Origin of the sequence: Syntrophomonas wolfei subsp. methylbutyratica (assembly GCF_001570625.1) — a bacterium.
Taxonomy (GTDB): Bacteria; Bacillota; Syntrophomonadia; order Syntrophomonadales; family Syntrophomonadaceae; genus Syntrophomonas; species Syntrophomonas methylbutyratica.
Genome location: NZ_BBQT01000025.1, coordinates 1 through 46,920, shown reverse-complemented (window position 1 = coordinate 46,920; position 46,920 = coordinate 1). Strand labels below are relative to the sequence as shown.

The window sequence follows — 46,920 nt, the reverse complement described above, 5'->3', positions numbered from 1 at the left end:
TTTTTCACAAAAAGCACAGGTAACCGGAACATTTAATGCTTCCCGACGGTAACGGACTATCCTGATTCGAGAAAGAGCAGGGGAACAGGCATTTTCGTGGACTAATGAGCACACCATCTCACAGGTTCCACAACCCACACATTTATAATAATCAATAAAAAATCCCTGCGTATTCATTTCCCAACCTCCTCCGTTGTTATTGCCAGTATTTGTCTATCGCCAGCATCCACGGCATATTCTTCAACAGCGCAGGGCTGTTTATAATCCGTTTTATCTCGGATGGCGCAATCATTTTTTTCATGAAGTAAAGTAGAGGCCCCATAGCTTCCATGCTGCCAACTGCTTGAATGCCCATTATTCGCTCGTTCTTGATCAAGATACGATGGTAAGTATTCTCCGTCTCTTTCTCAATAATCTTTAGCCCTGTTCTGTCCAGTTCTTCTTCCAGCAGGCCGGCAGCCATGCATGGCTTCCCATATGCTTCTTCAGCAATTAGCTTGAGCGCTCCCGGGTAAACAATCTCCTCCCCAAGGCAGTTTCGAGCCGCGACTTCTGCCTGAGCTTTCGCGCAAGACCACAGCAAACACAAAGCGGGTTTGCCGGTAAGCAGATCCGAGGTCTCAATGCAATCTCCGCAGGCATATATTGCAGGATGGCTGGTTTTCATTTGCGAATCCACCTTTATGCCTCCCAGGCCACCTATTTCTATTCCCGCTGCTCTGGCCAGTTCCGTATTCTGACGAACGCCGGCCGCCCAGATTACAGCATCGCAGCTAATTCTACGGCAGTCGGTAATCAAACCTTCAACCTTATTTTTGCCAATTACTTCCCGGGCTTTTTCACCGGTGTGTATCTCAATGCCATTTTCCTCCAATATATTTCTTATTAGCATGGCCGGTTGCTCATCAAATAAACGCGGCATAATGCGGGGCATCATCTCGATAATGCTTACCTGACATCCCCTGGATGCTAGCGCCTCAGCCGCTTCAATACCGATGTTTCCTGATCCGATCACCACAATGCGCCTGGGATTGTGGGAGAGAATTCGGTCAATATCGTAAACAGATTTAATGACAAAATTACCGGGCAGCCCTGTTCCAGGAATATTCGGCAGTACCGGCCGGCTGCCGGAAGCTATGATTAAGCGGTCATAAAACAGCAACTCTCCACCTGCGCTTACTGCCTGACGGTCAGGTTTGATATCCTCAACCGCCTGGCCCAGGCGTATTTCAACCCGGTGTCGTTCTAACGAACTTCTGAGGAAGAGCTGGTCGCGTTTGATCCAACCGGCCAGATAATCGGGCAAAGCACAGGCGGAATAGAAGGGTATTGATTCAGCGCCCAGTATGGTAATTTCGGCTTCCGGATCGTAATCCTGGATGGTCTGGGCCGCCTGATTGCCGGCTGCACCATTGCCGATAATAATTATACGCAAAACACCTAAGCCTCCTTCCCGGAAAACTTAAAGACCTCAAGCAAGGAGGTTCCAAACCTTTGCAAAGCTGCCTGATTGCGCTTTTTATCTGCTTGATCCCCCGGGTAGTCATAAGTCAAGGCATGGTTGGGGCAATATTCAACACATAGCGGCCTTCCTCCGCACAAATCGCAATTAACCACTTTTTCCTGAATGACATCGAATACGGCTGCGTCAAACGGGCAAGCTAATTCACAAGCACGACATCCTATGCAGTGATATAAATCACGAACAGTTATATCACTGCCCGGTTGCTTGTAAATGGTGTTCATCAGGCAAGTCAAAATGCATGGCGCTTCCTCACATTGGGTGCAGCACACGGCATAGAAAGCTTCTCTTTCCATATCATTAACAATTTTGATGCGACTTTGATAATGATTCCACTGCCCACAGTGCTCAAGCGCGCAAACCAACTGGCAAAGGCCGCAGCCATCGCAAAGCGAAGTATTGTGATATAATCTTTTCTGCTTCATACCTTCTCCTCCACCAGCTAATCGCAGATCACTTATCACGGGGTGGGGATTAAATACCGAGTCTTTTTTCTGTTTCCGGCAAAGGATGTCCGGTGCCGGGGTCCCAGCCCCGGGCCTGCCAGTATTGCTCCAAAACAGCCTGTACTTTATCTTCATCCACAATATTACCGGACTGGAGTTCACGGTAAAAGCGGCGCGGGAACTTGCTATCACCGGCAACTTCTCCATGCCGGATGTTAAATAGTTTCATAAGATTCCAGGCTCTTTCCGAACCCATCATCAGTTCATCCGGACTCATAGGTATCCCGGTCATACAAGTATATATCTCGGCCAGAAGTGTGGGTCCTATAGTTTCCATTACCGGTGGTCGAATACATATACCGACCGAGTTGTATAAATTAATCAGGTCTTCCGCCCATTTGGACATAATGGCAATATCAACCGTATCACTTTCCAGGTCTATGGCTGCGGATTTTAAATTTTCAGGCATATCCAGGCGGTCATACATAGGCTTCTTAAAGCCAAATCTCTCTTTTTGGTAATGATAAAGGTTTTCATTATAACGCAAATTTTCAACCGGATTGCGACAGCGCAGATGGTCCCCGCCCCGGATATTGGTAAGCATGCCTAAGGTCCAGGTTGACCAGCGTCCACGGGGATCGATCATGGGTACCTCCACTCCCTTGACATGAATGGCATAATCATCCGCTCCCGGCCAGTGGTCTGCTGCCCTTTTTACTCCTTCTGCCAGAATATCTCCGATTCCCTGCCGCAAAGATATATCCCTTAGCAAGGCAAAGGCAGCGTCATCATCCCCGAAAGCAAGCTCGTAACCCACATCATCCTTGTTGATGATACCTTTTTGATAGAGTTCCATGGCAAAAGCAATTACGCTTCCTGAGCTGGACATATCGATACCGTAACGCTGGCACAGCTCGCTGGATTTGATGGAAGCCTCCGTACTCAGACCGACATTTGACGAATAAGATACAGTGGGGGTAATCTCCATATCCTTTACCAGCGTACCTGCGTATTTTCCTTCGTTTATTTCTGCCAAATGCCCACAGGCAATGATGCATGATTGACAGGCAATATGCCGGCTGCCGTATATATCTACTATTTGCCGCCCGGCTTTTTGCTTCCAATCCGGTAAAGTCCCCCGGGAATAATTGTGTACTGATAAAGCATTGAATCCACCGTAGGGAATGGTGGCATTCATGGTCCCATAAGCACAAAAAGCCTGGTAAGAAGATGCCGATTTTATCAACTTTTGTCCTTTGGCGCTTAACTCCAGGACCCCTTGGGGATCAGCGGGTACTATTGGTTTTGACCCTCTAACAACTACTGCCTTTAGCTTTTTGGACCCCATGACCGCCCCCATCCCGGTACGCCCAAATCCATCATAATATCCGTTTTCAATACTGGCAAAGCGCACCAGGTTTTCCCCGGCCTGACCGATTAAAATAATCTCGGCTCCATAGTGGCGAGCTCTAAGCAGGTCTATACTCTCCCATGCATCTTTGCCCCATATGAAAGAAGCTTCTTTGATTTCGATCGTGTCTTCCTCGATTAAAAGGTATACCGGTTTTTGCGCCTGGCCTTTGATAATCATCCCGTCATAACCGGCGCATTTCAAGCGAAGGCCTAAAAAGGCGCCGGAGTTTGATGATCCAAATCCGTTGCTTGCCGGGGATTTGGCCGAGACTTCCATGCGCGAGGCGGTTGGAAACGGTGTTCCGACCAAGCAGCCGACACTAAATACCAAAACATTGTCAGGGCCAAGGGGGTCAGCACCTGCGGGTATCTCATCATATAATATCCGGGCATTAAATCCGATCCCGCCTATATAGTCCCTGGCAAGGTCCGGTTCGAGCTTTCTTGTCTTTATTTTTTGAGTACTCAGATAAACTTCCAGCATTTTTCCGGCATAGCCAAACATAAACTCCCCACCCTTCTCTTCATTATCAAGGCAATTTATCTTTTCGCCTCGTATACGAATCAATCAGAAAAATAACAATTTATGTCAAGCCAATATTTATAAAGCGAATTAAATTAGATTGTATACCAATTATATATTCATAAATGGAGATTTACAAACACTTCTCAAAGCAACTTTGTTTTAATATCCACGAAAACCGTCCCTACGGGATTCTTAGAAACATTAGGTGTGCTTCCTTCTAGGGCGTTACCGCTGTCTATTGGAGCCAACCACTGGCCGTAGCTTTATTCCGACATACTCTCCGGCATATTGTTATGGAGGTTGTTAACAGGTTAAGTTTTTCAGTCCAGGCTCCCCCAGGATGAAAGCATGACTTCTAAAAAGCGTATAATTGTCAAAGATTTCGTATTGAATATATCCCCTTCATTACTTAAACAACAAAGTGAGGGTTTGATATGCTCCATAAGAAAAAAGTTATTATCGGCATCATTTTATCATTAGCTGTTATAACAATAGGGGCGGTGGCAGTCTTAATAAATGCTAATCCCAAACCAACATTAATTGCACCCGATACTAAAAAGCCCAGCAAAATACAAAATACCAGCAAAGACAGCCAAATGAACCAGCAAGAATTATCCTCAGAAAAGCTTAAGTTAAGAACAGAATACTATTACTTGCTCAAAGATCTCGATAATATGCGCTTTTTCAGCGATTTTCCACTGTCAGAAAACATCCCGGTAGAAGAACTGTTGTTATTCGGGTATATGAAAGCTTTGGAGGCAGGTTGGCAAGATGATTCCGGAGCTGTAAAGCTGGCCAACGTTAATACCTTCACCGAAAAGCACTTTAATCGTACCCTTATGAGTAACATAGATACCTCTTATTTTACTTACGATGCCAATGGCGACAGCTACATTCCGACCGGCTGGGATTTTCACGGGTCTGATCCCCACTATTTAGCCAGGATATCTAATAATCCTGATGGTTCCGTTACCGCAATTTTTGATGTATATTTGTTCGGCGAATCCGATATATTGGATAATAAATCACCTGAGGAATATATTGGCGATACCTCATTAATACCTCCAGAGCTTAAACATCTCCGGGCCGAATCTAGCTTTTACCGTAAAGCAGACAACGGCAAAACATACCTGCAGATGCTTTCATATAAGCGGCTATATGATGAAGCTAAGAACCCTATTGCTTCTAAAGCTGATGCTTCTAAATCAGTACCCTATTGCCCTGATGAGTATTTAAGTGATGACGAGTTCGTCTTCGCCAATGGAGTCCGCTTGGGCATGAGTTACGAAAAGGTAATTGAAATTCTGGGTGGTTATGATGAAGCTTTCGACAATGCTCCTGATGTTAAATCAATTATCAAAGATGGATGCCATTACGGTTTTTATCAAATTAATGACAAATATACCAACCAATCTGATTTAAAAACTGATGGGGTGTTTCGGCTTCTCAACCTATCTTCCGAGTCATATCAAGGTGAATTTCCACGGGGAATAAGGATCGGCGACAGCATTGAAGATGTACTAAATAAATTTCCCGGGAAAGACAAACAACTACGAAAATGGGCTCACCAAACTATTTATGGCAAAGATGAAATCGGAAGCCCTCGCGCTTACCTGCAGTTTACCATGTACAACGAATGCTACCGGTTTTTGGCTACCACCAGCCGACAAGTCTTAATAATAAATTTTGACAGAAAAAACCAGGTTCGCTCTGTAGAACTTCATAAAGAAGATTCATAGTGCTTAGACTTTAATCACAAATAATACTAAACGGTTAATCCCATGCGTCACGCTCTCCCCTGATAAACTCATCTGCCTCCTGGGGAGATAAGAAACATCCTTTAGCAGACCCAATAAGATTAACTAGCGACCGGGTTACCGATTGTGTATTATCACGTTCGACTACTATAGTTGCTTCAACCGTAACCCCAACAGGTAATTCTCCTGAACGAGCTTCAACCAACCCCCCGGGCTTAACTATAGTCTTTTCACGAATCGTATTTACTATGACCATAACCCCCTTTGCTTGGTATATTTAAATCAAGAACGGGGACACGAGAATGTCCCCTAAAATATTGCGGTTATATCAAATTTAGTTAACGCCTTATCAAGCGCCTCCGCGATGCTAATTATCGGAGTAATTTTTAATGATTTTAGAACATAAGCTGGCAGGTTCTCGGTCTCCCGCAGGTTATCCGCTGGCAGCAATACTTCTTTAATCCCGGCATCATATGCGGCTCTTATCTTCTGCTGTATACCACCTACCGGAAGAACTTTACCCATAATAGTTATTTCCCCGGTCATGGCCAGGTCATTACGTACAGGAACCCTCTTCAAGGCTGAGACAATACCAACCACCATGGCTATTCCTGCTGATGGCCCCTCTTTGGGAACCCCCATATACGTTGCCAGTACCGCAACATCATAATTTTCCCGCCATTGTGCCCCTATCCCCAACTCATCGTGATGAGTCTTAATATACTGAGCTGCAGCCTCTATGCTTTCCCGCATAATCTTTTGAATAGACCCCAGGGGTACAATGCGACCATGGCCTTTACTGGCCTGCATCTCAAAATGAAGCGTGCAACCATGATCACCTGCTACCGCCAATCCCAGTACTTCCCCCACCCGGGGTTCGACCGGCAGTGAAATGCGCTGGATGCGTTCCGCATCCGGCAAATTGGGAGCAAGCACTTTACCCGATGAAAGTATTTTCACCCCCAGTTTCACCCGCTCATATTCCCCCTGGGCCATCAAATGCAGCTGTTCCCTGACCCGCTGGCGCAGCTCGCAGGATAATAGCAGCACCTCTTCCAACTCTTCATCTAATACTTGCCCATCCGGAATCAGGCGCAACTCCTCCCCCGCTTTCGGAACCGATTAGCTCGGTTTTGAGTTTAACTTCCGAATCAATATAAGGTTTAAGGTCTTTTAAACGAGTAGCCAACCCTTTTTGCATTTTCCTGATTTCCTTTAACTGGGGCAGGTCGGGGATTTCTTGCTTGCAGTAGGCATAAGCGGTTTGAATTTCCCTTTCATAACGCAGGAAGGTTTTAATGTGCCGGTATCGATTCATGCGCAGGGCCAGGTCGGCAACTTCTTCTTCAAACACCTGGCTCTCGTCAAAAGCTCTATATGTAAAAACTTCCTTCAGGGCATAGAGTATCAGGTTAATATCATTGCCGCTCTCAATCTCGGTCTGGTAAAGAGCTTTAACCTGCATCACTTCCTCCTGGTAAGGATTGGATAATTCCAACATATTGAACAAGTCCTGGGCCAGGCGTTTAATCCGGCTGGCTTCCTCCCTTTCCTCGGCAAAATGCTGGCGTAGTTGCTGGCGGTATTGGGAGATTAAGGCATCATCTGGAGTCTCTTCCAGGGTAGCATTCAGCAAGCGCTCCGCATAGGGGCGCAAAATATCCCAGTTTTACGGTTTAGCCACTTTCTATACGCCGGGTCAGGCCATAATCTTTAGGTCCACCGGTTCCCATGAAATTCTTGTAAATGGAATTCAGGTTCATGCTATCGCTATCACCCAGATGACTATCGATAAAGTCCCAGATATCTTGAACATACTGGTTTTCGGAAACATCCAGTTCCCGCTAGGCGCTTTTTTTAACGATTTTTAAGCCTGTAGCAAAGTTCTGAACTGCGCTGATGTTCTGGTTGGGTTTTGCCCTGCGGGGAATACTGCCCGTTTTGACAATGCCGTTAATTATCTTTACCCCGTCTTCTTTTTTGAAAGAAGATGGTCCGTCAAATTTAATATCCCGGGATTCATAAATACCAGACAAGACCCGGTCAACCAGCGGTGTAACAATGGCAGTCAATTCCCCACCGGGGTTAAAGTTCATCTGGCTATTGTCGCGTGCATCAAAATGCCCGCGTCCGTACGCGGAACGGATAATACGCACTATTTTGCCCATATCCGCTTTCAGCTGCTCAGCTACCCAATTTATTATGGTCCGGGCGTCCTCGCTTTCGTTGCCACTATTATCTTGAATAAGTTTTAAGTAGGTGTTTTCTTCCGGGGTAGAATCGGGCTGGCGTTCAACCATAACTACATTGGCCAGTTCCTCGGCACTTAAACCCTACATCTTTCTATGAGCAACATAATAGAGGAGATTCCTACAATCTCAGTGTTATCGCCATGTTCGTGTGGATGGGATTTCTGGCCTATTACTCCGGTATTGGTACCCGGCTGTATGTATTTGCTTATAAAATGGTGGGGCAGCGGCCCGGAGGACTGGCCATAGCCACCCAGGCGGCCTGTGCTGTTTTTGGCGCTATATGTGGTTCTAATACGGCTACCGCTGCTACCATGGGCGCTATAGCTCTGCCGGAGATGAAAAAATACCAGTATGAAGATGCTATGGCTACAGCCAGTGTTGCCGCTGGTGGAGATGTTAACCATAGTTATACTTACCCGCCGTAATCCCGACCTGGGACCTGCAGGACCGAAGGCTAATTGGCAGGAACGATTGGTTGCATTAAAAGGCGGGTTGGGCGAGGTTTTGATTATCTTTGCCATATCCATGGGCAGGCTTTTTGCAGGCTGGTTTACCCCTACCGAAGCAGGAGCGGTAGGTGCTGCCGGGGTTTTACTGGTATCATTGCTGGGACGCTCCCTGAACTGGGAAGGATTTAAAAAATCTCTCCTGGATACTACCAAAACTACGGCCATGATAATGCTACTTATTGCCGGAGCCGTAATATTTGGCCGCTTTATGGCCATAAGCCGGATACCCTTTGCGCTGGCCAGTTGGGCGGGAGATCTGGCTCTGCCGGCAGCAGCAATTATGGCTATCATATTGTTGATATATTTTGTGCTGGGCTGTTTTATTGATGCTCTGGCTCTGGTATTGCTTACCATCCCCATTTTTTATCCTATAGTAGTAAATAACCTGGGCTATGACCCTATCTGGTTCGGGGTTATAATTGTGCTGGTAGTGGCGATGAGGGTAATAACCCCGCCGGTAGGAATGAATGTCTATATCATCAAGGGAGTAGCCCCCGATGTTCCTCTGGAAACCATTTTCAAAGGCATCTGGCCTTTCCTGCTGGCTATCGTAGTTTGTTTAGCCATTCTAATTACTTTCCCTGCCATAAGTACCGTGTTGCCTAATCTAATGAAATAGGTGAAGAAAACTGTCATTTGCCATTCCTGCACCGAATGAAAATCCCGTCAGCAGTAATAACTTTCTGCCATTTACCCTATAAACCAATTTGCAAATAGCTTATCACTTACCTATTCCTAAATTTTATATAGAAAAATTGGATGAGAGATTGTTGTAAACTTTTTGAGGTCGAGTTATACTTGTTAAAAAGGGATATTATTTTTTATCTCCGAGCTGTTTTTACCTGTAACTTCTTTAAGTCATGGTAAACAGCCTATGGGTATATCTGGAAACGGATAGGCCTCCCGTGTTTGGAAAGGAGAACGCTCAAGGTACGGGTAATGCCTGGAAGGCTTTTTGTAGCGTTCCAGGCATTTTTTTGTGGGAAGAGATGGGCTGGGGAGAGAACATGGATAACACTATTTTACGGGTTGAAAATATCAATTTTGCCTATAAAAAACGGCAGGTACTGAACGGAATCAGTTTTTCGGTTAAGGCCGGTTGTTTTTGTGCTCTGCTGGGACCCAATGGTTCGGGAAAGACTACCCTGTTAAAGTGTATCAACCAAATATTGTTCCAGGATAGCGGAAATATTCTTTTAGATGGGCAAACTGCGAGTAGCCTTGGCCGACGAGATATTGCCCGCCTGGTAGCTATGGTTCCCCAACAAACCCATCTGGTATTTGGATTCAGTGTAATGGAACTGGTAGTAATGGGACGTAGTAGTAGTTTGGGAACTACCGGTTTACCTGGACGACAGGATTACCATAGGGCGCAAACCGCACTGGAAGAGTTGGGAATTAGCCATCTGGCTCAGCGGAAGTTTAATGAACTGAGCGGCGGAGAACGCCAGCTGGTACTGCTGGCTCGGGCACTGTGTCAGGAGCCCCGTATTCTTCTGTTGGACGAGCCCACTTCTCACCTGGATTTTAAGAACCAATTTCTGATTTTAAATAAGGTGCGAGGGCTTACCCGGGATAGAGGGCTGGCAAGCTTAATCAGTATCCATGATCCTAACCAGGCAGCTCGTTATTGCGATTCGGTAGTAATGTTAAAAGATGGCGCAGTTTTAAAACAAGGTTTAGTACAGGAGGTTTTTCAGCCCCTTTCCCTGGCTGAATTATATGGAATGGAGGTGGTGGTTCAGCGAAGTAGTACCGGCAGTGATTTTGTCTTGCCCCGTTATTACTAGCAGCAATGAGAAAAAGCTGGATGCTTTGCGGTTTACATAAGAATCAAGGTCTGTATTGGATCATGTCGAGAATATATGAAGTAAGGGGAGTGTATGATGAAAGCTTTTCGTAATTCAGTAATGCTTATTCTAATGGTGGCTTTGCTGGCTTTGCCAGGGTGTGGAAAACCAGCTACAGCACCACAGAATGAAGGCGCGAAAGCGGTATCGAGCATAGTTGTAAAAGATGGCTTGAACCGCGATGTCAAAATTGATGGAAACGTGGAAAGCATTGTATCCAGCTATGGTATTGCACTGCATATGGTAGTGGCTCTGGGAGCAGCGGATCTTATCCAGGCCATTGATGTACCTTCCATGAAGAGTGATTTTTTTAAGGCTACTATACCGCAAAATGCACAGGGTAAATCAGTAGGTAGCCCCCGAGAACTAAACATTGAAGAGGTAGCGGCGCTGGATCCTGATCTGGTTCTGGTTCCCGGTCGCAACCAGGAGATGGTTGAAAGTCTGGAGAAAAGAGGTATCACGGTATTTGGTGTAGTAGCTGAAACCCCTCAGGAGTTGAATTTAACCATGTTAAATCTGGGCAAAGCCCTGGGACGGGAACAAGTTGCCCAGGAGTTTGTAGACTACTATGATCAGACCATTAAGGATGTTAAAGACCGGTTGGCCGGGCTGGAAAAGTCACAGCGTCCCCGCGTATATCTGGTTGGCCCAATGGGTATCCTATCTACCTGTTCCTCGGATATGTACCAACACGAATTGATTGCGATGTGTGGAGGCGAAAATGTAGCTGCCCAGCTGCAAGGGAAACTGGATGGGCATGGTTGGCTGGAAATTCCTGCTGAGCAACTCATAACCTGGGATCCCGAAGTGATACTGGTAGTTCAGTATTCCGGGGCTAAGCCTGCGGATATCCTTAATGACAGCCGCTTTAGGAACATCCAGGCGGTAAAGGACAAGAAGGTTTACTGGTTCCCATCTGATCTCAATCCCTGGGATTACCCCTCACCGCAGGCCGTTTTGGGCGTAAAATGGCTGGCAGCCACCCTGCACCCGGATTGCTTTGAAAATGTGAATATGCAGGTGGAGGCGGATAATTTCTTCAACCGCTTCTATGGTAAGAGCTTTACTGGCATGGGGGGAAAGTTATAAAAGCGGGGGCCGTTTAAAATATGAAAGCGCAACGCTTGGTGCTGCTGGGGCTAATAGTCCTGGCAGCTACGGCCCTTTTCACTATGCTAGTGGGCCGTTACAGTGCAGATTTATCTACAGTACTGCAAATATTTAAACTACATTTATACCATATTGCCATTCCCGAAGATTTAGTCAGTGCCGATATTGTTATATGGTCGGTGCGTCTGCCCCGTCTGCTGATGGCGGCTATGGTGGGTGCGGCGCTATCAGCATCGGGAGCCGTTCTGCAAGGGATATTTCGTAATCCCCTGGTATCGCCTGATATCCTGGGTGTATCTTCTGGAGCCAGTTTTGGCGCAGGTTTAGCAATTCTCCTGATAGGAACTTCTACCCTGGCGGTATCATTTTTTGCCTTTGTGGGAGGATTGGCGGCAGTTACCCTGGCCTATCAAATTGGGCGGCGGGGGCAGAATACTATTACTACTCTGGTTCTGGCCGGAGTAATTATTTCTGCGCTTTTTTCGGCGGCGCTGTCTTTTCTAAAATATGTTGCTGATCCCTATGAACAGCTTCCGGCCATTGTTTTTTGGACCATGGGGGGCTTTAATAATATTGACTGGGCAGATCTGGGGCGTGCATTTCCTTTGGTGGCAGGAGGCTTGCTACTTCTGTACCTATTCCGCTGGCGTCTGAATCTCCTGGCTCTGGGAGAAGAAGAGGCCATGGGTTTAGGTGTCAATGTAAAAAGGGCGTTGCCCCTATTTGTGCTACTGGCTACTCTGGTGGTGGCAGCTTCCATCTCTGCCTGTGGTACTATTGGCTGGGTAGGTCTGGTGGTACCACATATGGCTCGTATCATGATTGGTCCTGATCACAAACATATGCTCCCCTTTTCTATGATTGTGGGAGCAGTTTTCATGCTATTAATGGATACTCTGGCCCGAACGATTACTGGTGCAGAAATTCCCATCAGCATTATGACTTCACTGGTGGGAGCACCTTTTTTGGGCTATCTCCTGCTCCGAGAGCAGGACAAAGAGTGGAACGGTTAAGAAAGAGGTGAGTTTATGTCTATTTTTTGCGAGTATTGCGAGTGGCACTGTCATTTAGGGAAGGAACAGGAGGGGTATTGTAAAATGTACCGGGAAGAGCAGGGGAAGGTGGTGGAAATTTATCCCTTCGCCTGGAATTCTTTTGGGGTTACACATATCGAATCTCTGCCCTTTTTCCATGCCTATCCAGGAAGCCGCAGTCTGCTGCTAGGCAGTGCCGGCTGCAATTTTGACTGCCAGTATTGCTCCAATGCTCATGTCGCCAGAGTTAATCCCAAGTCGGTAAATCTCTGGCACCTGCAACCAGAAAAACTACTTACCAAAGCACGTCAGAGTGGATGCCATAATATTGTCTTTGCCATCAATGAACCTACCGTATCCTGGCCTTCCCTGCGAGCCCTGGGGGAAACAGCCCGGGAACAGGGGATAGAGATGGGATGTATGAGCAACGGTTATTTTACCCCTCGCGTGGCTAATGAAATGGCGGAAACATTTTCCTTTATAAATATAAGCCTTAAGGCTATGAACCGTGATTTTTACCAACGCTATATCCGGGTTACTGATATAGCGCCGGTACTGCGTAATATTGCCTATTTGGCTGAACATACCCACCTGGAGATTACCACTCCAATAATTCAGGGTTTGAATGATGGTGATATCCCCAGTGCAGCTTCATTTATTGCTTCCCAGGATCCGGAAATTCCCTGGCACGTTTTCCGGCTGCTGCCAGAGTACCAAATGAAAGATATGTTGGCTCCATCCATTGAGGCTATCGAATATGCTCTGCAGGAACAAGAAAACAAACTGGCGTATATTTACTTCGGCAATTTCGTAGGCTCAGAATGGGTTAACACTGTTTGTCCAGACTGCGGCAAGGTATTGGTGGAGCGGATTAACCTGGGAGGTTGTGGAGCCAAATCCCTGGCTTGCCATTTGCAAGGCGATTGTTGCCCATCCTGCGGGCGGCGGTTGCGTTTGTTGGGTGAATGGACATCATGGAATAAGGGAGGTGCCCAGATTGGAAAAAATAGCAGTTATTGATGTAGGGGAGTGGCAGACCAGTTTGGATTTTCGTACCGGAAAAAAGCTAGACCCCATTCCGGTTGAACCAGGAGTGCAGGCCCTGCAGAAGCTGTTGCGCTCTTATCCCTATCCGGGTGATTTATCCCCTGACAGTTTAGCCTGGGTCAGCAATTTGGGCCTGGAGCTTATCCATCTTTTTGAACCCCGTTTTATTTTTCTTAGTTATGCTACTCCGTTTTTCCTTTCTACCTTTGCCTTATCGGAAAGCTATAACTGGAAGGAAGTGGCCCATGAGTGTATAGAACAGGCCTGCAATTTTGCCCGGGTGGCAGGCTTTACCCCGGTTATTGTGGGTACTGGTTCAACTCGTCCCCTGGAGGGGGAGATCGATCTTACCTATCTGGATGGACTAGCCATTGGTACTGGTATGGGCGTTTCATATGCGGGACTCTATAATCCTTCTGTTGCAGATCTTAAGATGCTGGCAGGTGACTCCCGGGTGAAAAAGATAATTCCCCAAGTTACTATTCAAGCGGAGTGGCCCTGTCAACCTGATTTTGCCCGGCGCCTGCCGGATTATCTACTGGTTGCTCAGCCCGGATTTCAGTTCCGGGGTATGGGAACTATGTCACGAAAAATATATCGTATTAGCAGTCATGATCCTTTTATACCGGTACTCAGCCCGCGACCTCTGGATGATATAACTGGTATTGCTCCATTGGTAAGGGAACTGCTGAAAACGGAAAGGGTGGCTCTAATTATTCTGGAAGGAATAGGTAGTGAGGATTTTCCCACAGAGCAACAACTAATCAACAACCAATATTCCTGGTACACATATAGCCCTGGTGATGCCCAATACCTGGCTATCACTAGTGGTATTCACTTGCCCGGCCAACAATACCCGCCGGGAAACCGTTGTTATGATGAAGATGGTGCTGAAAAGCCTTATCCTTTCTCTGGTATTTATCATTCCATGCCAGAAAAGGTAATCGGCTCTGACCCCGGTTTGCAAAGTGTAGCAGTAGGCAGTCGCAGTATTCTCACCCATCTGGCTAGTGGCGCTCGGGTTTGTGTGGAATGCTTTGCCCGTACTTTATACAATTATGGAATTATGGGAATTATTGAAGAAAGATAGTGGGGGATAGAAGAATAGATAATATAGATAGGATATTATTCCAAAAAGTCGCGGGGGATGCGCAAAAAAACCGAGACTGATGTGGAGATGCCGTCGTTGGTTGAATCTGATATTTCCAAAAAGGCCTTTCGTAGAAACTGGGCTCGTCTGATTCAAAAGATTTATCATATAGATCGCCACAGTCCAGGTATTTATATATGACGTCCAGTACATAAGGCCGCCAATAACCATAGTCCTGTTGGTACCTATCATCCCAGGTGCCCACCAGTTCCTCGAAATGCGCTTCCACACACCGATAATATTGGCTTTTGCGGGGGATTCGGGCTGCATAAACGTCAGTGTTCATAATGCAGGCAGGTATCATATGCCACCATCCTTAAATGGAACATGCGTTCTATTTAAGGTACCGTATATTACCAGGAAAATCAAGAACGGTTATAAAAAGAGACTATTGCATTGCAAACCGCCATCCTATGCCTGTGCCTCCACCCGCTTCACCAGAATAAATGATGTGGCTCAAGTATACTAGTATACGGTATCATAAATAACGTTGTATATATAACTAAACCGATAATTGCTAAACTCCCGACCCTGCAACAGGACATTAATGCCGGTGCGAGAATTATCGCAGCACTCCGTTACGGCATCGTGCAGGGCTATATAGGCAGTGGAGTAAGCAGCGATGAGTGCAGTAATGGAATCAGGCGCAACTCCTCCCCCGCTTTCGGAACCGATTAGCTCGGTTTTGAGTTTAACTTCCGAATCAATATAAGGTTTAAGGTCTTTTAAACGAGTAGCCAACCCTTTTTGCATTTTCCTGATTTCCTTTAACTGGGGCAGGTCGGGGATTTCTTGCTTGCAGTAGGCATAAGCGGTTTGAATTTCCCTTTCATAACGCAGGAAGGTTTTTTCCAGTTTCCAACAGCAACTGTTCTTTTATGCTTTCCAGTATGTATTCGCTCAGGCGCTTCCCTTTATCACTAATACCAACTGCTCCACCACCTGAACCGACCAGGGTTTTGGCCACCACCAGAATTCCTTTTTGAGGGTGAGTACTCTTCTTTTTTAATCCTTCCTCCCAAAAGCGATAAATGGAATCGCGCTTTCCCTGGCCACCGGCCCTCTCTTTTTCCCTGATCATATTCCAAAGCACTTCATTTCCCAGAGCCAGAGCCGCCAGGAAACAAAGCAGGAGTGCCCGCAGGGTGCTTCGCATGAGCAACACCTACGGTTTGTTCGGTTTAACGATTTCGTTCTTCCTGCTACCAGGTTTGACATTCGGTATATGAAACACTGCCGCTTGAAATAATACTTCCAGGAGGTGGTGGCTTGTTTCCGGAAAAGATTTTTTATGAGCCCCCGGTTTTACATTACGAATTGGGGAAGCAACTGCAAGAAAAATTTGCCCATATACCCTGGATAGCTATTGAAAACCATAATAATATCGAAGAATTGCGCAAGAATCCCAATAAAGAATTTGTGCACATGAAACGTTATTTGATCCTGGGAGTACGCAAGAGTTTAAAATATACCCCCAATCATAAAGTCTCGGATTTTCTGGTGCCCTATACCTCATCGGGCTGCAGCGCCATGTGTCTTTATTGCTATTTGGTATGCAATTATAATAAATGCTCCTATTTGCGGCTTTTTGTCAATCGCGAGCAAATGCTGGATAAATTAATGAAGACTGCCAATCGTTCACCCGGGGATTTAACCTTTGAGATCGGCAGCAACAGCGACCTGCTTTTAGAGAACAGCATAAGCGGGAATCTAGAATGGACCATAGAGAATTTCGCCGGAAGCAAAAAAGGTTTTATAACTTTTCCCACCAAGTTCGATATGGTAGAAGCTCTGCTCCCTTTGAATCATGGAGGCAGAACCATAATGCGCATGAGTGTCAATCCTCAACCGATTATTCAAAGGCTGGAGTTCGGTACCTCCTCCTTGACGGGCCGAATCCGGGCCCTGGAGCAAATGCATGATGCAGGCTATAAGGTAGGAATTTTGATAGCACCGGTAGTATTGCTGGATAACTGGCAAGAGCTTTATTCGCAACTCATTGAGCAGTTGGCTGACGAACTGCCGGATAAACTAAAAAAGGAATTGTTCATAGAAATCATCTTTATGACTTACAGCTATATCCACCGGGCTATTAATGCCGAAGCATTTCCTAACGCTGTCAAATTGTATGATAAATCCCTTATGACCGGGCGAGGACGGGGAAAATACTGCTATCGCTCCGATATCCGCTTGCAGGCCGAAGAATACCTGAAGGAGCTCCTGGAGCAAAAGCTCAACGGTATACCGGTAATATATATAGTTTAAGGCGGCCAGAGGAATGTGCTGCAGCGTTTGTTGAGAATATATTTCCATTATCCGCCGGGCTTCATAGTAAGTCTGTCCAAAAGCAGATGTACCAGGACGTTAGAAAATAATGCAGCTTTGTAATACTTTAACATAACTTTTGTTCTTCACGGAGCTTGCCAGCTTGTTGTCAGCAGTCCAGAACTCACACTCTTTTCCGTTTTGTTTTGCCATAATTTCCGCTACAGCCAGGTAAGCCGCATCATATAAAGTAGGCAGTTCCTCTTTATCCGCTATCTGCCAGGCTGCTCGCATAACAGAAACACCATTTATGAAGGTAATAACCCCGAAGCTATTAAAAGCTTCCCAGGCAGTCTCGGCCTGTTTCGGATTTATTAACCTTCTGTTTACCTTTTTTCTTAAGACGCTCCCCACTTCAGCCCAGGCAAAGTCAGGCAAAACAACAGTCATCCTCTCATTAATTACCCTCTCCAGCAAGGTAACCGCCTTGTCGCTATCCTCTTCATTAACCAGAACTTTTATCAAAACGCTGCTGTCAAGACATATATAGCTACTCACTCCGCTCCTCCCCCTCCCGCAATCGTCTGATCAATGGAGTGGAATCTGGCTGGGGCTTCATTTCACCCCTTAATTTGGCCAATCGCTGAAGAGTGTCTTTCGCTTTTTCTGTTTTTTCGTAGCTCTCCGCCTTTTTTGCTTTTGCTTGTAGTTCTTCAAAAACTTTAGCTTCTATGATGTAAGCAACAGGTTTTGATCTCTTCAACAAAACTATGGGTTCCTTTGTTTCAATGACTTGAGTAATTATTTTACTGATATTTTGTCTTACCTCCGTAACATTAAACATGGCATTTAATCACACTCCTGTTAATAGTCTTACTTTATTATATCATAGAAAAAACATCGGCAGCAAAATTTAGCCATTAAAACATTTGATTTAATTACCTCAGCACAAAGCTGCATCCTTCCGCACTCCTGGACCGCCCCCCGCTTTGCCGATATTCAATTACACTTCTCCCGAGTTTGACAGTTGGGGTAAAAGAAAAACCAAATAGAGGCCAAAGATGCATCCCCATGCTGCCAATTTTTTATTTTTAACAGGCAGGATTAGCCATTTTTTTGTCTAAATTAAAATTTAGCAAACTTACGCATTAATCTCAGAAGAAAAATAAGGAGATTAAATTTAGAAGGGGGTTTTGTATTGAACAAATTTCGTGTTGTTGCCGCTTGCTTGATTGCCCTGCTGCTGGCAATCATGATACCGGCATCATTCAATGCCGCTGAAAATCCTGCCCTGAGCAATACCAGGCTTACCGCCCGCAGCGAGATATGGAAGGCCATCAACGCCGGGAATGCCGGTAGCGGCACCGTTGCAGTCATGGAGAACGGCAAAATCGTCTATGCCGAAGGTTTTGGCATGGCTGACCGGGAGCGGAGCATCTCCGTTGATAAAAATACCCTATTCAATATCGGCTCGATCAGCAAGGTTTATTGTGCTACAGCCATTATGCTGCTGGTAGATGAGGGCAAGGTAGAGCTCGACCAGCCGGTGACTGCCTACCTGCCGGAATTCACCATGGAAGATGAACGCTATAAAGACATCACCGTCCGAATGCTGCTCAACCATTCCTCGGGTTTGCCCGGTACCATCGGTTCCAATAGTTTTGGTTTTGAATATCATAAAGAATATTACCAGGATGTACTGGATACCCTGGCAAAATCTCATCTCAAACATCGGCCAGGCGAAATGGCACCTTATTGCAATGACGGTTTTACCCTGGCGGAGATGATAGTTGCCCGGATTTCCGGAAAAAGCTACCTTCAATTTCTAAGTGAGCGGGTATTTGAACCCCTGGGCTTAAACCATACCGGTCCGGGTGTTGGCCAACGGCAGGGACTAAAAGAGGGATCCGTGGCCAGGTATTATACCACTGACGGTAAAAGCGAGCCGCTGGAAGTAGTATCGTTATTGGGTTCGGGCGGCCTGTCAGCGACGCCGGAGGATTTATGCAAGTTCGCCGATACATTTTCCGCTTCCGGTCCCCAGATACTTTCACCGGCATCCCTGGCGGAAATGAGAAAGGGGCAACCCGCCGAGTCCTATATGCAACTCAAACAACCGGAGCTGAGTTTTGGACTGGGCTGGGATTTGACGGAGATTGCTCACTATAAAGCAAAAGGTATAAATGTTTTGGGCAAGAGCGGCGGTACCGGCAACTATAGTTCGATGCTTTATACCATTCCAGATAAAAGAATATCGGTCGCCGTCATTTTTACCGGTCCCCAAAGCAACGCTATGGTAATCGCCGCTTCCATCATGGAAGCTTTTCTTTGCGAAAATGGTCTTTTCGATAAAACACCTGCGGTGTTGAAGCTGCCGCTCAAAGCCCAGTCTCTTCCGTCTGAACTGGCGAATTATGAAGGTTATTATTCCAACGGCAGCGTTCTTAAGCGCTTGAAGGTTGATCGGGCGGAGAATAAGCTGACTGTCTATATGCTGGAAGGCGGCCAGGAGACAGAAATCCTATCAGCGATTTATAATGATGGCTATTTTCACAACCAGAGAGACAAGTACTATTTCATAACGCTGGGCGGCAGGCAATATTTCGTACAGCATTCGGCTACACTCGCCGTTGATATGATTGCCAGCCAAAAACTGGAGCCTGTGGCCAAAGCAAGCGAATTGAAGATATCTGTCGATAAGCGGAAGTGGCTGCGGCGTAATGCCAAAGCCTACGAGGCAAGAATGCTGGTGTCGGGGCATATTATAACTTCGCGGCAGTTCAGTGAACTCCCGGGCTATATCGACTTCGACGGCATAAAACGGGTCATCTCCCCGACATCTGCAGGAATGGCCATTAATTCCATGCGCGACCTGACCGAGCTTGGATTAAGTGAGAAGGACGGAATAAGCTGGGCCTGGATTTCCGGGATGCTGTATACGCCCGCCGATGCGGTTCAATCGCTGGCAAGCGGCGATACCAACATAACTACCGGCCGGGAAGGTTATAATGAATGGCGGAAGGTGGCGGAAGACAGCATACTCGATTTCCAAATCCCCAACAAAGGCCGTGTTATCGTTTTTGACCCTGATGGCCAAGCCATTTACGATAGCGCCGTAGATAGCGGCGAAGTACTGGCAACGACTGGCAGTTTTGTCGAAGTGGCCGGCAATCCGGGGGCTACCTTCAAGCTAAGCGCAAGCAGCCCATTGTAATAGGATAGATAAAGGACCTTTCCGTCTCTATACAGCGGATGGGTCCTTTTTATTTTTGGCTTACAAAACAATTTCCGCTGTTTTCCCTATATCCGCCAGACTTTTATTCCCCAAAGAACAAACCCAGCAATTTACCTCCAGATTCAATCAAACAGGCTGTTCAACATGTTTAGCAGTAATTTGCGGATATGCTAAAACAAAACAGCGATTTCACTATTCATCCAGTTTAATTTAACAGTGTCAGGAGTAAAACCGGTAATTGTTTTTACCCTGATTTTTAGCCTGGTACATGGCCTGGTCGGCATTATGTATCAGGATTTCCAAATCTTCCCCATCATCGGGGTATATACTGATACCCAGGCTAGCTCCAATCATTAAGCGGTAGCCTTCGACCTCAAAGGGTTCTGAAAAGGTGCCCATTATTCTTTCCGCTACCCCTATTAGCGACTCACGAGAAACGCGGGTGAGCAGAACAACAAATTCATCGCCCCCGAGCCGTGATAGCAAGTCATTTCCCCGCAGCAAGTTCTTGAGACGAGCGGCCACCATCTTTAGCAGAATATCTCCGGTATTATGACCAAATTGGTCATTAACCGCTTTGAATGAATCCAAATCAATAAATACAATAGCCAGGTTCTGAGCAAAATGACGGCTGCTGGCCTGGCAATGAGCAAAATAGTACTCCAACATACTGCGGTTGGCTAATCCCGTCAAAGTATCATAATAAGCCTTCTGCTTTATATTCTCTTCTTCTTGCTTTTGCTCGCTGACATCAATAATCAGGCCCGTCAGCCTTTTCACTTTACCTGCTTGATCCATGACCGGGATCCCTAGCCGCTGTATCCACCTGACCCGTCCATCGGTCAACATGATTCGGTATTCCAGCATGCTTTTCCGGCCCGCCATTAATTCTTTATCTGCTTCCCGCAGAAGCAAGATGTCATAGGGATGAACCATTTTTGACCAGAGTGTTGGGTTTAGCATTAAATCCCTGGCTTTGCAGCAGGTTATACTTTCAATACTGTTCGAAAAAGAATAACTGCCGCTATAGGGGTCTAATGCCCAGGTAGCAATATTAAGTTCATCGAGGATTTTCTTAAGGTTGGCATCTTCCGGGGTGGATTGGCGAACGAATTTATGATGGCGCAGGTACGCTAACAGGAGGATAATAGCTGCAATTAAACCAAGCCAACCTAAAATACTATAGATATTAAATTCCTCATTCATACCAATATTTATAGCAAAAAAAGAGAACATAACGATTATCAAACTTTTATATGCTCCTACTCCATGATTATTCATTAAATCTTGTTATTTTTTATAATTATCGGTAAATGGGTTGAATTAATGCAGCACCTGCTAAATCACCGCTTTATTGCTATATTTCTTTTTAAGCATCGGAAAAAACTGCGGAGCAGTTTCAACACACCGCTGCAACAAGGCGGGGGACCCTTTTGATTTCTTCTATATTAGAGCCGATTTGTATCATAACATGCTACTATAATTCAGGGGCGTGAGAAAGGCGAGAATCTTGGCTGGCAGAATTTCATTCGTTATGTGGACGGAAAATCGGTGTTCGTTCCGGTAAGTGAGGAGGATGATTTAAAATACCGGCTGGAGAATATTAATTTTTACCACCTTTTGTTGTAATATTATATATATGGTAAAGTGAATCGAAAGCTTTTGCCTGGAGCTTAAGATCAACTTTTGTGAAGGAGGGGGAAAATATGACCAGCATTGGAATTATTGGAGGAGGCAAGGGAGGAACCACAATCCTGGGTGCATTCCATGAAATTGAGGAGTTCAGAGTCTTAGGCCTGTGTGATGTTAATGCTAAAGCTCCGGGAATAAAGTTGGCCAGAGAATTAGGGGTACCCGCCTTTCATGATTTAGGTGAGTTGTTGCGCATACCCGGGCTGGAGGTCATCATTGAAGCCACTGGCAGTGAAAAGGTACGGGATATGGCCCTGGCTATGAAGCCGGCTTCCGCTTTGCTAATGGATTCCCATATGGCTAATATGATGATGACTTTTGTAGAAGGACACGAACGAATATTGAAAAAAGCCCGCAGTAAGAAAGAAGCTTTCCGGACATCGGCACCTTTTCTCACCCCTACCTACGGAAAAGATGGGGTTATCTATTTTACTACCAATACCGAGCGTTATGATTTTGTGGAAAACCATAACATGGATATTGCCGGCATACGAATGGGAGAACCCCTGGTGAAAAACGGTGTTGTTCAACGCTGCATTCAAACCCGCCAAGCGATAAGCGAAACGGTAAATGAAAAGATTTACGGTATTAGTTTGAATCTATGGGCGGCTCCTATATTTGAGGATGATGATGAACACAATGCCGTGGTGGGAACATACGGCGTATTTGCACCCCGGCTTCACCCGGTAGTTAAAGCTTTCGATATTTTTGCGCCCATTATAATTGACTCTCAACCTGAAGGGGCCTGGGTAGGAGCCAGCGACACGGAGAAAGTCCTGTGCCGCATGGGCTCGGAAAAATTTGATACCAATGTGGTGGTTGGCTTGCCGATATCGGAAGTTAAAACCGCTATGCAAACAATACAGGCCCGGAAAAGGGTACAGGTTGATATCAACACCAGAAAGCTAGGCAATATTCGCATGATAAGCATTCCGCTCTTTGATGAGGAAAGCGGTGAGTTGGTAGGAACTTTTGGCATAACCACGCCACGCAATCTGGCCAGCAATCTGCAGAATGCGGCTGACAAATTGAGAAGCCATACCGATGATATGGCCCGGGTGATGCAGCAAATTGCCACTTCAGCCGGAGAGATTAATATTACCGAAAGTAAACTGGCAGATATTATCAAGTCTATACAGGAAAACCTGGAAAATATCGTTAGAGTACTGTCTTTCACCAAGGATGTAGCCAATCAAACCAAGATGCTGGGTATGAATGCAGCAATTGAAGCAGCCCGGGCCGGAGACCTCGGCAAAGGCTTCGGGGTAGTGGCCGGAGAAATCAGAAAGCTATCCGATCAATCGAAGCAGACTGCTGACGAAATCGGCCAGTTAACTCGGGCCATTGAAATCAGGATTAAGGACGCGGTCGAAGCTTCACAGGGAACCGTTATGCAAAGTCAGGAACAGGCGGCTGCTACTCAGGAAGTTACTGCTACGGTCATGGAGATGTCTGAAGTAGCGGAGAAACTAGCCACTCTGGCTAAATCATTATAACGAGGCTAAATCTGAAAGAAATTCTTTCATCACGTTTTGTGCCTGAGCGTTAGCGAAAGGAATGGTTATAAATATGTAAGAACGCATGCAAGAAAATGTGACGGGAGCATGTATATTTAAGCATAGAAAGAAACTTAATAGGTAACCAGCCGTCTAAAGAAACGGGGACATATTTCACCTCGTTATAAGCTGCAAATTATATGAAAATATGGAGGACGAGGAATTGAGAAGGATTTTTATTATAAGTTTACTGGTCCTGGGACTGTTCCTGATTCCGCTGGCAGCGGAGCTGGAAAAGACTTGGGCCGCTACTGTAACCGGCCAGGCTCTGAGCAGCGATATACACGCCTATGTTAACGGGCAGATGCTCCCCTGCCTAATCATTAACGACCGGACCGCTATCGTGGCCGAGGACCTGCGCAGCTGTGGCTTTGATGTGATTTGGGAACCGGTGGAACGGAAATTGGAGATCAGTGAAAACACCAGCCACCCCACAGGCAAAACAGGCTCCCGGACAACAACCGACTATGCCGCATTTGCGGGAAAAGATAGAATGATTCTGGCAAGCGATATCAAAACCTTCCTTCAGCAGAAAGAAATTGCTTCCTTCAATATAGATGGTTATACCGCTATTTATCTCAGCGAACTGGCAGCCTACGGAGAAGTAAAATGGGACCCGCTGCAACGGGTGGCCCGTTTTGACTCCAGTCGGCGTTCAGGAGATACCATACTGGCAGAAAGCAGCGAAGAGGCCAATTTGATTGCCGAGGAGATTGACCGACGGGAAGGAATTATCGAGTTCCACGGGGAAAAACTATTATACCAAAACCAGCAGGTAGGCTATGCTCATAACGGAAAGGCGATGGTTTCCCTGGACTGGATGGCCGGGTGGTTGGGATACCAGGTCCAGTCCAAGCAGAATAGCTATCTGGTCAAAAGGGGATCTCATTCATTCCAGGTAAAAGCTGGCGAACGCCAGGTTCAGGTCTTCTATGACGGAAGCCCGGCTAAAATCGTCGAATTGTACGAAGTGCCGTCCCTCATTTCGACCAGACTCTATCTATATTCCCTGGACCTGGAAAACCTATTTGGCCTGGACAGCCAGTGGAATAACGAAAAGCGCCAGTGGAAAGTCCGCTATGCAGATTATCGGATTAAGGAGTTGGGCAACTACCTGGGGGGAAGTTCTTGCACCATTAAAGCCCAGTATTCGGAATTGCTATCAGGATTTAATACTCCACCTGAATTGTCGGTCAAAAACATCACCCTGATTTCCGAAGGCTCTGATAAAGGGGGCTATGCTTATGTTTCCGGCGATGGAAAGAATTATGCCGCAACCGTATCGCTGAAGGTTCTTAGCGATAATGAAATACAGATATGCCTGGGAAAGAAAAACCGGGTGCTATTCTACAAGCAAATGACTCTGCGGGGGGAAGTGCAAAACCACCAACTGGAAAGACAAAAAATCATCGGCCCCTTTACCGAATATAGCCTGGTGAAGCCGGAACAAGGATTCATACAGGTTAAGCAGAATAGTTTTATGGTCGAAGGGCAGGTAGGCTTCACCAATGAAGCTGTGATTCATATTTTGCCAGCTAAAATCGACCAGGCTTCCGGGATAATTACCGAACTGCCGGAACAGACCTTGTCGCTGCAAGAACAGAAATTCTCCGGTCCGGTGGCTTTAAATGCCGGACCCGGACTCTACCGCATATTTTTTCAAGTACAAAACAATGGACTGCATGGAGTAGTAGCAACCACCCGCTTTGGGGAATTCTATCTTGATTATCATTAAGCAAGAGCATAAGGGGAAGGTTCTTTTGTGCTCCAGGAATCCACACGAACCCTCAAGCTATCATTCCCAGAGATGGAAATAGCAGCAAAACTACTTGTTGGATTGGTGGCATGAAGTGAAGCGGGATAAGGTTTTGCAATGGTAAATGAGCAGGTTTTTTTGAGCGAGGAACAGGATAGGCCCCCGAAGAATTTTGTTTCCAAAGAAGTCTTTAGCTTTTTATTACGTAAATTGTCATTATCCAAGGAAAAATGTTGGGGGTAGAAAAATGAAAAACAAGCTTCTAAAGGATGTAATCGTGCCCAAGAACAGAGGAATTATCGTACTATGCCTGATTATTATACTTGTGATAACATCCGCCGGAATTATAGGCTGCAATAAAACCGTACCCAATCAAACCACACAACCAGCATTAGACGAAACAGGAGACGAAATAAACACTGAACTGGCCGGTAAGACCACTAATAAAACTGAAACAACGAAAGAAAAAAGTATCGATGCCTATAATGATTCCAAAGGCTACAAAGCAGTTATGAATAGCGGAGTTGGTTTTGATATTTATATTCCCCAAAAAGAACGCGAGAATAACCAGTCCTTTTTCGATAATCTGAATAAACAATCCAGGTTAAACGGCTATGATTTCTCCGCTTATCTTGATAAGCCGCTCCGCTATACAGCTATGGCAATTAACAGCGATGATAGCACAAAAGATATTACATTTTTATGCCACGATGAGCAAATCGTGGGGGTTTGGATCGATGCATCCAACAAAGAGCACCTGGAAGTCAGGAGGAAATTACTGCAATATAATTTCGTATATGATGCTGAGGAACTGCTCCAATACAAATCCAATTATGCAGGCGATAACAGTAATGTAGTACATTTGATGTATTCATTGCCATATGTAAACGGTATAAAACCAGTAGGCTGTGAATTGCAAACAGACAGTGAGCCATACGGCCTCATTATAAATTGTCAAGGATATGGGACAAAGGAGAGAGCGAGCCTGCCGTATTTCAAAAATGCCGCAGTAATCTTCAGTCTTATTGAAAATGTTGGTATCGTAACCTTCAATATAGAAACCAATGATGGCAAAATAGCTTTTACCTATACCAGGGCGCAAATAGATAATTATTTCAAAAAAGACATACGGAAGCATAGCAAAAACAAGGCTGATTTTGCCGGATTTATAATGGAAGTGCAAGATGCCAGTGAAATAGGATTATAACGAGGTTAAACTCCAGAAATTTACCGAACCGAGTTAAGCATAGAATATCCAACGGAGGCTGCGGCGGGGGAAGAACCTGTAGCAGCTTCCGTTTTTAATTTAGTAGATTTATTAATACCAGGCTTTATTTCCATGTAATGACACGCCGGCTCATACCTTCCCCCGCCTTATTCCACTTTGACCGGTAATCCTGGCGGGTGGAAAGCTCGCATGCCATAAAATGCTACGCTACATCTATGTTATAATAAGCCTCAAATTATATGAATATGGTGCAAATATTAATTTAGGGTGGTAAAGGCTTTGCATGGAGAAATGGCGGGTAATATGAGGATAGCGGTAATTGCTCTTTTCCTTCTATTATGGGGCAGTCTGAATTTCTATATCGCTTGGCGAGGATGGCAATATTTCGGTAGTCATATCCTCAACTACCGGATTCTTTACTGGGTTATGCTGGTATTTCTGAGTGCTTCCTATTTCCTGGGGAGATGGGGCAATCATCACTATCCCGGGCAAGTAAGCAATTGTCTCATTTGGATTGGTTCCTACTGGATGGCATTTTTCCTTTATGCATTGTTAATCACGGTTTTACTGGACTTGATAAAATATCTTGATAAGCTCTGGGGTTTCTTGCCTGCTTTTATTCATAATTCATCAAGCATTATAGCTTTATTGCTAATTTTTTTCTTAATAGCGGGACTTTTTTACGGAAGCTGTAATGCAAATCGACCAGTACTCAGGCAGTACCAAGTTAATATTCCCAAAGAGGCGGGAGTCAGAAAAGACCTGCATATCGTTATGCTGTCTGATATCCATCTGGGTAATATTGTGGGACGAAATCGCCTGAGCAGATTGGTGGACAGGATAAACCTTATCCAACCCGAGATGGTGTTATTGGTCGGCGATATCATCGATGGTGACATCAGGCCATTCGAAGAACAGAAAATGGCCGGGCTCTTGCGCTCGATAAAAGCTCCTCAAGGCGTGTTTGCAGTATTGGGTAATCATGAGTATCTGGGTGGGCAGTACCAGGAACTCGTGGCCGCTCTTGAATCCTGCGGGGTTACAGTACTACGGGATCAATATCACTTGCTGGAAAACTTCTATCTGGTGGGCCGGGACGATAAAATGAGCCGCCTCAGAAAACCCTTGAAAGAGCTTATGCTTGGTGTAAACTGTCACTATCCGGTTATTCTAATGGACCACAATCCCATTGATATCGAGGAATCGCGCCTAAACCGGGTGGACTTGCATTTATCGGGACATTCTCATGCCGGCCAATTATTTCCGTTAAACTTTATTACCAGGAATATCTTTGTACTGGACCGGGGATATTTACGCCAGGATAATATGCAAATTATTGTTTCCAATGGTTTTGGCACCTGGGGACCACCGATTCGTATCGGCAACCGTCCTGAAATAGTAGAGATATTTATTCATTTTGGTGAGGCAGAGCGGTTTCCCCTATAACTCTTTTAAGGAATAACCCCAGGATAATCCCCGGATTTATCCCCTGAATTCTCCTATCTTCCTTAGTTTTTGATAACGCTCTTCCGATAATTCACCGCTATCCTGGGACGTAAGCTCTCCCAGGTGTTTTTGCAGGGCTTTTTTCAACTTTTCCGCCATCTCCGGGAAATTCAGGTGGGCACCTCCCAGGGGCTCTTCAATAATCTCGTCAACTATGCCCAGCCTCTGCAGGTCGTGGGCGGTTATTTTCATGGCCCTGGCCATATCCTCCACCCGCTCCAGGTCTTTCCACAGTATAGAAGCACAGGCCTCGGGAGAAGCAACGGAAAATACCGCGTTGGAAAGCATCAAGAGACGGTCCGCCACCGCCAGAGCCAGTGCTCCCCCGCTGCCCCCTTCACCGCTAACTACGGCTATTACAGGGACTTCCAAGGCTGATAGAGTCATCAGAACCTGGGATATAGCCCAGGCCTGCCCCCTTTCTTCGGCCCCTATGCCCGGATAGGCCCCCGGAGTATCGATCAGGGTTATAACCGGGCGCTGGAATTTCTCGGCTTGCAAGAGCAGGCGCTGGATTTTACGGTAACCCTCGGGATGGGGCATGCCAAAATTATACTGCAGGTTTTCCCGGGTATCCTTTCCCTTGCGGTAGCCCAGTATAGTTACCGCCTGCCCGTTAAAACGGCCAATACCCCCAATCACGGAACTATCGTCCCCAAAATGCCGATCACCATGAAGCTCTATCCATTCCTCGCAAAAGTAGCGTATATAATCATTGCTGTTGGGTCTTTCCGGGTGGCGGCTGAGCAAAACCTTTTCCCAGGGGGAAAGGTTCTTATACCTTCTTTCCCGGTTGTTTTCTATCTTTTCCTCCAGGCTTTCGATTTCCTGGGAAAGGTCGAATTCCATGTTGCTGGACAAATTGTTTAGTTCCTCCAGTTTATCCCGAATTTCCCGAACCTTTTGTTCATAATCAAACTGTCTTTTTACCATGCTTGCCTCCATCATAAGCTCATTTGACCTACAACCTTAATAGTGACACCCGCAGGGTGGAACACCAGGAGTACCCGCAGGGTGCAACCTTAAAAGTGACACCCGCAGGGTGCAACCTTAAAAGTGACACCCGCAGGGTGCAACCTTAATAGCGACCTCTAATTTAACCCCTCACTTTTCTTATTATCCTTCTTGATGAAGCCCCAGCAAGCTGCTCAGAGTTTCTTTTAGCTGTGATCGTTCCACCAGCAGATCAATCATGCCATGCTCCAGTAGAAATTCGGAACGCTGGAATCTGGGGGGCAGCTGTTGCCCGATAGTTTGTTTAATAACCCGGGGGCCGGCAAAACCAATAAGGGCGCCAGGCTCAGCCAGAATAATATCTGCCAGGGAAGCAAAGCTGGCTGAAACTCCGCCGGTGGTGGGGTGGGTCAAAAGAGAAATATAGAGCAATCCGGCCTGGTTAAACTTCCCCAGTACCGCACTGGTCTTGGCCATTTGCATCAAAGCGACCATACCTTCCTGCATACGGGCTCCGCCGGAACAAGAACAAATTAACAAGGGACAGGAAAGCTCCATGGCCTGTTCTACCGCCCGGCAAACCTTCTCTCCCACTACCGAACCCATACTGGCCATCATAAAACTTGACTCCATTACCCCCAGAACCAGCTTATGTCCATCAACGGTGGCCAGTCCAGTAATTATGGCTTCACGGGAACCGGAAAGTTCCTGAGCCTTTTCCAGTTTTTCCTGGTATCCGGGAAAATCCAGCAGATTGAAGGAACTCAAATCAGCGTCAAATTCCTGAAAGCTGCCGTTATCAACCATCAAGTCAATACGCTCACGTGCGTTGAGAGAGAAATGGTGCTGGCATTTAGGACAGACCTTCAGGTTGCGCTGCAGGGCTTCTGCCGGTATTCTGGCCGAGCAGGAAGGACAGTTTATGGGGAGAGCCACTTTCTTCTCCTCTTCTTCCTTTTCCATTCTCCTGCTCAATGCAAAATATTTTTTTCGAGAAAAAGTATTTTTTATCATTTCCTCCTGTGTGCACCTTCTTAACCCAGGGCAAACAGGAATTCACCTCCGCAAACCATTTCCTCGTTAATCTTTATCTGCCCCTTTCCCTTGCCAATATTACCCTTAATCGCAGTGAATTCGGTAGTAATCAACAAGCTGTCGCCGGGAGCAGCCATACGCTTGAAGCGAATACGATCCACTCCCGCCAGGTAACCCAGACGGCCCTGATATTTTTCATCACACAATATGGCGCAGGCGCCAACCTGGGCCATGGCCTCTATCATGAGCACTCCGGGCATTACCGGATGACCGGGGAAATGTCCGGGAAAAAAGGGTTCGTTAACACTCAGGTTTTTTATGCCCACGGCCCTCTCCCCGGGTAGCAGTTCAATAATGCGATCTACCAGCAGGAAAGGATAACGGTGGGGTAGAATCTTCATTATTTCTTCGATATTCAACTCCAGTTTTTTCATTACATCAACCATTCCTTTCACCAAACCCCAGCACAAAAGCGGAATGAATTATGGGGGTAACAATAACTCCACTGCAATAACTCTTTATGTTGCATAAGGGTTGCATAATAATACTAGTTTCTTATTGTAGAAGAGTTAACACTAAATTTTCCGTATCACCAGGGCCGCATTATGTCCCCCAAAACCCAGGGAATCGGATAGAACCACCTTTAATTCCTTCTGCCGGGCCTTTCCCGGCACATAGTCCAGGTCACAAAGGGGATCAGGCTCTTCCAGGTTCAGGGTGGGAGGAACGCTATTATTCACCAGAGATAAAACCGAAGCAATCAATTCTATGGCCCCTGCCGCCCCCAACATGTGCCCAGTATAGGGCTTGGTTGAACTAACCAGCATTTGGTAGCTATGCTCCGCAAATACACTCTTTATAGCCCTGGTTTCCACCTGATCATTAAGCTCGGTGCCGGTGCCATGGGCATTGATATAATCAACCTCTTCCGGCTTGATGCCGGCATCAGCCAGGGCCATGGAAAACGCCAGGGCCGCTCCCCGGCCTTCAATATCCGGCTGCACCATATGAACCGCATCGGCACTGGCGCCGTAGCCGGCCAATTCCGCATAAATCCTGGCCCCACGCCTCAGGGCATGCTCCATTTCCTCCAGAACCAGGATAGCTGCTCCTTCGCCCATGACAAAACCATCACGTTTGATATCAAAGGGGCGGCAGGCCCGGCTGGGGTCCTCATTGGCGGTAGAAAGAGCCTTCATGGCACAAAAACCCCCTACAGCCACCGGAGTAATGGAAGCTTCAGTTCCTCCGGCTATCATTACGTCAGCCTTGCCCAGGCGGATCAATTGCAGAGCCTCTCCGATGGAATTACTACCCGAGGCACAGGCGGTTACTGTGCAGCCATTGGGTCCTCTCGCTCCCAGCATGATGGCCACTTGCCCGGCGGCCATGTTGGAAATCATCATGGGAATAAAGAAAGGACTTAATCCGTTTACGCCTTTTTGCAGCATTTTGGCATGTTGTTCCTCAAAGGTTTGAATTCCTCCAATACCGGAGCCTATCCATACCCCCACCCGCGGAGCTTCAGCAGCATCAAGCTGCAATCCGGCGTCTTCTACCGCAATTCTGGCCGCGGAACAAGCGTACTGGACAAAAAGGTCCATGCGCCGGGCATCCTTGCGGGGGATATAATCCTGCACATTGAAATCCTTCACCTGGGCTGCAATCCGGGTAGGAAAATCGCTGGCGTCAAAACGGTCAATCTGGCCTATGCCGCCACGCCCTTCTATCAAATTATCCCAAAAGTCCTTTTTATTATTGCCAATAGGGGAAATCATCCCCAAACCAGTAATTACCACGCGGCGAGCGGTCATGTAATCACCTCTCTACTTATACCGTTTACTGCAACTTTGCTTCTACGTAATCCACCACGTTTTTAACGGTTTTCAGTTTGGCTGCTTCTTCTTCGGGAATCTGGATGTCAAATTTCTCTTCCAGCAGCATCAGCATCTCCACGATATCCAGGGAGTCAGCCTCCAGATCCTCGGCAAATTTTGCTTCGAGCTGGATTTCGTCCTCGGGAATATCCTTGATCTCCACAATAATCTTTTTCAGTTCCTCAAATACGTTCACTTTCTATTTCCTCCTCAATATTTTTTATTTAGGACAATCCTCCATCCACCTTTATAACCTGGGCGGTAATATAAGCAGCCGCATCCGAAGCCAAAAAGGCCACCACCCCGGCGATATCTTCCGGGGTTCCCAACCTGCCTACGGCAATTGTCGAGAGCATCTTTTCCTTCAGCTCTGGACTGAAACCGGCCGTCATATCACTCTGGATATAGCCGGGGGCAATCACATTGGCCGTGATACCCCGCGCTCCATATTCCCGGGCTATAGAAAAAGTCAATCCCAACAGTCCTGCCTTGGAGGCGGAATAATGGGCCTGTCCCGCATTTCCACTTAAGCCTACCACTGAAGAGATATTAATTATTCTACCATAACGCTTTCTCACCATCTGCTTGAGAGCGGCCCGGCAACAATAAAAAGCCGAGCTTAAATTGGTATTTATTAACTTATCCCATTCCTCGTCATTTATACGCAATATCAATTGATCCTTATTGATTCCGGCATTATTTACCAGGACATCAATCTGACCATACTCCTTGATAGCCGCCTCTACCAGCTCCCGGGCCATAGCCGGGTCAGAAACATCAGCACCTACCATGATGCCAGTACTCCCGGCTGCTTCTATTTCCTGCAGTACCTGCCGGGCTTGTTCCTGGTTTTCCTTAATTATTTCTGGGCTTTCCTGCGGGTTATCATAGTAGTTTACTACTACCCGGTACCCTTCCCGGGCCAGCTGCAGGGCGATGGCCCGGCCTATACCCCGGGAACTCCCGGTTACCAATGCTACCTTTGCACTCATAGCGATTCCACCTTTTTTATAAGCTTTTCCAGTGATGACAAATTTTCCACCTGCCCCAGCACCCGATGGCGGTCAATCTTCTTGATCAAACCGGAGAGGGTGGAGCCGGGACCTATTTCCACAAAATAATCGGCTTTATCCATCATATACCTGATACTTTGTTCCCAAAGTACCGGCTTAAAAAGCTGTTGGGCCAGCAATTCCTCAAAGTCAGGAGCTCCGTTTTCCCGGGCATTTACATTGCTTACCACCGGGATAAGGGGCTCTTGCCACTTCACCTGCGCCAGCTCCGCTTTCAGTTTCATGGCCGCCTCATACATTAGCGGGCTGTGCGAGGGGACGCTTACCGCCAGGGGTATTACCCGCCCGCCTGCTTCCTTGATGCTGGCAGTCACTGCCTGAACCGCTTCCTTTTCCCCCGAAATAACCAGTTGCCCCGGACAATTGTAGTTAGCAATCCCCACCTGACCTCTTGCCATAGCGCAAAAGTCCTCCAGCCGGCTGGCTTCCATTCCTAAAACCGCCGCCATTGCTCCCTCCCCGGGAGGAACAGCTTCCTGCATTAATATTGCCCGCTTCTGTACCAGGGGAAGAGCTTCCTCCAGGCTCAAGGCTCCAGCCGCCACCAGAGCAGTGTATTCTCCCAAACTGAGGCCAGCCAAAATGTCAGCACAAATTCCCAGTTTTTTGGCTACAACCAGAGCTGCCAGGCTGCTGGTAAGCAAGGCAGGTTGAGCAAACTCGGTCTGGTTCAATTGCTCCGCCGGGCCGGTAAAACAAAGGCTGCTTATGCTGTAGGGACTGATTCTATCCGCTGCGGTAAAAACCTGGGCCGCTTCCTCGTATTTTTCGGCCAATTCCTTTCCCATTCCCGGATATTGCGCACCCTGGCCGGGAAAAACAAAAGCTATTCTTGGCATTCTATCCCCCCCAGAATATTCTTTACTTGGCAGGCATCACTTATAATATCAGCCACAATTCCTGCGGCGGGCTGCACCTGATTAACCAGGCCGCAAATCTGCCCGGCCAAAACACTTCCCTCGTCTATGCGCCCTTCCACCGCCGCTGCCGGGTAACGACCCTGGCCTAGTCTTTCCAATTCTTCCTGACCCGCACCCATCTTTTCGCTCTTGAGATACTCCCGGGTAAACTGGTTGCGAATAGCCCGAACCGGATGCCCGGTTGACTGGCCGCATATTACCGTATCGCGGTCTTTAGCCTTGATTACTCTTTGCTGGTAAGCCGGGTGTACATTGCATTCCTCTGCACAGATAAAACGGGTTCCCATTTGCACCCCCTGGGCTCCCAGAGCCAGAGCCGCCATGAAACCCCGGCCATCGGCAATACCTCCGGCGGCTATTACCGGAACATCAACCGCATCCACCACCATAGGCACCAGGCACATGGTTGTCATCTCCCCCACATGACCTCCTGACTCCGTTCCCTCGGCGATTACCGCATCCGCCCCCAGACGGCTGAGACGCCGGGCCAGGGCTACCGAAGCCACTACCGGTATGACCTTTATTCCGGCAGCTTTCAGCCTTTCCATATAAGGGCCAGGATTGCCGCCTCCAGTGGTTACTACCGGGACTTTTTCCTGGATAATAAGCTCTATTACCTTTTCAATACCGGGAGCCGCCAGCATCAGGTTGACCCCGAAAGGCTTGCCGGTCAGCTTCCTTACCTGCTCAATCTCCTGCTTTATCCAGGCGGGTTCAGCTCCGGAAGCTCCTATAACTCCCAACCCCCCAGCCTGAGATACGGCAGCGGCCAAATTTCCCCCGGCTATCCAGGCCATGGCACCTTGAATAAGAGGATATTCAATATTTAATAAATCACAGAGAAGCGTCTTAAAAAACATCCTGATCCCTCCCCCATCGCAAGAGAATTCCACCATAGCTCAAGCCGGCACCAAAGGCCACCATCAAAACGAGGTCTCCATTTTTAAGTTTCCCCGCCTCTTCGGCCATGGACAAGCCAACCGGAATGCAGGCAGCACTCATATTACCAAAGTGATCCAGATTGATCAAGGTTTTTTCCGCCGGAATCCTCATCCTTTTCATGGCGGTTTTTATTATGCGCAGATTAGCCTGGTGCGGAATAAAAAAATCTACATCCTGGTAGCTCAAACCTGCTTGGGAGAGCAGCTTTTCGCTCACCGCCACCACAATTTTGGTAGCAAATCTAAATATCTCATTGCCGTCCATTCTTATAAAGTGCAGCCGTTGTTCCACGGTCTCTTTACTGGGGGGTAAAGCCGAACCGCCGGCAGGCATGTAAAGGTGTTTTCCTCCTGAACCATCGGCCCCCAGATAACTGCTCAAAATCCCGGGCCCCAAGTCTCCTTTTCCTACTACGGCCGCACCGGCTCCATCCCCAAATAAAACGCAGGTATTGCGGTCAGTATAATCAGTGAAACGGGAACAGAGATCAGCGCCTATTACCAGTATTTTCTTGTATTCCGGGGAGAGGAGAAATTTTTCTGCTATGCCCAGAGCATAGACAAAGCCGGTACAACCAGCTTCAACATCGAAGGCAGCAGCATTACGGGCGCCCAAACGCTCCTGTACTATGCAGGCGGTGGAAGGAAAGAGCATGTCCGGGCTGGATGTGCCCACAATTATTAAATCCAAATCTTTTGCTTCAGTAGCGGAGCGTTCCAAAGCTATTTTGGCTGCTTGCCAGCATAAGTCCGAAGTAGCCGTATCCTTATCGGCAATCCGGCGCTCCCGTATACCGGTTCTCTCTACAATCCATTCGTTACTGGTATCCACCATTTGCTCAAGTTCCTGGTTGTTGAGTATTCCTTCGGGAAGGGAATGTCCCATCCCCAGTATCTGAATCTTCAATTAATGCACCACCTTGTACAAATCATTTTAGCTTGAACCTTAAAAAAGTTAAACTTCACCGGATAATTGTACTCATCTCCACCATATTCGCTCGTCATATTTTTGTAATACTTTGTAAACAAAAGGTATTTTGCTAAAAATTCAAATTTCATCAGAACCCCTCATGACCAGCGGCCGCAACCACCGATGAAAAGTGAGTTAGTAGGCGCTTGAATAGTAAGATGTAGTAGGAAACCCCTCACACCTTACCCCTCACTCCTCACTTTTCTTACTAATACTTGTGCACAATTTTGTATAAATCTATCGCATAAGATATTAAACCAACCCAGGGAAAAAAAGTCAAGAGTTTTCGCAATTGTTTGACAATTGAAGCATTTCCCGCTATATGCTTCAATTGTGAATATGAATCAATTATAATAAATTAGACATGATAATAAAAGCAATTTATTTTATTTATGTTATTTTTTTACATTTTATCGTAGGAGGGATTTGATTTTGCAACTGCCAACACTCAGAATCGCTGACTATATTCCCCGTTTTCCCATTATTCAAGGAGGCATGTCAGTTCGTGTTTCTACCGCTTCCCTGGCTTCGGCGGTAGCCAGAGCCGGTGGTATAGGAGTTATCGGCGCAACTGGTATTTCACTTGCGGAATTGAAGGATGAAATACGCCAGGCCCGCAGCCGGGCAGAGGGAGGTATACTGGGGGTGAACATAATGTTTGCCGCCCGCCAGTTTGCGGAACTTGTAAAAACGGCCATAGATGAAAAGATAGACATTATTTTTACCGGGGCTGGTTTTTCCCGGGATATCTTCCGCTGGATTCAGGATTCCACCACCGCCGTGGTTCCTATCGTATCATCGGTCAAAGCCGCCCGCCTGGCGGAAAAATTAGGGGCTCCGGCGGTAGTGGCTGAAGGTTCTGAAGCCGGCGGGCACCTGGGAACTGACCGCTCCATCAAGGACATATTGCCAGAAATCGTAGAAAGCGTTAATATTCCGGTGATAGCCGCCGGGGGCATAGTTGACGGCAAGGATATGGCGGAAATGGTTAATCTCGGGGCCAGCGGGATTCAGATGGCTACTCGCTTTGTCTTAAGTGAAGAATGTTCGGTGGCAGATGAATATAAGCAGCTCTACCTTGAAGCCCGGGAAGAAGATGTAATTATTATTAAAAGTCCGGTAGGAATGCCCGGTCGGGCTCTTAAAAACCAATTTGCCCGGCTCATTGCTGAGGACGATGCTCCCGAGCCCGAAGATTGTGATGCCTGTCTAAAGAATTGTTCGGCCGATTATTGTATTCTTCAAGCTTTGAACAATGCCCGTGAGGGCCAGGTAGACGATGGCGTAGTTTTCGCCGGGCAAAATGTCTTTAAAATTAAAGATATCCTGCCAGTGTCTTGTATTTTTGAGCAAATTCTAGCCGAATTTGCCGCTGCGAAATAGAAAAAAACAGCCGACCCCTTTAATAAGGTCGGCTGTTTTTTTAACCGTTTGTTTTTATACTGCTTCTTCCCGGTAAGGAGGAACAGGGCTACATCATGCCGCCCATTCCACCCATGCCACCCATACCACCGGCACCCATGCCCTTCATCTCGTCCTCACCCGGGAGCTCGCTTACAACTGCTTCAGGATGTCAAGGGGACGGGGTTGTTGACACATTAAATTGCAACTCTTCAGGAATGTACTACGGCACGAGAGATGTTTCCTAGCGGGAGTTTACAAGTTATCAATATAATTATTGATGTATTCCTCATTCATAGCTTGTCTTTGAATTTTCTGATTAATACTTTTTTCCAATAGCATTTTTTGTAACCTATCACGCTTTTCTCTCTCTTTTATCCATAACTTACTATTATCTTCACGGTGACTCTTACGTTCAGAACGATAAAATGCACCTTCTGCTTTTTTATCAGCCAATTGCTTTTTTGAAGATTTAGTCATCACATTATCATCATGATAAACATTCGCCCCATAGCAGGTTGCCCCAGAACCTGTTATATTTGTTGTAACATGAACATCGAATGGAACTCCATGTGATGCTCTTGCATCTGCTCGAAGCCAGTCCATAATTTCTTTCCTATATTCAGGATCATCTTTCATTCTTTGAAATCCATCTTCTGTAATATGTACAGAATTAGATAGAATGGAAGATGAATTCATGCCATTGATTTGTTCAAGTTCATCATAAATTTCTTTCTTGAAGGTTGCCATCTCATCCGCAGCAGACACGCCTGTGGTTTCCGTAGTCTTTGTAGCTTTCTCTGTTGCCGCTGTGTTTTCAATCGTTTGAGCAAAACTATTTGTTTGTGGTAATCCTACCTTTCTCTGCATATCAGAAGAACGATATGCCAACATGGTAGCACTTGAATAACCATTTATTTGCATAGCCGTAACACCTCCTTATCACTATTCTGAATAGTATTATCAGAACTATCATTTTTCAACCTTGCACTTCCTTGCAGATTGTTAGAAGTATATTTTCCATTCACATTCATAGTAACATCCATAAAAAACCTCCTTAAAATTTTAATGTAATCAGTCAAAACATATAATTTTTTTGCTTATTAGAATCCGATAAACTTATAATCACTACCATTTTATATTACCTCTTTCATCTCTTCGAGTATTAATACTATCGGCCACAATAATGGAATACTTTAACACTAATGGAGTAGTTATTTTACACAGTATAGATAGGTAACCATCAAAAACTTCACACACTAGGAATTGCCGGCTAGCTAGGAGCCTGCCCCAAAAGTCTTATTACCAGGTAATAGTACACTTATTTTCGTATATATTAGCCCTTATTGGCAACAGAATGTTATGTTTTGCGCCGTGCTAAAGGGGTTTTGGGGCAGGCTCCAAGATGTTTAGGCGTTTAAAACAACACCCCGATTAATACCAGTCAATCTCTCGATTTGCCTTATTGATAAATGATATTCCTTTTTGAGTTGCCGCAAATATTCGTTTCTTGTCGTTTTATCCAAATTTTTAATATCCGAGACATTTATTACTTTACATACATTCTTTATTAAATCCGTGGCTTCTGCATCCGATAATTGGCGTTTATCCTTTATGTCCAAACAGTCCTCATCACTTACAGCATTACAGAATTGAATAAAGCTTTTAACAGCCTCTTTCGGGTCTGCATCAAACAGAGTAGTTCATTTTTTATTATGAATAACAATCATGGGAGTAACTGTGGTAACCCTCCCAAAATTATTAATAATCAACCGAATCATTATTATGGTTATTTCGAGTTTGCAGAGCAAAATCGGTAAAAACAAACTTCGAACTATTGCTATATTCGCCGATACTACTCCACTGGTAATCTTCAATACTTTTTACTAACCCGGCTTTTAGGGGATTTTGATGAATATATCTTAGAACAGTTAAAAAGTATTTATCATTTTCGATTGGCTCACTTTTAAATCGGTCTTGAAACAAATTTCCTATCCTCTGGTATTTCAGGTTATACCAATAAACAAAACTTCCACATATCCGACGCATTAGGCGTATAATTGAGAAATACTTCAGCATGTTCCTCTGCAAGATAAAAAACCAGGGCATTCATATCGTCCAGTTTATACTTGTGATCCCAATTAATATGCGGCAACACCTGGGTATGATAATGTTGCCAGGTAGAGAACTGTCGTTCAGCATTCCATTGTGAGTAGGCCCATTTTAATAGTTCCTGAACACAAAAATATGGTGGCCAATGATCACGTGGGTACATTCGGCGGCTGCTTTTTAATCTAGAAAAAAGGGATGCACTAATTAAGATAGCTGAAATTTTGTCTTCCTCACCTTTATAAGCCCATAGATATTCTAGGGTTTCAAGTTCCCCTTGAAGCCAGTTATATGTTGGCCCAACAGTACCCGGATAACGTTCAAGATAACGTTGAAAATTAATATGATATTCAATAATAGAATCCACTGGGCACCATGAAAGAATTTTCTTCTGACCAGTGGGATATTAGGATCATAGACCCGTATTTCTTTAAAAAGAGGGGTTAAATTCACATTAAAATCGTGAAAACGTCTACTCCAGGTATGATAAACCAAGTCCCAGTCCCATCCAGATATAAATCTCTTGGCTTCTAATTTTATTCTTCTATCCCATGAATCCATGTTTTCACTCACCTATCTAATGCACTTAGTTTGCAATTCTATTCGTAATATATCAGAACTTGTATTTATACTATATTTTAGCATTACTTACGGAATATTCAACTATTTCACGACCTTATATAAGGCTTGAATTGGGTTGTATAGCATTCGAATATTACTAAAAAAATAAGTATTGATTCCGCAAAAGTAATAATTATGCATTTGCTTGCATAAATATTCCGCTCGCAGTCTACGCATGAGCAACACCAACGGCTCGTCTCGCGGCTCAAGGGGTACCGCGCTAATCTCCCGTCCATGGGAGGTGGCGCTCTCGCGACATCCTGTCGCTCGCCCCCTTTCGCCTGCTCGCCTTCGCCGGGTGTTGCATCCATGCTTCGCCAACGCTCGCTTTGCATATTTATGCAACCCTATGCAACAAAAAGGGGTTTTTGCAGTAGAATAAGTATTGAATAATCTAGAGGGGAAATCCAAAGGGGACAGGTTCCTTGTCCCAATATGGCCTCCTTATTCTCAACCATTAATTAAAGAAACCTTTTCATCCCCCGAGCGTTAATAACTACCCTCCCGCACCAGTTCTCTAATTATGGATGGTATTTCATCTTGCTTTATTCAATCAAATGTTGATGTCACTGCAAAAAGTTATAAATATGCATTAGCTTGCATAAATATACCGCTCGCAGTCTTCGCATGGGCAACACCTGCGGCTTGTCTCGTGGCTCAAGGGGTGCCGCGCTAATCTCCCATCCTGGTCAGTAGCGCTCTCGCGACGTCCTGTCGCTCGCCCCCTTTCGCCTGCTCGCCTTCGCCGGGTGTTGCATCCATGCTTCGCCAACGCTCGCTTTGTATATTTATGCAACCCTCATGCAACAAAAGGGGTTTTTGCAGTAGAGTCAATGTTGGGAAAGTATGTTTTTTTGTCGCTATTTGATATAGTTGGAATCTTTTCGAAAAGACAATCTGATAAATGAACCTTTTCATGATTGGCTTCGTTTTTTATTTGAGGAAGAGATACTGCGGTGTAGCTCAAAAGGGGGAATATATGCAGTCGAATAAAGAACTGCAAGACTTCCAAAAGGGAGATTTGTATAATTAAAACTTGTCAATAACCCCGTCCCCGTGACATGTGTATTTTTGAGCAAATTCTAGCCGAATTTGCCGCTGCGAAATAGAAAAAAACAGCCGACCCCTTTAATAAGGTCGGCTGTTTTTTTAACCGTTTGTTTTTATACTGCTTCTTCCCGGTAAGGAGGAACAGGGCTACATCATGCCGCCCATTCCACCCATGCCACCCATACCACCGGCACCCATGCCCTTCATCTCGTCCTCACCCGGGAGCTCGCTTACAACTGCTTCAGTAGTAAGAACCATGGCGGAAATACTAGCCGCGTTCTGTACAGCTGAGCGGGTTACCTTGGCCGGATCAATGATACCAGCACCAATCATACTCTCATATACTCCCGTCAGAGCATTATAGCCGATTCCTGTTTCTGCTTCCTTAACCTTCTCCACTACTACTGAGCCCTCGATGCCAGCATTATTGGCAATCTGACGCAGGGGTTCTTCCATGGCTTTTTTAACCAGATTTATGCCGGTTAATTCATCACCCTGAGCCTCAATCTTATCAATGGCCTTGATGGCATTTATCAGGGTAACTCCTCCACCGGAGACAATTCCTTCCTCAACCGCGGCCTTGGTGGCGGCCAGAGCGTCTTCAATACGATGTTTCCTTTCCTTGAGTTCGGTTTCAGTAGCAGCTCCCACCTGGATAACCGCTACCCCACCGGATAGCTTGGCCAGTCTTTCCTGCAATTTTTCCCGGTCGTATTCCGATTCGGTTTCTTCCAGTTGTCTCTTAATATTGGCACTGCGGTCGCGAATGGCTTGTTCGGAACCAGCCCCATCCACAATAATGGTCTCATCCTTCTTAATTACTATTTGACGGGCTTTGCCCAGCATATCCAGGGACACATTTTCCATTTTCACACCCAGCTCTTCGGAGGCTACCTGTCCGTTGGTGAGGATGGCTATGTCTTCCAGCATGGCCTTCCTTCTTTCCCCAAAAGCCGGAGCTTTTACCGCCACACAGTTGAAGGTTCCACGTAGTTTGTTCACTACCAAAGTAGCCAGGGCTTCCCCTTCTACTTCCTCCGCAATCAAGAGCATGGGTTTCCCGGTTTGAACCACCTTTTCCAATACGGGAAGAACTTCACCAATAGAGGAAATCTTCTTGTCGCTGATTAGAATATACGGGTCTTCCAGAACGGCTTCCATCTTTTCCGTATTAGTAATCATATAAGGAGATATATAACCGCGGTCAAAGTTCATACCCTCCACAACTTCCAGGGAAGTACCAACAGACTGTGATTCTTCAACGGTTATTACTCCATCCCGGCCCACTTTTTCCATGGCGTCCGCTATCAACTGGCCGATTTCAGGATCATCGGCTGATATGGCCGCTACCTGGGCGATAGAGTCTCTTGATTCAACCGGTTTGCTTAGAGCCTTGATTTCATCCACAATTGCTTTTACCGCTTGGTCAATACCCCTTCTCATAATCATGGGATTGGCTCCGGCAGCAACATTTTTCAGACCTTCTTTTATCATGGCCTGCGCCAGCAAGGTAGCGGTAGTAGTACCATCACCGGCTACATCATTGGTCTTTATGGCAACTTCCTTAACCAATTGGCAACCGAGGTTTTCCCACGGATCCTTGAGGTCAATATCCCGGGCTATGGTAACACCATCATTGGTAATGGTAGGTGAACCAAATTTACGATCCAGTACCACGTTTCTTCCTTTAGGTCCCAGAGTAACTTTTACCGCATTGGCCAGGGTGTCAACCCCTCTTTCCAATGCTCTTCTTGCTTCTTCACCAAACTTTATTTCTTTGGATAACATCTATGTATCCTCCTTTTAGTTTATTTTTGCCAGGATATCTCTTTGCGACATTACCAGATATTCTTCTCCATCAATCTTGATTTCTGTACCACCATACTTGGAGAAGATGACCTTATCTCCTACTGCCACATCCATGGGCATTCTCTCACCTTTGTCATTAAAAGCTCCAGGACCTACAGCTAGAACTTCACCTTCCTGGGGTTTCTCTTTGGCGGTGTCCGGTACATATAGCCCGCTTTTAGTTTTTTCTGCAGCCACTTCAGCTACTTTTACCACCAGACGATCTCCTAAAGGTTGAATCTTCAAGGGTATACCTCCTTTTTATTGTTTCTTGATTGTTAGCACTCAATGATTGTGAGTGCTAACATTTATTAATAATATTAGGCAAGACCCGTCAAGTATTCAAATGAAATAACCAGCGAAATCCGCCCAATATTTACGATTAATATTATGCTACTGTGTTTTTCTTTTTATACCTCTAAATAACAGCTTTTTTTGAATTCCAAAATCTCGTTTAACCCTGCCCACATTCAGCAGCTGAACCAAGCAGAATATCTAAAGCATGATCCAGAGCTGGTAAAACCGCCTCCAAGGATTCTTTAACCCCTTTTACACTTCCCGGCAGGTTGATAATCAAGCTTCGCCCTCGAATACCCGCAACAGCTCGTGACAACATAGCTTTAGGAGTTTTTTGCATGCCATATAGACGCATAGCCTCCGGTATCCCCGGAACCGCCTTTTCAATAACCTCCAGGGTGGCATCGGGAGTTACATCACGACTGGAAAATCCGGTACCCCCGGAAGTAAGCAGCAGGTTGAGGGAAAGTACATCACAAGCATGGATAAGCCGCTTAACTATTTCTTCTTTCTCATCCGGTATCACTTCATAATATTCAAGCAGGTATCCCTGACCCAGCAAATCTTGAATCTGTTGACCGCTACGATCCTCTCTTTCCCCCCGGGAACCTTTGTCACTTATTATTAGTATTCCCACCCGATACACTTGTTAATCACCTCACTGTATATAGACCATATCAAAAAAAATAATTCTGTATATTAAAGAACTTCTACCGGATCACCCTTTTTTATGGTTCCCCCTTGTATAACCTTGCAGAATAACCCCTCGTAGGGGAGTAATGTTACCCCCAGGGTACGGGTAACCACACTGGGATGATCTTCTTTGCCGATCTGGGAAACCTGCAGGATGGCGTTATCCCCAATCTTCAATTTCCCCCCGACTCCCACCTCTACCAATTCCAATCCTTCTATAAGAAGGTTCTCCGCAAAGGCTCCCGGTCCAACTTGAAGATTATGTTCTTTATTGGCCTTTAACACACTGGCCCAGTTAAGACAGGTTACCTGGCGGTGCCATTCTCCTGCATGTCCATCATTTTCGATGCCATAATTTTCGATGAGCCGGGCTTGTTCCACTTCCGTTTTGAGTTGGCCCCTTTCCGGACTTATGCATATTGAGTAAAGTTTCCCCTTTTTCATTAATAGACTCCTTTCTTTAGCCTATCAAACTCATTATTATAAAGAGACAGTCTTCAACAAGCTAGTCTCTTACAAGGTGACCGCTCTTTCCTCCGCTTTTTTCTAAAAGCTTGATCTCGGTAATCTCCATCCAGCGATCTACCGCTTTGCTCATGTCATAGATAGTCAAGGCCGCTACAGAAACTGCCGTAATGGCTTCCATTTCCACCCCGGTTTTACCGGTGGTTTTAACCTCAGCCTCAACAATAATACTGGCATTAATTTCATCAAAAGTAAATTCGAGATTGACGGAAGTAAGATTCAAGGGGTGGCACATCGGAATAAGGGATGATGTCTGCTTGGCACCCATAATACCAGCTATTTGAGCCACCCCCAAAACATCGCCTTTTTTAATGGCTCCATCCCTGATTTTTTCCAGGGTTTCCGGCTGCATCTTGACAATGGCTTGCGCAACAGCCACCCGCTCGCTGTCATTTTTGCTGCTTACATCTACCATCCGGGCATAGCCCTCTTCATTAATATGCGTAAAGTTCATCCTTATCCTCCGATTTGATACATCTTGCGCTTGTTTTCCTCTCCCCAACCATTATTCATATGATGCCGGCTTGGTTTGGCTTTAATAGCCCGAATAAAGAGTTCCTTTATCTCTTCATCGCTGGAACCATTCTTTAGGGCTGTTTTTAAGTTAACCTCCCGTTTGTCATAAAGGCATCCTCTAAGACCACCTTCAGCCGTTAAGCGGATGCGATTGCACTCGCCACAAAAATGGTTGCTCATAGGACTGATAAAACCGAGTGACCCTTCTCCGCCTTCCAGGCTGTAATACCGGGCCGGCCCATTGCCCAGGATATTCTTCTGCGGAGTCAGAGCATAGCTTTCCTCAATATAAGCTTTAATATCCTGTGAAGGCATCATACGATCTTGTTTCCAGAACAACAGGTCACCCACAGGCATAAATTCGATAAAGCGTACATGCAAAGGATATTTTCGGGCCAGTTCAACAAAATCAATAATTTCATCATCGTTAAATCCCCGGATAACCACCATATTAATCTTTACCGGGTGCATATCAAGTTCCAGGGCTTCGAAAATAGCCTCTTTTACCTTGGATAAATCTCCCCGGCGCGTAATATACTTGAATTTTTCCGGAACCAGGCTATCCAGACTAAAGTTAACCCGGTTTAAACCCGCCGTCTTAAGTTCCTCGGCTAAAGCAGCAAATAATGTCCCATTGGTGGTCAAAGCAATATCATCGATACCAGGAATTTGAGCAATATAACTAATCAATTGGGGTACGTTTCTACGAACCAGCGGTTCTCCTCCAGTCAGCCGTATTTTTTGTATTCCTAACTCACTGGCTATCCGAACCAGCTTGGCCATTTCCTCCAGGCTTAGAATGGAATAATGACTCAGGTTATCGACACCGGTCTCGGGCATACAATAACGGCAACGCAAATTACACCTGTCGGTAAGGGAAATTCGCATATAGTTTATATTTCTTTCGTGTTTATCCAGCATATTTTCCCACCTCCCTGCAGGGAAAAAGCTTGTCCAGCCTAAAAGCAGCCCAATTCACAACCAGAAATCTTGATGCCTGCCTCATCACAGGCTTCTCCCAGTTCCCGAGGATCCATATCCCACTCCCGGGCCAGATCATGAGCTTCAGTACAAGTGATTCTCCCCTGGGGAAATAATTCCTTTAGCTTTACCGCCAGTTCCTTCTGTTCAGTCACTTTCAACACCTCCACAAAAAAAATCACCCCGGACAAGGGGTGTTATTAAGCACTACACTTAATATTACTCCTTTCCAAACGGGAGGCACAGAGGTTTCCCTCCATACCCAATCGCTCAACCGCCATAGCCATTACCTTAGGCGGGTGTGAGTCGGAGTTAATTACGCTTAATATTATACAACAAGAGATAATATACTACAATTAGCTACAAATAGGTTTGGGGTGCTTGAAAAATTCTTCCGTGCTTGAAAAATTATTCCTGCTTTGCTATATGATAAATACTTAATAAGAATAACCTTGGAGTAAGAAGCCCGGTTTTCTGTGGTATTATTAAATAGAAAAGTAAGAGGTTGAGAGGTATAGGGTAAATATTTTCATCAGTATTTCTGTTCTAAGCATGGCAGTTTATCAATTCGTTCTTAAGGCAGGAGGTGATTTTATGTCTTCTTTGCAGTGGATTTTAATAGCTGTAGTCTTTGGAGCCATTGAGATCTTTACCGTTGGTCTCTGGTTTCTCTGGCTAGCCCTTTCTGCTTTGCTGGTGGCAGCCGCTGCTGCCTTCAAATTGCTGCCCGGCTTGGAGGGCCAGTTGCTTTTGTTTGCTTTTTTTACTCTTCTCTTTATTTTATTTACCCGGCCTTTAGTGCTGAAATTCTTTAAAACCAATGATACCGCCAGTAATGTCAAGGCTTTGGTAGGCCAGCACGGAATATGTCTTAGTAGTATCACCCCCCTGGAATATGGGCAGGTTAAAGTCAATGGTGAAGTGTGGACAGCGGTTTCCCAGCAAGAAATTGAGGAAGATACCCGCATTGTGGTTGCTGGAATAGACGGGGTCAAGCTCCTGGTGGAAAAAGCCGAGCCGGAAGCAAGCAAGTAAAGGATGACAGCACTGCAAAAACCCTTTTTGTTGTTAAGGATTGTACAAATATCCCGACAAATAATATTTATTACTTTTGACTCTACTGCAAAAACCCCTTTTGTTGCATGAGGGTTGCATAAATATACAAAGCGAGCGTTGGCGAAGCATGGATGCAACACCCGGCGAAGGCGAGCAGGCGAAAGGGGGCGAGCGACAGGACGTCGCGAGAGCGCTA

At 45.9% G+C, this 46,920-nt stretch carries 46 protein-coding genes, 1 pseudogene and 2 riboswitches; of the genes and pseudogenes, 15 read left to right on the top strand and 32 right to left on the bottom strand.

What is annotated here, in order from left to right:
- The 4 genes from AWB54_RS13960 to AWB54_RS13945 form a co-directional block, all read right to left on the bottom strand.
- Positions 1-177, bottom strand: a 177-nt coding sequence (locus AWB54_RS13960; protein ID WP_162839420.1) for a 4Fe-4S binding protein, incomplete at its 3' end; no start/stop codon positions are given.
- A 19-nt stretch (positions 178-196) separates the two neighbouring features.
- Entirely contained in the window at positions 197-1,435 is a 1,239-nt protein-coding gene (locus tag AWB54_RS13955; RefSeq protein WP_061215213.1) for an NAD(P)/FAD-dependent oxidoreductase, read from the bottom strand.
- Between the two features lie 5 nt (positions 1,436-1,440).
- Entirely contained in the window at positions 1,441-1,947 is a 507-nt protein-coding gene (locus AWB54_RS13950) for a 4Fe-4S dicluster domain-containing protein (protein ID WP_061215212.1), read from the bottom strand.
- Positions 1,948-1,996: 49 nt separating this feature from the next.
- The gene (locus AWB54_RS13945) at positions 1,997-3,886 is read right to left on the bottom strand and encodes an aldehyde ferredoxin oxidoreductase family protein (RefSeq protein ID WP_061215211.1); all 1,890 of its coding nucleotides are present in this window, start codon (positions 3,884-3,886) and stop codon (positions 1,997-1,999) included.
- 455 nt (positions 3,887-4,341) lie between these two features.
- Here AWB54_RS13945 and AWB54_RS13940 point away from each other — a divergent pair, with 455 nt between their 5' ends.
- Positions 4,342-5,646 (top strand): hypothetical protein, encoded by a 1,305-nt coding sequence (locus AWB54_RS13940; protein WP_061215210.1) that lies wholly within the window; start codon positions 4,342-4,344, stop codon positions 5,644-5,646.
- Positions 5,647-5,680: 34 nt separating this feature from the next.
- Here the strand turns inward: AWB54_RS13940 and AWB54_RS13935 are convergent, their stop codons facing one another.
- The 4 genes from AWB54_RS13935 to AWB54_RS13920 form a co-directional block, all read right to left on the bottom strand.
- Positions 5,681-5,920 carry a hypothetical protein gene (locus tag AWB54_RS13935; RefSeq protein WP_201785630.1) on the bottom strand — a complete coding sequence of 80 codons (240 nt, stop codon included), beginning with the start codon at positions 5,918-5,920 and terminating at the stop codon, positions 5,681-5,683.
- A 53-nt stretch (positions 5,921-5,973) separates the two neighbouring features.
- Positions 5,974-6,762 (bottom strand): S16 family serine protease, encoded by a 789-nt coding sequence (locus tag AWB54_RS13930; RefSeq protein ID WP_061215209.1) that lies wholly within the window; start codon positions 6,760-6,762, stop codon positions 5,974-5,976.
- Positions 6,728-7,321 carry a hypothetical protein gene (locus AWB54_RS13925; RefSeq protein WP_061215208.1) on the bottom strand — a complete coding sequence of 198 codons (594 nt, stop codon included), beginning with the start codon at positions 7,319-7,321 and terminating at the stop codon, positions 6,728-6,730. The genes AWB54_RS13930 and AWB54_RS13925 overlap by 35 nt, the downstream gene beginning before the upstream one ends.
- Before the next feature lie 187 nt (positions 7,322-7,508).
- Entirely contained in the window at positions 7,509-7,964 is a 456-nt protein-coding gene (locus AWB54_RS13920; RefSeq protein ID WP_061215207.1) for a hypothetical protein, read from the bottom strand.
- A 47-nt stretch (positions 7,965-8,011) separates the two neighbouring features.
- Here AWB54_RS13920 and AWB54_RS13915 point away from each other — a divergent pair.
- The 6 genes and pseudogenes from AWB54_RS13915 to AWB54_RS13895 form a co-directional block, all read left to right on the top strand.
- Positions 8,012-9,044: pseudogene (locus AWB54_RS13915) on the top strand (TRAP transporter large permease); the annotation flags it as partial.
- A 194-nt stretch (positions 9,045-9,238) separates the two neighbouring features.
- Positions 9,239-9,361: riboswitch (molybdenum cofactor riboswitch) on the top strand.
- Positions 9,331-10,215: an ABC transporter ATP-binding protein gene (locus AWB54_RS15490; protein WP_153014746.1), complete on the top strand. Its 885-nt coding sequence runs from the start codon at positions 9,331-9,333 to the stop codon at positions 10,213-10,215. (Overlaps the previous riboswitch by 31 nt.)
- Before the next feature lie 93 nt (positions 10,216-10,308).
- Complete coding sequence (locus tag AWB54_RS13910) at positions 10,309-11,367, top strand: ABC transporter substrate-binding protein (RefSeq protein WP_082736237.1); 1,059 nt, start codon at positions 10,309-10,311, stop codon at positions 11,365-11,367.
- Positions 11,368-11,387: 20 nt separating this feature from the next.
- Positions 11,388-12,401 (top strand): FecCD family ABC transporter permease, encoded by a 1,014-nt coding sequence (locus AWB54_RS13905; RefSeq protein WP_061215205.1) that lies wholly within the window; start codon positions 11,388-11,390, stop codon positions 12,399-12,401.
- An 84-nt stretch (positions 12,402-12,485) separates the two neighbouring features.
- On the top strand, positions 12,486-13,442 hold the full coding sequence (locus AWB54_RS13900; protein ID WP_061215204.1) for a radical SAM protein: 957 nt from the start codon (positions 12,486-12,488) through the stop codon (positions 13,440-13,442).
- Positions 13,420-14,559, top strand: coding sequence for a hypothetical protein (locus AWB54_RS13895; RefSeq protein WP_061215203.1), 1,140 nt, complete (start codon positions 13,420-13,422; stop codon positions 14,557-14,559). The genes AWB54_RS13900 and AWB54_RS13895 overlap by 23 nt, the downstream gene beginning before the upstream one ends.
- Positions 14,560-15,084: 525 nt before the next feature.
- Here AWB54_RS13895 and AWB54_RS13885 read toward each other — a convergent pair.
- Together AWB54_RS13885 and AWB54_RS13880 are read right to left on the bottom strand one after the other, a co-directional pair.
- Complete coding sequence (locus AWB54_RS13885; protein WP_061215201.1) at positions 15,085-15,372, bottom strand: hypothetical protein; 288 nt, start codon at positions 15,370-15,372, stop codon at positions 15,085-15,087.
- A gap of 76 nt (positions 15,373-15,448) precedes the next feature.
- Positions 15,449-15,775, bottom strand: a complete 327-nt coding sequence (locus AWB54_RS13880; RefSeq protein ID WP_061215200.1) for a hypothetical protein — start codon at positions 15,773-15,775, stop codon at positions 15,449-15,451.
- Between the two features lie 113 nt (positions 15,776-15,888).
- On the opposite strand from AWB54_RS13880, the gene AWB54_RS13875 reads away from it, so the two are divergent.
- The gene (locus AWB54_RS13875; protein ID WP_061215199.1) at positions 15,889-16,884 is read left to right on the top strand and encodes an SPL family radical SAM protein; all 996 of its coding nucleotides are present in this window, start codon (positions 15,889-15,891) and stop codon (positions 16,882-16,884) included.
- Positions 16,885-16,983: 99 nt separating this feature from the next.
- Here AWB54_RS13875 and AWB54_RS13870 read toward each other — a convergent pair whose 3' ends face one another.
- Together AWB54_RS13870 and AWB54_RS13865 are read right to left on the bottom strand one after the other, a co-directional pair.
- The gene (locus AWB54_RS13870; RefSeq protein WP_061215198.1) at positions 16,984-17,442 is read right to left on the bottom strand and encodes a type II toxin-antitoxin system VapC family toxin; all 459 of its coding nucleotides are present in this window, start codon (positions 17,440-17,442) and stop codon (positions 16,984-16,986) included.
- Positions 17,435-17,728 (bottom strand): type II toxin-antitoxin system Phd/YefM family antitoxin, encoded by a 294-nt coding sequence (locus AWB54_RS13865; protein ID WP_061215197.1) that lies wholly within the window; start codon positions 17,726-17,728, stop codon positions 17,435-17,437. The genes AWB54_RS13870 and AWB54_RS13865 overlap by 8 nt, the downstream gene beginning before the upstream one ends.
- Positions 17,729-18,082: 354 nt before the next feature.
- On the opposite strand from AWB54_RS13865, the gene AWB54_RS13860 reads away from it, so the two are divergent.
- Complete coding sequence (locus AWB54_RS13860; protein ID WP_061215196.1) at positions 18,083-20,098, top strand: serine hydrolase domain-containing protein; 2,016 nt, start codon at positions 18,083-18,085, stop codon at positions 20,096-20,098.
- Positions 20,099-20,338: 240 nt separating this feature from the next.
- On the opposite strand, the gene AWB54_RS13855 is transcribed toward AWB54_RS13860, so the two are convergent.
- Positions 20,339-21,367, bottom strand: a complete 1,029-nt coding sequence (locus AWB54_RS13855) for a sensor domain-containing diguanylate cyclase (protein ID WP_061215195.1) — start codon at positions 21,365-21,367, stop codon at positions 20,339-20,341.
- 458 nt (positions 21,368-21,825) lie between these two features.
- Between AWB54_RS13855 and AWB54_RS13850 the strand changes: the two genes are divergently transcribed.
- From AWB54_RS13850 to AWB54_RS13835, 4 genes are all read left to right on the top strand, one after another.
- Positions 21,826-23,307, top strand: a complete 1,482-nt coding sequence (locus tag AWB54_RS13850; protein ID WP_061215194.1) for a methyl-accepting chemotaxis protein — start codon at positions 21,826-21,828, stop codon at positions 23,305-23,307.
- A gap of 223 nt (positions 23,308-23,530) precedes the next feature.
- Positions 23,531-25,102, top strand: a complete 1,572-nt coding sequence (locus AWB54_RS13845; protein ID WP_061215193.1) for a hypothetical protein — start codon at positions 23,531-23,533, stop codon at positions 25,100-25,102.
- 268 nt (positions 25,103-25,370) lie between these two features.
- A complete protein-coding gene (locus AWB54_RS13840; RefSeq protein ID WP_061215192.1) occupies positions 25,371-26,330 on the top strand; it encodes a DUF4825 domain-containing protein in 960 nt (319 codons plus the stop codon).
- Between the two features lie 300 nt (positions 26,331-26,630).
- The gene (locus AWB54_RS13835; RefSeq protein WP_061215191.1) at positions 26,631-27,797 is read left to right on the top strand and encodes a metallophosphoesterase; all 1,167 of its coding nucleotides are present in this window, start codon (positions 26,631-26,633) and stop codon (positions 27,795-27,797) included.
- 36 nt (positions 27,798-27,833) lie between these two features.
- Here AWB54_RS13835 and AWB54_RS13830 read toward each other — a convergent pair whose 3' ends face one another.
- The 9 genes from AWB54_RS13830 to AWB54_RS13790 form a co-directional block, all read right to left on the bottom strand.
- On the bottom strand, positions 27,834-28,790 hold the full coding sequence (locus AWB54_RS13830) for an acetyl-CoA carboxylase carboxyltransferase subunit alpha (protein ID WP_061215190.1): 957 nt from the start codon (positions 28,788-28,790) through the stop codon (positions 27,834-27,836).
- Positions 28,791-28,973: 183 nt separating this feature from the next.
- Positions 28,974-29,825 carry an acetyl-CoA carboxylase, carboxyltransferase subunit beta gene (accD, locus tag AWB54_RS13825; RefSeq protein WP_061215189.1) on the bottom strand — a complete coding sequence of 284 codons (852 nt, stop codon included), beginning with the start codon at positions 29,823-29,825 and terminating at the stop codon, positions 28,974-28,976.
- A gap of 20 nt (positions 29,826-29,845) precedes the next feature.
- The gene (gene fabZ, locus AWB54_RS13820) at positions 29,846-30,292 is read right to left on the bottom strand and encodes a 3-hydroxyacyl-ACP dehydratase FabZ (RefSeq protein ID WP_153014748.1); all 447 of its coding nucleotides are present in this window, start codon (positions 30,290-30,292) and stop codon (positions 29,846-29,848) included.
- Positions 30,293-30,421: 129 nt separating this feature from the next.
- Positions 30,422-31,660, bottom strand: a complete 1,239-nt coding sequence (gene fabF, locus AWB54_RS13815) for a beta-ketoacyl-ACP synthase II (RefSeq protein WP_061215188.1) — start codon at positions 31,658-31,660, stop codon at positions 30,422-30,424.
- Positions 31,661-31,685: 25 nt separating this feature from the next.
- On the bottom strand, positions 31,686-31,919 hold the full coding sequence (gene acpP, locus AWB54_RS13810; protein WP_061215187.1) for an acyl carrier protein: 234 nt from the start codon (positions 31,917-31,919) through the stop codon (positions 31,686-31,688).
- Between the two features lie 28 nt (positions 31,920-31,947).
- A complete protein-coding gene (gene fabG, locus AWB54_RS13805; RefSeq protein ID WP_338064117.1) occupies positions 31,948-32,721 on the bottom strand; it encodes a 3-oxoacyl-[acyl-carrier-protein] reductase in 774 nt (257 codons plus the stop codon).
- Positions 32,712-33,635, bottom strand: a complete 924-nt coding sequence (fabD, locus tag AWB54_RS13800; RefSeq protein WP_061215185.1) for an ACP S-malonyltransferase — start codon at positions 33,633-33,635, stop codon at positions 32,712-32,714. Before fabD ends, fabG begins: the two co-directional genes overlap by 10 nt.
- A complete protein-coding gene (fabK, locus tag AWB54_RS13795) occupies positions 33,623-34,576 on the bottom strand; it encodes an enoyl-[acyl-carrier-protein] reductase FabK (protein ID WP_061215184.1) in 954 nt (317 codons plus the stop codon). Before fabK ends, fabD begins: the two co-directional genes overlap by 13 nt.
- On the bottom strand, positions 34,566-35,564 hold the full coding sequence (locus AWB54_RS13790) for a beta-ketoacyl-ACP synthase III (protein WP_082736233.1): 999 nt from the start codon (positions 35,562-35,564) through the stop codon (positions 34,566-34,568). Before AWB54_RS13790 ends, fabK begins: the two co-directional genes overlap by 11 nt.
- Positions 35,565-36,059: 495 nt before the next feature.
- On the opposite strand from AWB54_RS13790, the gene AWB54_RS13785 reads away from it, so the two are divergent.
- The gene (locus tag AWB54_RS13785; protein WP_061215183.1) at positions 36,060-37,010 is read left to right on the top strand and encodes an NAD(P)H-dependent flavin oxidoreductase; all 951 of its coding nucleotides are present in this window, start codon (positions 36,060-36,062) and stop codon (positions 37,008-37,010) included.
- Between the two features lie 273 nt (positions 37,011-37,283).
- Here the strand turns inward: AWB54_RS13785 and AWB54_RS13780 are convergent, their stop codons facing one another.
- From AWB54_RS13780 to AWB54_RS13725, 10 genes are all read right to left on the bottom strand, one after another.
- A complete protein-coding gene (locus AWB54_RS13780; RefSeq protein WP_061215182.1) occupies positions 37,284-37,952 on the bottom strand; it encodes a hypothetical protein in 669 nt (222 codons plus the stop codon).
- 485 nt (positions 37,953-38,437) lie between these two features.
- Complete coding sequence (locus AWB54_RS13775) at positions 38,438-38,650, bottom strand: hypothetical protein (protein WP_061215181.1); 213 nt, start codon at positions 38,648-38,650, stop codon at positions 38,438-38,440.
- Between the two features lie 389 nt (positions 38,651-39,039).
- On the bottom strand, positions 39,040-39,504 hold the full coding sequence (locus AWB54_RS16005; protein WP_160328966.1) for a hypothetical protein: 465 nt from the start codon (positions 39,502-39,504) through the stop codon (positions 39,040-39,042).
- A 1,451-nt stretch (positions 39,505-40,955) separates the two neighbouring features.
- Positions 40,956-42,596: a chaperonin GroEL gene (groL, locus tag AWB54_RS13755; RefSeq protein ID WP_061215177.1), complete on the bottom strand. Its 1,641-nt coding sequence runs from the start codon at positions 42,594-42,596 to the stop codon at positions 40,956-40,958.
- 15 nt (positions 42,597-42,611) lie between these two features.
- Complete coding sequence (gene groES / locus AWB54_RS13750) at positions 42,612-42,902, bottom strand: co-chaperone GroES (protein ID WP_268873656.1); 291 nt, start codon at positions 42,900-42,902, stop codon at positions 42,612-42,614.
- Between the two features lie 208 nt (positions 42,903-43,110).
- A complete protein-coding gene (locus AWB54_RS13745) occupies positions 43,111-43,599 on the bottom strand; it encodes a MogA/MoaB family molybdenum cofactor biosynthesis protein (RefSeq protein ID WP_061215175.1) in 489 nt (162 codons plus the stop codon).
- Between the two features lie 53 nt (positions 43,600-43,652).
- Entirely contained in the window at positions 43,653-44,090 is a 438-nt protein-coding gene (locus AWB54_RS13740; RefSeq protein WP_061215174.1) for an MOSC domain-containing protein, read from the bottom strand.
- A gap of 61 nt (positions 44,091-44,151) precedes the next feature.
- Positions 44,152-44,625, bottom strand: coding sequence for a cyclic pyranopterin monophosphate synthase MoaC (gene moaC / locus AWB54_RS13735; RefSeq protein ID WP_061215173.1), 474 nt, complete (start codon positions 44,623-44,625; stop codon positions 44,152-44,154).
- Positions 44,626-44,627: 2 nt separating this feature from the next.
- Positions 44,628-45,608: a GTP 3',8-cyclase MoaA gene (gene moaA, locus AWB54_RS13730; RefSeq protein WP_061215172.1), complete on the bottom strand. Its 981-nt coding sequence runs from the start codon at positions 45,606-45,608 to the stop codon at positions 44,628-44,630.
- 38 nt (positions 45,609-45,646) lie between these two features.
- Entirely contained in the window at positions 45,647-45,823 is a 177-nt protein-coding gene (locus AWB54_RS13725) for a hypothetical protein (protein ID WP_235811196.1), read from the bottom strand.
- Between the two features lie 51 nt (positions 45,824-45,874).
- Positions 45,875-45,992: riboswitch (molybdenum cofactor riboswitch) on the bottom strand.
- 270 nt (positions 45,993-46,262) lie between these two features.
- On the opposite strand from AWB54_RS13725, the gene AWB54_RS13720 reads away from it, so the two are divergent.
- On the top strand, positions 46,263-46,703 hold the full coding sequence (locus tag AWB54_RS13720; protein WP_061215170.1) for an NfeD family protein: 441 nt from the start codon (positions 46,263-46,265) through the stop codon (positions 46,701-46,703).
- The last annotated feature ends 217 nt before the right edge of the window (positions 46,704-46,920 follow it).

Coding starts and splice junctions, on each gene's coding strand:
- AWB54_RS13950 (WP_061215212.1), bottom strand. CDS start 1,947: ATGAAGCAGAAAAGATTATATCACAATACTTCGCTTTGCGATGGCTGC.
- AWB54_RS13945 (WP_061215211.1), bottom strand. CDS start 3,886: ATGTTTGGCTATGCCGGAAAAATGCTGGAAGTTTATCTGAGTACTCAA.
- AWB54_RS13940 (WP_061215210.1), top strand. CDS start 4,342: ATGCTCCATAAGAAAAAAGTTATTATCGGCATCATTTTATCATTAGCT.
- AWB54_RS13935 (WP_201785630.1), bottom strand. CDS start 5,920: ATGGTCATAGTAAATACGATTCGTGAAAAGACTATAGTTAAGCCCGGG.
- AWB54_RS13920 (WP_061215207.1), bottom strand. CDS start 7,964: ATGGTTGAACGCCAGCCCGATTCTACCCCGGAAGAAAACACCTACTTA.
- AWB54_RS13910 (WP_082736237.1), top strand. CDS start 10,309: ATGATGAAAGCTTTTCGTAATTCAGTAATGCTTATTCTAATGGTGGCT.
- AWB54_RS13905 (WP_061215205.1), top strand. CDS start 11,388: ATGAAAGCGCAACGCTTGGTGCTGCTGGGGCTAATAGTCCTGGCAGCT.
- AWB54_RS13900 (WP_061215204.1), top strand. CDS start 12,486: ATGTACCGGGAAGAGCAGGGGAAGGTGGTGGAAATTTATCCCTTCGCC.
- AWB54_RS13885 (WP_061215201.1), bottom strand. CDS start 15,372: ATGCAAAAAGGGTTGGCTACTCGTTTAAAAGACCTTAAACCTTATATT.
- AWB54_RS13880 (WP_061215200.1), bottom strand. CDS start 15,775: ATGCGAAGCACCCTGCGGGCACTCCTGCTTTGTTTCCTGGCGGCTCTG.
- AWB54_RS13865 (WP_061215197.1), bottom strand. CDS start 17,728: ATGTTTAATGTTACGGAGGTAAGACAAAATATCAGTAAAATAATTACT.
- AWB54_RS13850 (WP_061215194.1), top strand. CDS start 21,826: ATGACCAGCATTGGAATTATTGGAGGAGGCAAGGGAGGAACCACAATC.
- AWB54_RS13840 (WP_061215192.1), top strand. CDS start 25,371: ATGAAAAACAAGCTTCTAAAGGATGTAATCGTGCCCAAGAACAGAGGA.
- AWB54_RS13830 (WP_061215190.1), bottom strand. CDS start 28,790: ATGGTAAAAAGACAGTTTGATTATGAACAAAAGGTTCGGGAAATTCGG.
- accD (WP_061215189.1), bottom strand. CDS start 29,825: ATGATAAAAAATACTTTTTCTCGAAAAAAATATTTTGCATTGAGCAGG.
- fabZ (WP_153014748.1), bottom strand. CDS start 30,292: ATGGTTGATGTAATGAAAAAACTGGAGTTGAATATCGAAGAAATAATG.
- fabF (WP_061215188.1), bottom strand. CDS start 31,660: ATGACCGCTCGCCGCGTGGTAATTACTGGTTTGGGGATGATTTCCCCT.
- fabD (WP_061215185.1), bottom strand. CDS start 33,635: ATGCCAAGAATAGCTTTTGTTTTTCCCGGCCAGGGTGCGCAATATCCG.
- fabK (WP_061215184.1), bottom strand. CDS start 34,576: ATGTTTTTTAAGACGCTTCTCTGTGATTTATTAAATATTGAATATCCT.
- AWB54_RS13780 (WP_061215182.1), bottom strand. CDS start 37,952: ATGCAAATAAATGGTTATTCAAGTGCTACCATGTTGGCATATCGTTCT.
- groL (WP_061215177.1), bottom strand. CDS start 42,596: ATGTTATCCAAAGAAATAAAGTTTGGTGAAGAAGCAAGAAGAGCATTG.
- AWB54_RS13740 (WP_061215174.1), bottom strand. CDS start 44,090: ATGAAAAAGGGGAAACTTTACTCAATATGCATAAGTCCGGAAAGGGGC.
- moaC (WP_061215173.1), bottom strand. CDS start 44,625: ATGAACTTTACGCATATTAATGAAGAGGGCTATGCCCGGATGGTAGAT.
- moaA (WP_061215172.1), bottom strand. CDS start 45,608: ATGCTGGATAAACACGAAAGAAATATAAACTATATGCGAATTTCCCTT.
- AWB54_RS13720 (WP_061215170.1), top strand. CDS start 46,263: ATGTCTTCTTTGCAGTGGATTTTAATAGCTGTAGTCTTTGGAGCCATT.